This is a genomic window from Vibrio furnissii CIP 102972, from assembly GCF_000176175.1.
GTDB classification, from domain to species: Bacteria; Pseudomonadota; Gammaproteobacteria; order Enterobacterales; family Vibrionaceae; genus Vibrio; species Vibrio furnissii.
Genome location: NZ_ACZP01000022.1, coordinates 1 through 57,671 on the forward strand (window position 1 = coordinate 1; position 57,671 = coordinate 57,671).

General features: G+C 50.1%; 50 protein-coding genes and 1 pseudogene (1 of these 51 running past the window's edge). 13 read left to right on the plus strand and 38 right to left on the minus strand.

Features of this window, described 5'->3' with window-relative positions:
- Nucleotides 1–998: 998 nt before the first annotated feature.
- The 3 genes from VFA_RS21990 (at nucleotide 999) to VFA_RS22000 (ending at nucleotide 3,645) form a co-directional block, all read left to right on the plus strand.
- Complete coding sequence (locus tag VFA_RS21990) at nucleotides 999–1,211, plus strand: hypothetical protein (RefSeq protein WP_038152787.1); 213 nt, start codon at nucleotides 999–1,001, stop codon at nucleotides 1,209–1,211.
- 22 nt (nucleotides 1,212–1,233) lie between these two features.
- Nucleotides 1,234–2,979, plus strand: a complete 1,746-nt coding sequence (locus VFA_RS21995) for an EAL domain-containing protein (RefSeq protein WP_004729371.1) — start codon at nucleotides 1,234–1,236, stop codon at nucleotides 2,977–2,979.
- 393 nt (nucleotides 2,980–3,372) lie between these two features.
- Nucleotides 3,373–3,645: a hypothetical protein gene (locus VFA_RS22000; protein WP_038152791.1), complete on the plus strand. Its 273-nt coding sequence runs from the start codon at nucleotides 3,373–3,375 to the stop codon at nucleotides 3,643–3,645.
- A 773-nt stretch (nucleotides 3,646–4,418) separates the two neighbouring features.
- Here the strand turns inward: VFA_RS22000 and VFA_RS22010 are convergent.
- Nucleotides 4,419–5,837: a hypothetical protein gene (locus tag VFA_RS22010; protein WP_004729373.1), complete on the minus strand. Its 1,419-nt coding sequence runs from the start codon at nucleotides 5,835–5,837 to the stop codon at nucleotides 4,419–4,421.
- Nucleotides 5,838–6,253: 416 nt separating this feature from the next.
- Here VFA_RS22010 and VFA_RS24310 point away from each other — a divergent pair.
- Both VFA_RS24310 and VFA_RS22020 read left to right on the plus strand, forming a co-directional pair.
- Nucleotides 6,254–6,457, plus strand: a pseudogene (locus VFA_RS24310) (DUF6338 family protein); the annotation flags it as partial.
- 557 nt (nucleotides 6,458–7,014) lie between these two features.
- Nucleotides 7,015–7,545, plus strand: coding sequence for a hypothetical protein (locus VFA_RS22020; RefSeq protein WP_038152793.1), 531 nt, complete (start codon nucleotides 7,015–7,017; stop codon nucleotides 7,543–7,545).
- A gap of 9 nt (nucleotides 7,546–7,554) precedes the next feature.
- Here VFA_RS22020 and VFA_RS22025 read toward each other — a convergent pair whose 3' ends face one another.
- The 4 genes from VFA_RS22025 to guaB all read right to left on the minus strand — a co-directional run bounded on the left by VFA_RS22025 (nucleotide 7,555) and on the right by guaB (nucleotide 12,804).
- The gene (locus VFA_RS22025; RefSeq protein ID WP_140209439.1) at nucleotides 7,555–7,758 is read right to left on the minus strand and encodes a hypothetical protein; all 204 of its coding nucleotides are present in this window, start codon (nucleotides 7,756–7,758) and stop codon (nucleotides 7,555–7,557) included.
- Between the two features lie 406 nt (nucleotides 7,759–8,164).
- The gene (locus VFA_RS22030; RefSeq protein ID WP_004729379.1) at nucleotides 8,165–9,352 is read right to left on the minus strand and encodes a tyrosine-type recombinase/integrase; all 1,188 of its coding nucleotides are present in this window, start codon (nucleotides 9,350–9,352) and stop codon (nucleotides 8,165–8,167) included.
- Between the two features lie 307 nt (nucleotides 9,353–9,659).
- A complete protein-coding gene (gene guaA / locus VFA_RS22035; RefSeq protein ID WP_004729380.1) occupies nucleotides 9,660–11,213 on the minus strand; it encodes a glutamine-hydrolyzing GMP synthase in 1,554 nt (517 codons plus the stop codon).
- 127 nt (nucleotides 11,214–11,340) lie between these two features.
- Nucleotides 11,341–12,804, minus strand: coding sequence for an IMP dehydrogenase (gene guaB, locus VFA_RS22040; protein WP_004729383.1), 1,464 nt, complete (start codon nucleotides 12,802–12,804; stop codon nucleotides 11,341–11,343).
- 214 nt (nucleotides 12,805–13,018) lie between these two features.
- On the opposite strand from guaB, the gene xseA reads away from it, so the two are divergent.
- The gene (gene xseA / locus VFA_RS22045; RefSeq protein ID WP_370447168.1) at nucleotides 13,019–14,356 is read left to right on the plus strand and encodes an exodeoxyribonuclease VII large subunit; all 1,338 of its coding nucleotides are present in this window, start codon (nucleotides 13,019–13,021) and stop codon (nucleotides 14,354–14,356) included.
- Here xseA and VFA_RS22050 read toward each other — a convergent pair.
- The 20 genes from VFA_RS22050 to trmJ form a co-directional block, all read right to left on the minus strand.
- Nucleotides 14,350–14,574, minus strand: a complete 225-nt coding sequence (locus VFA_RS22050) for a zinc ribbon domain-containing protein (protein WP_014205644.1) — start codon at nucleotides 14,572–14,574, stop codon at nucleotides 14,350–14,352. The genes xseA and VFA_RS22050 overlap by 7 nt on opposite strands.
- 306 nt (nucleotides 14,575–14,880) lie before the next feature.
- The gene (locus VFA_RS22055; protein ID WP_004729387.1) at nucleotides 14,881–15,765 is read right to left on the minus strand and encodes a hypothetical protein; all 885 of its coding nucleotides are present in this window, start codon (nucleotides 15,763–15,765) and stop codon (nucleotides 14,881–14,883) included.
- A gap of 73 nt (nucleotides 15,766–15,838) precedes the next feature.
- Entirely contained in the window at nucleotides 15,839–17,326 is a 1,488-nt protein-coding gene (der, locus tag VFA_RS22060; protein WP_004729389.1) for a ribosome biogenesis GTPase Der, read from the minus strand.
- 205 nt (nucleotides 17,327–17,531) lie between these two features.
- Nucleotides 17,532–18,689, minus strand: a complete 1,158-nt coding sequence (gene bamB, locus VFA_RS22065; protein ID WP_004729391.1) for an outer membrane protein assembly factor BamB — start codon at nucleotides 18,687–18,689, stop codon at nucleotides 17,532–17,534.
- 12 nt (nucleotides 18,690–18,701) lie between these two features.
- A complete protein-coding gene (locus VFA_RS22070) occupies nucleotides 18,702–19,316 on the minus strand; it encodes a YfgM family protein (protein ID WP_004729392.1) in 615 nt (204 codons plus the stop codon).
- Between the two features lie 37 nt (nucleotides 19,317–19,353).
- Nucleotides 19,354–20,622: a histidine--tRNA ligase gene (hisS, locus tag VFA_RS22075; RefSeq protein ID WP_038152824.1), complete on the minus strand. Its 1,269-nt coding sequence runs from the start codon at nucleotides 20,620–20,622 to the stop codon at nucleotides 19,354–19,356.
- 25 nt (nucleotides 20,623–20,647) lie between these two features.
- Nucleotides 20,648–21,766 carry a flavodoxin-dependent (E)-4-hydroxy-3-methylbut-2-enyl-diphosphate synthase gene (gene ispG, locus VFA_RS22080; protein ID WP_004729396.1) on the minus strand — a complete coding sequence of 373 codons (1,119 nt, stop codon included), beginning with the start codon at nucleotides 21,764–21,766 and terminating at the stop codon, nucleotides 20,648–20,650.
- 8 nt (nucleotides 21,767–21,774) lie between these two features.
- Nucleotides 21,775–22,680: a RodZ domain-containing protein gene (locus tag VFA_RS22085; protein ID WP_004729399.1), complete on the minus strand. Its 906-nt coding sequence runs from the start codon at nucleotides 22,678–22,680 to the stop codon at nucleotides 21,775–21,777.
- 316 nt (nucleotides 22,681–22,996) lie between these two features.
- A complete protein-coding gene (gene rlmN, locus VFA_RS22090; RefSeq protein WP_004729401.1) occupies nucleotides 22,997–24,118 on the minus strand; it encodes a dual-specificity RNA methyltransferase RlmN in 1,122 nt (373 codons plus the stop codon).
- Nucleotides 24,119–24,323: 205 nt separating this feature from the next.
- Complete coding sequence (gene ndk, locus VFA_RS22095; RefSeq protein WP_004729403.1) at nucleotides 24,324–24,755, minus strand: nucleoside-diphosphate kinase; 432 nt, start codon at nucleotides 24,753–24,755, stop codon at nucleotides 24,324–24,326.
- 66 nt (nucleotides 24,756–24,821) lie between these two features.
- Nucleotides 24,822–26,114 (minus strand): aminopeptidase PepB, encoded by a 1,293-nt coding sequence (gene pepB, locus VFA_RS22100; protein ID WP_004729404.1) that lies wholly within the window; start codon nucleotides 26,112–26,114, stop codon nucleotides 24,822–24,824.
- Nucleotides 26,115–26,290: 176 nt separating this feature from the next.
- Nucleotides 26,291–26,485: a Fe-S cluster assembly protein IscX gene (iscX, locus tag VFA_RS22105; protein WP_004729407.1), complete on the minus strand. Its 195-nt coding sequence runs from the start codon at nucleotides 26,483–26,485 to the stop codon at nucleotides 26,291–26,293.
- Between the two features lie 55 nt (nucleotides 26,486–26,540).
- Complete coding sequence (fdx, locus tag VFA_RS22110) at nucleotides 26,541–26,879, minus strand: ISC system 2Fe-2S type ferredoxin (RefSeq protein WP_004729409.1); 339 nt, start codon at nucleotides 26,877–26,879, stop codon at nucleotides 26,541–26,543.
- Between the two features lie 13 nt (nucleotides 26,880–26,892).
- Complete coding sequence (gene hscA, locus VFA_RS22115) at nucleotides 26,893–28,746, minus strand: Fe-S protein assembly chaperone HscA (RefSeq protein WP_004729411.1); 1,854 nt, start codon at nucleotides 28,744–28,746, stop codon at nucleotides 26,893–26,895.
- A 21-nt stretch (nucleotides 28,747–28,767) separates the two neighbouring features.
- A complete protein-coding gene (hscB, locus tag VFA_RS22120) occupies nucleotides 28,768–29,283 on the minus strand; it encodes a co-chaperone HscB (protein ID WP_004729413.1) in 516 nt (171 codons plus the stop codon).
- Nucleotides 29,284–29,349: 66 nt separating this feature from the next.
- On the minus strand, nucleotides 29,350–29,673 hold the full coding sequence (gene iscA, locus VFA_RS22125) for an iron-sulfur cluster assembly protein IscA (RefSeq protein WP_004729414.1): 324 nt from the start codon (nucleotides 29,671–29,673) through the stop codon (nucleotides 29,350–29,352).
- Nucleotides 29,674–29,732: 59 nt separating this feature from the next.
- Nucleotides 29,733–30,116 carry a Fe-S cluster assembly scaffold IscU gene (gene iscU / locus VFA_RS22130; RefSeq protein WP_004729416.1) on the minus strand — a complete coding sequence of 128 codons (384 nt, stop codon included), beginning with the start codon at nucleotides 30,114–30,116 and terminating at the stop codon, nucleotides 29,733–29,735.
- Nucleotides 30,117–30,152: 36 nt separating this feature from the next.
- Complete coding sequence (locus tag VFA_RS22135) at nucleotides 30,153–31,367, minus strand: IscS subfamily cysteine desulfurase (RefSeq protein WP_004729418.1); 1,215 nt, start codon at nucleotides 31,365–31,367, stop codon at nucleotides 30,153–30,155.
- Nucleotides 31,368–31,393: 26 nt separating this feature from the next.
- The gene (gene iscR, locus VFA_RS22140) at nucleotides 31,394–31,915 is read right to left on the minus strand and encodes a Fe-S cluster assembly transcriptional regulator IscR (protein WP_081454205.1); all 522 of its coding nucleotides are present in this window, start codon (nucleotides 31,913–31,915) and stop codon (nucleotides 31,394–31,396) included.
- A gap of 113 nt (nucleotides 31,916–32,028) precedes the next feature.
- The gene (trmJ, locus tag VFA_RS22145; RefSeq protein ID WP_004729420.1) at nucleotides 32,029–32,760 is read right to left on the minus strand and encodes a tRNA (cytosine(32)/uridine(32)-2'-O)-methyltransferase TrmJ; all 732 of its coding nucleotides are present in this window, start codon (nucleotides 32,758–32,760) and stop codon (nucleotides 32,029–32,031) included.
- Nucleotides 32,761–32,938: 178 nt separating this feature from the next.
- Here trmJ and suhB point away from each other — a divergent pair, with 178 nt between their 5' ends.
- Nucleotides 32,939–33,742, plus strand: a complete 804-nt coding sequence (suhB, locus tag VFA_RS22150) for an inositol-1-monophosphatase (protein ID WP_004729422.1) — start codon at nucleotides 32,939–32,941, stop codon at nucleotides 33,740–33,742.
- Nucleotides 33,743–33,825: 83 nt separating this feature from the next.
- Here the strand turns inward: suhB and VFA_RS22155 are convergent, their stop codons facing one another.
- The 6 genes from VFA_RS22155 to queA all read right to left on the minus strand — a co-directional run bounded on the left by VFA_RS22155 (nucleotide 33,826) and on the right by queA (nucleotide 40,079).
- A complete protein-coding gene (locus VFA_RS22155) occupies nucleotides 33,826–34,383 on the minus strand; it encodes an isochorismatase family protein (RefSeq protein ID WP_004729424.1) in 558 nt (185 codons plus the stop codon).
- An 82-nt stretch (nucleotides 34,384–34,465) separates the two neighbouring features.
- Complete coding sequence (gene secF, locus VFA_RS22160) at nucleotides 34,466–35,413, minus strand: protein translocase subunit SecF (protein WP_004729425.1); 948 nt, start codon at nucleotides 35,411–35,413, stop codon at nucleotides 34,466–34,468.
- A 14-nt stretch (nucleotides 35,414–35,427) separates the two neighbouring features.
- Nucleotides 35,428–37,281 carry a protein translocase subunit SecD gene (gene secD, locus VFA_RS22165; protein ID WP_004729427.1) on the minus strand — a complete coding sequence of 618 codons (1,854 nt, stop codon included), beginning with the start codon at nucleotides 37,279–37,281 and terminating at the stop codon, nucleotides 35,428–35,430.
- Between the two features lie 22 nt (nucleotides 37,282–37,303).
- Complete coding sequence (gene yajC, locus VFA_RS22170) at nucleotides 37,304–37,636, minus strand: preprotein translocase subunit YajC (RefSeq protein ID WP_004729429.1); 333 nt, start codon at nucleotides 37,634–37,636, stop codon at nucleotides 37,304–37,306.
- A 105-nt stretch (nucleotides 37,637–37,741) separates the two neighbouring features.
- Nucleotides 37,742–38,881 carry a tRNA guanosine(34) transglycosylase Tgt gene (gene tgt, locus VFA_RS22175; protein ID WP_004729431.1) on the minus strand — a complete coding sequence of 380 codons (1,140 nt, stop codon included), beginning with the start codon at nucleotides 38,879–38,881 and terminating at the stop codon, nucleotides 37,742–37,744.
- Nucleotides 38,882–39,020: 139 nt separating this feature from the next.
- Nucleotides 39,021–40,079, minus strand: a complete 1,059-nt coding sequence (gene queA, locus VFA_RS22180) for a tRNA preQ1(34) S-adenosylmethionine ribosyltransferase-isomerase QueA (protein ID WP_004729433.1) — start codon at nucleotides 40,077–40,079, stop codon at nucleotides 39,021–39,023.
- Between the two features lie 336 nt (nucleotides 40,080–40,415).
- Here queA and VFA_RS22185 point away from each other — a divergent pair, with 336 nt between their 5' ends.
- The gene (locus VFA_RS22185; protein ID WP_004729435.1) at nucleotides 40,416–40,886 is read left to right on the plus strand and encodes a CBS domain-containing protein; all 471 of its coding nucleotides are present in this window, start codon (nucleotides 40,416–40,418) and stop codon (nucleotides 40,884–40,886) included.
- 253 nt (nucleotides 40,887–41,139) lie between these two features.
- A complete protein-coding gene (locus VFA_RS22190; RefSeq protein WP_004729437.1) occupies nucleotides 41,140–43,002 on the plus strand; it encodes a methyl-accepting chemotaxis protein in 1,863 nt (620 codons plus the stop codon).
- 175 nt (nucleotides 43,003–43,177) lie between these two features.
- Here the strand turns inward: VFA_RS22190 and aceA are convergent, their stop codons facing one another.
- From aceA to VFA_RS22205, 3 genes are all read right to left on the minus strand, one after another.
- Nucleotides 43,178–44,488, minus strand: coding sequence for an isocitrate lyase (aceA, locus tag VFA_RS22195; RefSeq protein ID WP_004729438.1), 1,311 nt, complete (start codon nucleotides 44,486–44,488; stop codon nucleotides 43,178–43,180).
- 120 nt (nucleotides 44,489–44,608) lie between these two features.
- On the minus strand, nucleotides 44,609–46,246 hold the full coding sequence (aceB, locus tag VFA_RS22200; protein WP_004729441.1) for a malate synthase A: 1,638 nt from the start codon (nucleotides 46,244–46,246) through the stop codon (nucleotides 44,609–44,611).
- 595 nt (nucleotides 46,247–46,841) lie between these two features.
- On the minus strand, nucleotides 46,842–47,747 hold the full coding sequence (locus VFA_RS22205) for a hydrogen peroxide-inducible genes activator (RefSeq protein WP_004729444.1): 906 nt from the start codon (nucleotides 47,745–47,747) through the stop codon (nucleotides 46,842–46,844).
- A gap of 195 nt (nucleotides 47,748–47,942) precedes the next feature.
- Here VFA_RS22205 and VFA_RS22210 point away from each other — a divergent pair, with 195 nt between their 5' ends.
- The 3 genes from VFA_RS22210 to ppk2 all read left to right on the plus strand — a co-directional run bounded on the left by VFA_RS22210 (nucleotide 47,943) and on the right by ppk2 (nucleotide 50,391).
- Nucleotides 47,943–48,554 carry a peroxiredoxin C gene (locus VFA_RS22210; protein ID WP_004729446.1) on the plus strand — a complete coding sequence of 204 codons (612 nt, stop codon included), beginning with the start codon at nucleotides 47,943–47,945 and terminating at the stop codon, nucleotides 48,552–48,554.
- 254 nt (nucleotides 48,555–48,808) lie between these two features.
- Nucleotides 48,809–49,561 carry a copper homeostasis protein CutC gene (locus tag VFA_RS22215; RefSeq protein ID WP_004729448.1) on the plus strand — a complete coding sequence of 251 codons (753 nt, stop codon included), beginning with the start codon at nucleotides 48,809–48,811 and terminating at the stop codon, nucleotides 49,559–49,561.
- A gap of 53 nt (nucleotides 49,562–49,614) precedes the next feature.
- A complete protein-coding gene (gene ppk2 / locus VFA_RS22220; RefSeq protein WP_004729450.1) occupies nucleotides 49,615–50,391 on the plus strand; it encodes a polyphosphate kinase 2 in 777 nt (258 codons plus the stop codon).
- A gap of 11 nt (nucleotides 50,392–50,402) precedes the next feature.
- Here ppk2 and phoU read toward each other — a convergent pair whose 3' ends face one another.
- From phoU to VFA_RS22240, 4 genes are read right to left on the minus strand one after another with little or no spacing between them, the layout of a single operon-like run.
- On the minus strand, nucleotides 50,403–51,101 hold the full coding sequence (phoU, locus tag VFA_RS22225) for a phosphate signaling complex protein PhoU (protein WP_004729452.1): 699 nt from the start codon (nucleotides 51,099–51,101) through the stop codon (nucleotides 50,403–50,405).
- Between the two features lie 23 nt (nucleotides 51,102–51,124).
- Nucleotides 51,125–51,943: a phosphate ABC transporter ATP-binding protein PstB gene (pstB, locus tag VFA_RS22230; protein WP_004729454.1), complete on the minus strand. Its 819-nt coding sequence runs from the start codon at nucleotides 51,941–51,943 to the stop codon at nucleotides 51,125–51,127.
- 2 nt (nucleotides 51,944–51,945) lie between these two features.
- Nucleotides 51,946–53,598 carry a phosphate ABC transporter permease PstA gene (gene pstA, locus VFA_RS22235; protein ID WP_038152799.1) on the minus strand — a complete coding sequence of 551 codons (1,653 nt, stop codon included), beginning with the start codon at nucleotides 53,596–53,598 and terminating at the stop codon, nucleotides 51,946–51,948.
- Between the two features lie 13 nt (nucleotides 53,599–53,611).
- The gene (locus tag VFA_RS22240; RefSeq protein WP_004729457.1) at nucleotides 53,612–55,813 is read right to left on the minus strand and encodes an ABC transporter permease subunit; all 2,202 of its coding nucleotides are present in this window, start codon (nucleotides 55,811–55,813) and stop codon (nucleotides 53,612–53,614) included.
- A 192-nt stretch (nucleotides 55,814–56,005) separates the two neighbouring features.
- Here VFA_RS22240 and ppk1 point away from each other — a divergent pair, with 192 nt between their 5' ends.
- Nucleotides 56,006–57,671 carry the 5' portion of a polyphosphate kinase 1 gene (gene ppk1 / locus VFA_RS22245; RefSeq protein ID WP_004729458.1) on the plus strand. Its footprint extends 449 nt past the window's final position, so the window shows 1,666 of its 2,115 coding nt (coding positions 1–1,666); it begins with the start codon at nucleotides 56,006–56,008; its stop codon lies beyond the right edge, outside the window.

Here is a 57,671-nt window from a genome sequence, read left to right on the forward strand (position 1 = left end):
TTTCATCAAATGAACATCGACTTCGGAGAGCCGAGCAAAGGTGGGCTCATCTGANNNNTGTTCGNNNATATGGACGATATTGGCCACCCGATAACACCCAGCGCTGGGTGCCTTGAAGAACACCGTTTCATCCAGTTTCGGCAATAGCGGAGTGGTATTGTCGACAGACGTAATTCGATTTCGGATAGATAGCGTGCCATCGGGCGCGACTTCATAAAAGTTAACAATCATGCGCTTCTCTGGGGTTGTTCAGTGAATGTCCTGTACTAAAACAACGTGGCAGAATAATCAATGCCATGATTGCAAAACTGACAAGTAGGACCTCTCGAACTACCCTTAAGTGGGTATCCTGCCTCTATTGCCCACCTCAGTATTACGGCCAACGTTGCGGCGGATTTTTAAAAGTGCCCATGCAATGTGTGAGAGATTTGAGATGAAAGAAAGAGTCTACCATGAGGCGCTGCTGGTTATTCAGGCGCTGGTTGTGCCTGGCACTCGCTATCCCGAGGCTTTTTGCACGAGAGACTTTATCCAACAATGCCAGCTTTGTGGGATGTCCGGGAGCGTTAGCCTGTCCGATGCGAATCGGTTGTTGCGCGAACTGACTCAAAGATATGATGCGGTATGGCAAGGCTGCCAATTTGACCCTGACTGCAACTTAAGTTGGTACTATCGCCGCTGAACCAATTGACGAACCCATGTTCCGCGCGGTTTGTTTCACCAGAGTCATTAGGACATGAGTCACATTTCCGCATCTCCGTTCATCGTGTCATGCACGTTTGCCTATACTGAGGGAATAGAGGCCCTACCCAACCTCTATAATGTAAGTATCACGATTGATAAACCCTCAAAGCAGCCGCCGTTTGGCGGCTCTTTTTTCAATGACTAAGCGCACAGTTCTCTCGCCATTCTTCCAAAATTGATTTACGAACAGAACGTCGTTCGTTTACAGTTAAGCATAACCACATCACGACCGACATGGATGTAAGAGGTGAACCATGATGCACAGCCATGCTGACAGTTGGGACCGATACCATGCTGCCTGCGAACGCCTGGCACTGCTCGAAGCCAGCTATAACCATACGCAGCACCGTTATCTTCAAGGTCAGGTTTCTCAGGAAGTGTACGAACTGGCGTGGAGTCTGAAACTCTCGGCAGAGCGACAAGTCCAAATTTTACGTCACCAGCTCGCGATGGAAGTTTGCGGCTGAGAGCAGAACGAAGGAGTCACTGATGGCCCCCGTATCAACGTCAACTCAATCCGAATCGTCACGCACCATGGACCAGGCTGCTTTTATCTCGGCGGCGGAGTCCAAAATGCACACCGCACGGTATCAGAACATCTCGCTGGTGCTTGCCATTAAGCCCGCCAGTCTGGATCCCAGAGCGTTTGACGTTTTCCACAAAGTCATGCAAACCGTGAAAAGTGCTCAGGTGGTCGGGAATCTGAATCAGAATTTCCTGTTGGTCTACGTGTGCGAACCGATATGCATTAGCCAAAACCAGGCCCGCGCGATTCATTTCAGCATTCGTCATTTCTTTTCTGAAGTGAAGCAGGCCGATGAGCGCATGTATCGGTTTTTAATTTCCGGGAAAGTTGGTGTGTCGGTGTTGGGGAAGGACACCCATTCCATGAAGACGGCAGTCGTGCATGCTTCTCAGGCGACATTGGCTCAGCAAGCCGGACATAAAAGCCGTATACAGTTCTACGATACCGATTTGCAACTGACGATTAAGCGCTACGTGCTGTTAGAGGACCTTGTACGAGATGCCATCGAGAAAGGCGCGATAGGCGTTCAGTACCAACCTATTATACGGTGTCAGGACTGGGTGGTGGCTGGCTATGAGGCGCTGTGCCGTTTTAACCTGGACGCGGCGCTTAACGCGACAACCACGGAGTTGATTGGGCTCGCTGAAGATTTAAATCTCATCTCAGAGTTGGATTTACTGACTTACCAGAACGCGTTTTCCCAGTGTGCGCCGTGGCTGAAAAAGTCCGGTCGTTTCCTGAATCTCAACCTTTCGCCGAATACCCAACAGAGTTTGTCCGAAGTCCTGGAATGCATGGTGCTGCTTGCGAAGCAGGAGCAGGTCGAGCCACGGCACATTGTCATCGACATGAATGAAGTCAAAAGTCCTGCGGCAACGCTCGATGTCTCAACGCTACTTCCGGAGTTTCGTCAGCGGGGCGTACAGTTTGCGCTGGACGACTTGTCCGAGGGATTCCGACTGGCTGACCTACTGAGCCAAGGACAATTTCAGTACCTCAGAGTCAGCCGCGAGCTGATTGAACGCAGCCATGAGCGGGGGGAATACTACCAGGTCATTAAGCTGTTGGTCAGACTATGCCACCGCCTGGACGTTGAGGTGATTGCTGAAGGTATCGAAACGCCGGACGAAGCCCGTTTGCTGTCTTACCTGGGGGTGGACTATATGCAAGGGTACCTGTTTGCTAAGCCGGTTGATTATGGCGACCTACAGGAGGCGGAGAAACAGCTCGAGACGATACTTCGACAGCTGCATGCCGATGGCCTGACGGATAGCTCGGATGCGGATGAAGAAGCCATCACCTTACTCAATATTGCCAGCAAAAGCCTGCCTCGTTTAGACCCCGGTGAGCCGCTCATCCTGGCTAACGAATACTTAAAACCCGACGCCATTAATGTGATCCCCGTTATCAACAAAGGGGAATGTGTCGGATTGGTGGACAAAGCTCAGCTCAATCTTCATCTGACTCCGGCCATGGGAACTGAACATGAAACTATGAAAGAAGCGGGCATCTGGAATAAGCCTGTTGCCAGTATGATGAATACGCAACTGACCATCATGGACGCACAGGCGCTGCTCACGGATGTGCTCCCGTTACTCAAAGAGAGCGCGCTTTCTCTGCCCATCGTTTTGGTCTCCGATAATCGCTATAAAGGCTTGGTGACGGAAACGGACATTACACACTATCTCTTAAAGCGGCTAAAATTGTAGCGTTGTCTTTCGTTTGCGTTGGGCTGGAAGTCAGGGATGAATCGATATTACGTAAATAAATGTGTGAATTCGCAAGGGCACCATGAGGTTCACCGATTGGGCTGTGCTCTGCAGGCTGAAATAGAAAGCCGAATCTATTTGGGCGTATTCCCATCAGGGACGATGGCCTTGGTGTTTGCGCGTCGATTGTATGGTGATTCGCAGTACTGCGTGCTTTGCAGAAACACCGATAGCAGTGAACCCGTTACATAGCCGCTCTCCTAAATGAGAACTCCACCTGAGGAGTGTTGAAAATAACGTTGAGCAAATGACCCTGACAGGTCATAGGCAAGTCTTCGGTTCGTTGACTACTCTTTTTCTACCACTCACTATTTAGAATGGAGAAAGAGTGTGATGCTCATTTGTGACGATACCAGACAGTTCATCATCGCGACAATTGACGATATGCAGACTCGTCTCAGTGACGATAAGCCGGTCTGCGCTCGCTTACAGTTGACGAATGACTGGCTCAAGCTTTGGATTGACTATCAATACTGGGATATGGTTTTTCATCTCGAGCGACCGGTTGAAGGGATGCTGGCAACGTCAGAGCTGAATATCTTCGCGTTTACGGCTGAGCATATTGCTGATGCATTAATCAGAGACTTGGAGAGAAAGTCGATGTGACTGAAGATGAATGATGTCACCATCACCGTGGTACTGCTATGGTTAGCGTGTTTCCGTTGACGTACTTCTCTGCGCCCGAGTTAACATAAATGCCGAGTGTCACAGAGGCCACATTGCTGGTCTCTAGGGGGCGTCGTTCGTAATGATTCGTCCCCGTTACTGCGAACGCGTATCGTCAAACGGGAAAGCCCGTATTCTTTGCTATGTGCAACCAGCGCAGAAACTCAAATGGGTTTCAGTTCATGTAGCACAGCACGTGAGTGCCATCATCTTGAACGCAGACTCTGGGCTTTACTGCGATGGACAATGACACTCACGCTGTTGTCATTGTAGCGCATCATTCTATGAAATTTTCAGGGAGGAGTTAGGTATGGACAGGAAACAGCGACAAGAGTGGTTATTACAAAGACGCAACGGTTTTCTTCACTATGTATACACTAAGGGGCTGGCTTGGGCATTTGCATTCGTGTTTGGTTTGGAGTTTCTAAACAATGACTTTTATCTGGATGTCATCTCACCAGGCTCAGTACATTTATACATGACCACGCTCTTGGTTGCCTTTATTTGCTCTGCGATAAATTGGACGTGCAATGAATGCAGTTTAAAGCGCTCAAAAGTAAATCCTCCAACCTAAAATCGATAAAATGGAGGACAATGGATCTTCTCAACGATACACATGTCTAGATGCGTTCCCGGTCGCAACTCATGAAGCATTGTAAACTACCTCAGAAATCGAAATTAGTAACAAGGCGCCCAATCGAGCGCCCTTGAGTTCAGTGAGTTGTTCTGCATCTGCCTTGGTAAGGCAGATTGCATCGATACTGATGCAAATTCTTAGTGATGACCGAAGGCACTTGGTAGAGATTAGCGACGTCTTCATCGTAGTTTTCCAAACCAAGGTCACAGGCTTGAACCACACCATCTTTAAAATCCCACTTTCTCAGTGCATTTGGGTAATCACAACCGACCAACTCCATAGCTTTCGGGAGAGTGGTCGCAACTAATGTTTTTTGGATGGGGCCGTGGCAGAACCAAATGTCCTTCTGACCACTCTTCGGCTCTTTGAGCGTCCAGCAGTAGGCAATCGCCTCTTTGAAGTCTTTAGTTCGTGCTGTACTTATAGGTTTAGCATTCGCACCGGTTTGTTGAGTTGGGTTAGCCTGAACGGTTGTCCCGTTGGTTGACGGTTGACTTGAAGCAGCAGACGCGACAGATGGTGCCGTCGTTGTTTTATTTCCGGCTTGGGTAGCACTTTTCATCGTAGCCAGAGCCTGCTCTCTCTTTTCCATGCGATCCATGTAAGTCGGTTGGATTTGCGCGTACTGCTTACTCAGGTTCGGTCGGGGAATGTAGTTGTTAGTATTCGATTGGCTGTATGTAGGCAGTGTTTTAACGCTAGTATCGAAGTTTGCCAACCCTTGGCGGATACCTGCGCTGACCGCTTCACTATCTCGTTTCTTCTGTTCTGCAACCATCTGGTTGTAGGCTTTAGATGCTTCGGAACTCTTATCTCCTTTGGCTGCCAGGTAAGCAAGTGAGGTATTAACACGCTTAATGGACGCGGCTGTTCGGGATAAATCCGCTTCCTGAAACTGTTCTGGTGTCTTGTGCAGTGAGTCCATAAAGCCCTCACACTTTCTCATCGAAAGGTAGGATGATGACTTGAGGCATGGGTGACTCGATTCAAACCCAATGACAAAGGTAATCTGCTCTTCAACGATTGCGGTTTCAACTTCGTTGGGAAGGTTTTTCCACGTTCTGTCGATCGTCAATATTGTTGAGCCATCACCAAGGACATATCGCCAAGAGCGAGTCTGAGTGCTGTCCCAACCTCTTCTAAAGTAGTAACTCACCACGTGTCCACCCGCGACGATAGGGTAGTGCTCCTTCAGAACTTGATCGAACGTACCGATACCGCGTGTCATTGCTTCAAACCAATCTCCTGAACGTCCCCAGAAATCCCATTGTGTGTTGAACGTAAAGCGGCATGAATTACCTTTCCACGCTTTGGTGGAATCTAGGCAGTACTGTTCCATACGGTTGATAACGTATTGAGAGGATTTGGTCATCTCTTCAGGCGTCTCCGTGGGTTCATCACTGTGCCCCCAAATTGCCTGGTGCATCCCATAAGTGCAGCCCGTTAACATTGCGGTGAGCAATAGTAACGCTGGAAATAGAACCTTATTGGTCATCTTGTGAGCCCATCATGTCATTGTTGTTATTGATAGAAAGTATAAATCAGGCAAATCAATAAACAATTATGCATTGGTTTGAATCGGATATGATTTCTGTAGGCCACAGCCAAACCAGAGACTCCTGAAGGTGGTGAATTTGAAAAGTTAGCTGCATTAGTTGAAGAGTATGAGGAAAAACACTTCCCATTTAATAACTGTAATCCACTTTTGCCCCCTCCTAAGCTAGAATTGTGTTGTGTCTCATTTCTATACACAGGGATTTGACCTATTTTTTCTTATTCTGAATCGCCACTGATTCCCAACGCATGGTATTTTTCATTCCATCGTTGGGTTTTGTGATTATGGTGCAATGGTTTAGGTTCGGTGGTAGCTTTGCTAATTGCTTAACTTGGCGCTAGCCATCAGGGAGGAAAATGGAAAATTTAACCAATGATATCATCACATTACTTCAGTATTTATTACCCGGTTTCGTTGCTGCGTGGATGTTCTATAGCTTGACCTCTTATCCAAAACCTTCACAGTTCGAGAGGGTAGTTCAGGCTTTGATATTCACGATTTTTATTCAAGCTATCGTCGTTGTAATCGAATATGGAATAGTGAGGATGTGTGCTGAATACTAGTTAGATGGCATACCTCAAAAGCACCAACCTTAAGCTATACAGGTGAAGATAAAGAACACTTTGGCATTTCTTTAGTTACCTTAGATAATATAATGAAATTGAAGGCTAGTAAGAGCTGGAAAGGTGAGAAAGAAACTCTAAAAAGGATATCACCCGATTTAGTTCCACTTTACAAACTAAGACTCCCGCTTCATGATGGAAATCTTCTTAAATGTGTGGGTTGAGAGATAACCCGCCAAAGTATTGGCAGATTAACGCTGTTAATTCTTCTTGTGAAAATTCATTGCACTTATTGTTAATAGTTATGGTTAACGGATGTGACTTGTTGATGTAATGTGATATAAGTTGATTATGAGAGGTCACGGAGGACAAGTTTATGCAGTGTAATCACTTAGGCAGTCTACAACGTGTTAAACGTAATATTTGGCATAAATTTTTCGGTATAAGAGAAGTGTATATGTGTCAGAAATGTGGAAAAAAAGTGACATTTCGCTGATGCATCCATAAAGCCGGATAGCTAAGGATAATTGAGGTTGTTTTAGGGAAGTGAACACATGAAGTGGGATACAATTTGCTCGGCTTTCATTATTGGATTGACTGCAGCCATTCTTTCTTTCAATTATTTTTCAGTCTTAAAGCCATTAAAAACCATCACCCAATCGAACACTCGTGCATCATGGATCGATTTGAATGCGCACTATGAAAATTATCTGCGTCCTTCGGTGCTGGTGCTGGATTTGCGTAGTATCAGCGCGGATAAAGGAGGAGAGGATGTATTCGCGGTGCTGGTTCAATACGCTGAAGCCATGCGGGAACAGTCATTTGATAAGGTCATTCTTGCCGCAAAAGGTCGGGAAAAATTTACTCTGAAAGGTGAATATTTTCAACAATTGGGGCATAAACAAAGTCAGCAGACCGAGGGTGACCGGCGGAAAATTTTTACCGAGAATCTCTACCGACCTGACGGCACGAGAGCGTTTGACAGTTGGCGTGGACGTTGGATCAGTGTCCTTGCCAAACAAACTGAAGATTTTAACGAGTTCAACAAACAGTGGTATGTCGACGACCCGAACTTTCACAACTAACCCACCAGATTAGACTATGTATTCAATTTCTCCCGGCGAAATAGCCAGTTGCATCCCTTTAACAATTGCGATGTAGATGATTTCTGCTATTTCGTGCGTGATCACTGTATCTGATATTGACAGAATGGTCTCATCCTTAACCCTGAAATGATAGTGCTTTCCGTCGTACTCAAATGTTGGTGCCAATGGTGTCGTCACAGTGTCTAAATCCATTGTGTGTATCAATACTTTTATTAGATTAATCTCATTGGTGAGATTATGCAACATATTTTACTTACGTTAGTGTGTGCTAAAGCACCTGTTTTCTGTCGTTTCGTACTGAGTTTAAAGCAACCTGTACCCGGACTTATGAATGGATAACCGTGCGTTATTCTCCTATTGCTTTCATTGACCTAAGCGGAGAAGAACCCTTTTCCTAATCCGACAGAAACGTTCTAGAGCGTCAGATCTAACAAATTTCTGTCCAAAAATCAGTTACGTTGAATGTCAGTTACCTTAACAAGCTTAAAATGAGACGAGTCAAAAATGGTATTTATATGGCGGTCAGATGTGATTAATTTCTATTAACCACATCTGACAGATCAAGTTAAGACTTACTCGTATAATTGATAGCAAGATACTAAGTGGTCCACTCATCAATCATGTCAGCCCAATCCTGCAACATGGCCGCGCGCTGTTCTCGGTACTCGGCTTTGTTGTAAACTGCTCTCACCCCTTTCTGTTCGTGCGCAAGGCATTTTTCTATCCAATCCGTGTTGTATCCGGCTTCATGTAGCAGTGTACTCGCTGTTCGACGCAGGTCATGCGGCCCAAACTTACTTAGTGACTGACCTTCCTTTTGTGCGGCCTTGTATGTCAAATCCATGACTCGGTTCATCGTCGCACTACTCATGGGAGCATCAGAGTCATAACGGGAAGGAAGAATGTAATCAGACCCACCGGCAAATGTCTTCAAGGCGATCAGAATGTCCATCGCCTGGCGTGACAAAAATACCAGGTGAGGGTTACGCCGTTTCATCCTCTCTTTAGGAATCGTCCACAACGCTTCGCTAAAGTTAATTTCGCTCCAGGTTGCATTGGTTAATTCGCTTTTGCGTACCATAGTCAGCAATAGCAACTTTACCGCAGCACGAATCGAAGGCGTGGTTCCTACCTTTTCCATATAGCGGTACATCAAACCAATCTCAACCGGTGTTAACGTTCGGTCTCTTGGTTCAAATCGAGCGATACTTGCGGGCCTCACAAAGTCTGCCGGGTTCTCAACTTTCTGCCCTCTCTCAATCGCCCATCGATACACCTGAAGTACAATGTCACGCGTATGCACAGCAGTAGCCGGAGCTCCCCGCTCTACTATCGCGTCAGTCAATGCTCGTAGATCTTCATGAGTGATTTCGGTGAGCTTCTGATTTCCAAACTTTCCCTCTAACTCTCGGGCATAGACTGAACGACGCATATCCCGGGTAGAGTCGGCCATCTGATAGCCACGAAGCCATTTCTGAGCCCAGGCACCAAATGTTTCAGCATCTTTCGTTCTCGCCTTCGCACGTGCTTTCTCTTTGGCCGGCGACTTTCCATCAGTAACCATTCTCTTCGCTTCATTGAGACGCTCACGCGCTTCTGCTAACGTGATGCCTCCTACTCCATAGCGACCAAAGGTAATGGTTTCTTGCCTTCCATTGATCGAGTAGTTGTAGCGAAAAGAAATAGAGCCCGCAGTGGTCACAGCAACATAGAGGCCATCACGGTCATTGACTTTGTAAAGCTTATCTTTGGGTTTGAGATTGCGTAGCTTGGTATCAGTGAGCATGTTTCGACCTATTATTATTGTTTGATACCATGCTGAAAAACCTCTAAAAAACTAGAGATTAATCTTTACAAAACAGATAGATATATAAATTTAATACCATGCCCCATCAAAAACACTCAGCATGGTATCGGGCGTAATCCATGGCATTACCGATGAATCATACCCATCAAAATACCACGGTCAAACCGTGCTTGGTGTTGCCAGACATTGCCAAAAATGACTAAGCCAAAAACAAAAAAAGTCCGCAATTACGCGGACTTAAGTATGATTTAGTGCCTGTTAATGCCAGACCTATCTTAAAGGAGGATTATTCCCACTCGATAGTTGCTGGCGGCTTACCTGAAATATCGTAAACCACGCGAGAGATACCGTTCACTTCGTTGATGATGCGGTTTGACACTTTGCCAAGGAAGTCGTATGGCAGGTGTGCCCAATGCGCAGTCATGAAATCGATGGTTTCAACGGCACGCAATGAAACAACCCAGTCATACTTACGGCCATCGCCCATCACGCCCACAGAGCGTACAGGGAGGAACACGGTGAATGCTTGAGACACTTTGTCGTATAGGTCAGCCGCATGAAGTTCTTCAATGAAGATCGCGTCTGCGCGACGTAGCAAGTCACAGTATTCTTTCTTGATTTCGCCCAGCACACGAACGCCAAGGCCTGGCCCTGGGAATGGGTGGCGGTAAAGCATGTTGTACGGCAGACCAAGCTCTAGGCCAATCTTACGCACTTCATCTTTAAACAGCTCACGCAATGGTTCAACCAAGCCCATTTCCATGTCGTCAGGCAGACCGCCCACGTTGTGGTGTGATTTAATCACGTGCGCTTTACCAGTTTTTGACGCGGCAGATTCGATCACGTCTGGGTAGATGGTGCCTTGCGCCAACCATTTCGCGTTTTTCAGTTTCTTCGACTCTTCATCGAATACGTCGACAAACACGTGACCGATCGTTTTACGTTTGTCTTCTGGATCAGACTTGCCTTTCAGTGCATCAAGGAAGCGCTCTTCTGCGTCCACTTTGATGATGTTCAGACCGAATTTATCGCCGAACATATCCATCACTTGCTGACCTTCGTTCAGGCGTAGCAGACCGTTGTCAACAAACACACAGGTCAGTTTGTCGCCAATAGCACGGTGAACCAACATCGCCACAACTGACGAATCCACACCGCCAGACAGGCCAAGGATCACTTCATCATCGCCCACTTGCTCTTTGATGCGAGCAACCGCGTCTTCAATGATCGATTCAGACGTCCATAGACGCTCACAACCACAAACACCCAGCACAAAGTTTTCCAGCATTTGCAGGCCGCCTTTGGTGTGTGTCACTTCAGGGTGGAACTGTACGCCGTAGTATTTTTTCTCTTCGTTTGCCATCGCAGCGTAAGGACAGGTGTCTGTCTCACCGACTTTGACGAAATCAGCAGGAATCTCGACAACTTTGTCGCCGTGGCTCATCCAAACGTCTTGTGTGGTTTCAAGATTTTTGAACAGCGCAGACTCACCAGACACTTTCACTTGTGCGTAGCCAAACTCACGCTCGTCAGAGCCCGCAACTTTACCACCCAGCTGTTCAGCCATGGTTTGCATGCCGTAACATACGCCCAGCACAGGCACGCCTGAGTCAAAAACGTATTGCGGTGCACGGGGCGAGTTCGCTTCCGTTACGCTTTCCGGACCACCAGATAGAATGATGCCGTCTGGATTGAATTCGCGAATATCCGCTTCTTCAACATCCCAGCTCCACAGTTCGCAATAAACGCCGATTTCACGGACGCGACGCGCCACAAGTTGAGTGTACTGAGAACCGAAGTCCAGGATCAGAATACGTTGGTCATGGATATTTTTAGTCATTTTGAGCAGTCTTTTAGGGCTAAGTGATTAAAACCGAGGCGAGTGTACTCGCCTCTTATTAATGCTTCAAGGAAAAAGCAAACGTTTACGTTGTTTTCTCATTCGAGAAAAATCAATGCGACGTTGATTAACCCAAACGATAGTTTGGTGCTTCTTTCGTGATTTGAACGTCGTGTACGTGAGACTCTGCCATACCCGCGCCAGAGATTCGTACAAATTCAGCTTTCGTACGCATATCTTCAATGGTCGCAGAACCGGTCAGACCCATGCTTGAACGTAAACCACCCATTTGTTGGTGAACGATCTCTTTCAGGCGACCTTTGTACGCGATACGGCCTTCGATACCTTCAGGAACCAGTTTGTCCGCTGCATTATCGGATTGGAAGTAACGGTCAGAAGAACCTTGAGACATCGCGCCCAGAGAACCCATACCGCGGTAAGCTTTGTAAGAACGACCGTTGTACAGAATCACTTCGCCCGGTGCTTCTTCAGTCCCTGCGAACATTGAGCCAACCATCACACAAGATGCGCCAGCTGCAATCGCTTTACAGATGTCGCCAGAGAAACGGATACCGCCGTCCGCAATAACAGGAATACCGTATTGACCCGCCACTTCAGCCGCATCAGAAATCGCAGTGATTTGAGGTACACCAACGCCTGTCACGATACGAGTTGTACAGATAGAACCAGGGCCGATACCCACTTTCACAGCACTCACACCCGCTTCGATCAGCGCTTTAGCGCCTGCGCCAGTTGCAACGTTACCGCCAATGATATCTAGATCTGGGTAAGCCGCGCGCGTTTCACGAATGCGGTTAAGAACACCTTCAGAGTGACCGTGTGAAGAGTCAATCAGCAGAACGTCTACGCCCGCTTCAACAAGAGCAGCGACACGCGCTTCGTTGCCAGCACCAGCGCCAACCGCAGCACCAACACGTAGGCGACCACGTGCATCTTTACATGCGTTAGGTTTACGTTCAGCTTTATGGAAGTCTTTGGCGGTGATCATACCGGTCAGTTGGAACTCATCGTTCACGACCAATACTTTTTCAACGCGTGCTTCGTGCATTTTTTCTTGAACTTCAGTGCGAGTCGCACCTTCTTTGACCGATGCAAGACGCTCTTTCGGCGTCATAACCACAGAGACTTTCTTCGACAAATCCGTCACAAAACGAACGTCACGACCCGTGATGATCCCCACCAGCTCGTGGCTTTCAGTCACCACAGGGAAACCCGCAAAACCGTGCTTTTCAGTCAGGGCGATCACATCAGCGATGGTTGCATCAGGGCTTACGGTGACCGGATCGGTAACCACGCCAGCTTCAAATTTCTTCACCTGACGAACTTCAGCAGCCTGTTGCTCAATAGACATGTTTTTGTGGATAAAGCCAATGCCACCTTCCTGCGCAAGAGCGATAGCCAGACGAGCTTCCGTCACGGTATCCATCGACGCAGAGATCATTGGGATGTTCAGTTGGATGTTTTTCGTCAGCTGAGTGCGAAGATCAGCGGTATTTGGGAGAACGGTGGAGTGTGCTGGCACAAGTAGGACGTCATCGAATGTCAGCGCTTCTTTGGCAATTCTTAGCATTTGCAATATCTCACAATATAAGGAGTAAAAAGAACAATCCAAGCCTCATCGTTTCGCATAATGAGTGCAGCGATGCTGCATTTGGATTAGATATTGCGGACGGATTATACGCCCAGAGCAATCGCTTGACCACTCATTTTTTCATTTTTTATTTGCAATTACCCCCTTGATATGTATTATATTGCCGCTAATTTCCATACCCACGTCTGAGCAAATTAGCGAGTCCTCTTTGACCAATCCAAACATCTATACGGTTTCCCGTCTCAATGCTGAAGTCCGGTTGTTACTGGAAAATGAAATGGGCATTGTGTGGTTGATTGGCGAAATCTCGAACTTCTCCGCGCCCGTCTCCGGACACTGGTACCTCACCCTCAAAGACTCCCGTGCACAAGTCAAATGTGCGATGTTCAAGGGCAGTAATCGCTTCGTTCGCTTTAAGCCGCAAAATGGTCAGCAAGTACTGGTCAAAGCCCGCTTGTCGCTTTACGAGCCGCGTGGGGATTATCAGATCATCATTGAGAGCATGCAGCCGGAAGGCGACGGTCGTCTTCAACAAGAATTCGATCAGCTCAAAATGCAACTGGCCGCAGAAGGCCTGTTTGCACAGACACTCAAACACCCCCTGCCGGAACACCCGCGCTGCGTGGGTGTGATTACCTCCAAAACCGGCGCTGCCCTACACGATATTCTGCAGGTGCTTAAACGCCGAGATCCCAGCTTGCCCATCATCATTTATCCGACCCTCGTCCAAGGGGAAGATGCCGCAATTCAGATTGCGCAAGCCATTGGCCGCGCCAATGCCCGCGAAGAATGTGATGTGTTGATTGTTGGACGGGGCGGTGGCTCGTTGGAAGATTTATGGTGTTTTAACCATGAGATCGTGGCGCGCACCATTGCGGCCAGTCAAATCCCTATCATCAGCGCAGTTGGCCATGAAATCGATGTGACCATCGCTGATTTTGTCGCTGACGTCCGCGCGCCAACGCCATCGGCGGCGGCAGAACTGGTTAGCCGAGACAACAGTCATAAAAAACAAGCATTTCAGGGATACGAGCACAAGCTGTCCAGCGCGATGCGCCATTACGTTTCTGAACAAAAAGGGGCGCTGAAGCAATTACAGTATCGCTTGGACAAGCAGCACCCGATGTACCGGTTGCAACGTCAGCAGCAGCAACTTGATGAGTTGAGTATGCGTCTCGAACGCGCGATTCAGAAACAGCTCAACCAAACACGTCAACACGTGGCCAAACAACAGCATCGCCTGCAATTGCAATCGCCAGAGAAAACCCTACGCGAGCAGCATTACACCCTCGCCTTGCGCGAACGAAGTTTGATTGATGCCATGCAGCGCCAACTGGTTTCGTCTCGTCACCGCTTTACGCGGCTTATCGACAAACTCGACACCGTCAGCCCACTCGCTACCCTGTCGCGCGGTTATTCGATTACTCAAACGTCACAAGGTGAGATTGTGCGCCAAGCTTCAGATGTCAAAACGGGCGACCAACTCGTCACCCGTTTAGCCGATGGTGAGATTCACTCCACCGTTCAATGATCCTGCTTGTGAAATTCAAATCGGACTCGCGATTTGGATTTCAGTTCATTGCAGTGATGACAAAAGTAATTCGCCGCACCACACGCTTGTAACTTTTCTAGTTCCGCACCGCAATCCGGGCAAAAGCCCACTTTCTTAAAGTGTTCGTCACACTGCGTGCAGTGATACTGACCATCCCACACCAATGGCTGCTGGCAGGTCGGGCAAGGGTTATTCATCGCGTTTCTCTCATGCATGCTATTTGTCATTTGATGATCCAAAACAAAAGGATACATCACCTTGATCTTTATCACAGCATCTTCAACCTCATCGGCTTTCCTCAAGCGATGCTGCTATCCTTGCTTTAAAAGATCGTCGTCCGATCATCTGCTTTATTCACGTTGATCAGCGATCTCCCCTCAAAAGAACATTTATATAACCACACACCGAAAGCATAAGTTACATATCCTGTTTTTGGATTTTAAACAGACTTAAAATCTAATGATAATTTAAATAAGCCAAACTATCAGAATTTAATAAAAAGATCATTCTTCCGAGGCTGGTGTTACATGCGTGTGCATTTCGATGTGTTGGTCATCCCGTATTTGCAAGTTCACAACGATGCTTTGGTAATCACACAAACTCGTTGCATGCGTTCCGCCACAAGGGATACGTGCGATTTCGCCTTCATGTAAATCACACTCCCAGTAACGAGAATCGGTGAGCGCATCCCCATCGCGCGATACCATCATTGGCGATCGCAACGCTAACCAATCCACCAACTGCTGATTCACTTGCTTTTCGATGCTCGCAAGGTCATTTAGCATATCATCACTGTTTAACCCTCTTTTACGGAGTGTTTTACCAAGTCGATAGGTATCGACACAGCGATCTTCTGTTACAAAGCTGGTGACCTGCGCGTAGCTATTAAAATCACAATGGCCGTGCGGGTCTTTGCGATCGGCGTCTTTCCGCCAATATCCCTTCGCCAGCACCTTGTTAAGCGCTAAATAAGCCAGATGTCCGGCGCTGTGACCACGACTAAGGCGTTGCTGATAGGCTGCGTTCACGGTGAGTGTCACGGTCTCTCCTAAAGCTACAGCGTTGACTTCAGCCTCAAGCACATGAACCACCACAAACACCCACCCCGGTGCGTCACGCTTCACCGGAATCGCCTGCCCAACCGAGAGATGGCCTGTTGCCAATTCAATCGAACCGACTTGGCAATCAACAACGGCAAACGTTCCGTGCGCAGAATGGAGCGTTCCTTGGTCAGCCGGGTGATCCGGCCAAATATGACTCACGGGATGAAACGGCGTGCTGTGCGTGACCACATACAGCTTGTCTGAGGATGATTGAACCAATTGTACTTGGCTGGTGAGCGTGTGACACGATTGCGTAAACGTTACGATCGTTGGCGTGTAAGACATACAAACTTCTCAGTGAGATTGATTTCGTGGGCACAGAATAGCAAAAAGCCCGGGCTAAACCCGGGCTTTGTTTTTATTTTTTGCGATCTTTCATCATGGTCATCAGACGCTTGCGTTTGCGTTCTTGAGACAGGGTCATCTTATTGGTTTTACCCTCAAATGGGTTTTCACTGTTCTGGAACTGAATGCGAATTGGTGTTCCCATGATATCCAATGACTTACGGTAGTAGTTCATCAGATAACGTTTGTAAGAATCCGGCAGTTCATTCACCTGGTTACCGTGAATCACGATGATCGGCGGGTTGTAACCCCCAGCGTGCGCATATTTCAGTTTTACGCGGCGACCACGCACCAAAGGTGGCTGGTGATCTTCGGTTGCCATTTTCATAATACGCGTCAGTACTGAAGTCCCCACACGAGTGGTTGCAGAGCGGTAAGCTTCCTGAACCGATTCGAACAGGTGACCGACACCCGTACCGTGCAGCGCGGAAATAAAGTGAATACGTGCGAAGTCAACAAAGCCCAGACGACGGTCTAGCTCTTTCTTCACGCGCTCTTTCACGTCAGTATCCAGACCATCCCACTTGTTCACAGCAATCACGATCGAGCGACCCGCGTTCAGTGCAAAGCCCAGCAAGCTCAAATCTTGGTCGGAGATGTTCTCACGCGCGTCCACCACCAGCAGCACGACGTTTGCATCTTCAATCGCTTTGAGGGTTTTCACCACCGAGAATTTTTCAACGGTTTCGTTGATGCGTTTACGACGACGAACACCTGCGGTATCGATCAAGACGTATTCACGCTCATCACGTTGCATCGGAATGTAAATGGAGTCGCGCGTCGTGCCCGGCATGTCGTACACCACCACGCGTTCTTCACCCAGAATGCGGTTTGTCAGCGTTGATTTACCCACGTTCGGACGACCGATAATCGCCAGCTTGATCGGTTGATCTTGCAGACGTTTGTACGCTTCTTCCGCTTCTTCTTCGGTGTAATCCAGCTTCTCTTCTTGCTCAGCATCCACGAAACCGGTTAAGTCTTCCAGTGCCGCTTCTTCTTGCTGCATTTGTTCCGCCAGTGGGTTCAGCGCACGATCAATCAACGCGCCCACACCACGGCCATGTGCCGCCGCGATTTGGAACATCTGATCAACGCCAAGCTGCCAGAATTCAGCACTGGCGGTTTCCGCATCAATGCCGTCAACTTTGTTCACCACCAAAATCGCATTTTTCTCAACACGGCGTAAGTGGTTCGCAATCGCTTCATCCGCTACGGTCAGGCCAGCACGGCCATCCACCATAAACAGCACCACATCCGCTTCATCAATCGCGGCAAGCGATTGTGCCGCCATTTTGGTTTCAACGCCTTCTTCGCTGCCATCAATACCGCCGGTATCGATCACGATGAATTCATGTTCGCCCAGTTTTGCCTGACCGTATTTACGGTCACGAGTCAAACCTGGGAAGTCCGCTACCAGTGCATCTCGTGTGCGGGTGAGTCGGTTAAATAGCGTCGATTTACCTACGTTCGGACGCCCAACAAGAGCAACTACAGGTATCATAACAACCTCTACAATGATTCTTTTCTTATGTAGTTATAGGTAAACACTCTTTCACAAGCGCTAAATTTTTACCTATAACCACAAGGTGAATGCCAATGACTTCACGCCGTTGAAGTGCGAGTAGGCAACTTCTATGGGCGAAAAGTATAAAACGGCTCCTAACTGTTACCAGCTAGGAGCCGTTTGTGAATTATATCACGAAATATTACTGGATCGTCAGTTTCTTTATTTTGCCATCACGCGTGATCACCAGATAACCGTCGGATAATGCCAAGGGACTCACGGCGAAACCGCTGTCATTGACCAGTTGCTGAGCGACAAACTCGCCCGTGCTGCGGTCAATCCAATGCAAGTATCCTTCGCTGTCACCGACCACCACAAAACCATTGATCAGCACAGGTGCTGTCAACAAACGGTTTTGTAACTGATCGTTGCTCCACAGCTCCGTGCCACTGCGAGCATCCACAGCAATCACGTGATCTTTATCGGTAATCACAAACAGACGACCACCATCGCTGGCAATGTCCGTTGACGACGAGTAATTTCGTTTCCACATCGGGTTACCCGAACGCAGATCGATAGCAATTAGCTGACCATTGAAACCCACGGTATACAGGGTTGCGCCAATAATCAGCGGAGACGAATCCACATCGACCAGACGGTCGATTTCCGTGGCGCCTTTCGGCTGCCCAACGGGTTGTTGCCAAATCAGCTGACCACGCTCAGAAATCGCCGCGGCCAAACGGCCACCGGATGTTCCCCAGAATACGCCACCCGATGCCGCCACTGGGCGACTGTCGCCACGCAAGGTCAGGTTCGGAACTTCAGTACTGATGGTCCACTTTTGCTCGCCGGTTTTCTCATCCAGCGCGATCAAAGCGCCACGGCTGGTGTTCACAATCACCAAACTGCTATCTGCAACTGGGGCTGCCAACACTTCACCTTCAACGTTCGCACGCCAAGCTTCTTCACCGGTTTCTGCGTTCAGTGCAATCACTTCACCGTTTTCACTGCCGATGTAAATCTGACCATATGCCGACGCAATGCCGCCAGACAAACGCGCGGGCGTGTCTTGCTCCAGATCCACATTCCACAACGTTTTACCGTTACTTGGATCAAGCGCTTTCACTTCGCCATCACGACTGGCCACGTAAATCTTGCCGTAGGCCGATTCCGGAGACAGTTTAGAGAAGTAATGACCAACACCGCCACCGACGGAAGCACTCCAATCAGATTTTGGCGTAAACTCACTTTTCACCACAGGCACTGGTGCCATGATGACGTTCTCTTCTTCGCCCGCACATCCAGCTAGCAGCCCGAGAACTGCGGCAGACAAGAGCACTTTGTTGAACATCTTTTTCATCAAGGTGTGCCCTTATTTGGCCAGATCATCCAGTTTCATTTGCAGCGTTTGACTCGCATCATCCGCTTGCTGTGCTTCAGCGTAGGCAGCATAAGCGGCCTCTTTGTCGCCTTTACGCAGAGAAATATCACCACGCAATTCAGCCACACGGCCCGTCCAGCTTTGCTCTTTGATGGTTGCCAATTCGCTCAACGCCGCATCAAAGTTGCCTTGTTCTGCTTGCAGACGTGCCACGCGGTACGTGATCACCGGTTTCAGCGCCGCATCACCGGTCGCATTTTTCGCCCACTCAAGCTGAGCCAGCGCTTCATCGAGTTGACCGGCTTGCACTTGTGCTTTCGCCAGTTGCATTGCCGCCAAAACAGCGTATTCAGATTTCGAATTGCTGTCGATAAAGCTTTGTACGTCGGCTTCACCATCAACGCCTTTGGTTGTCAGCGTTTGAATTGCCTTGGTGTAACTTGCTGAAGCGGCTTCTTGTCCTGACGTCACAGAATCTTGATAAAAACGCCAGCCAAACAAACCACCCAAGCCGATCACAGCGCCAAAGATCACGGCTTTGCCGTTCTCTTTCCACCAATCTTTGATCGCTTCAACTTGTTGTTCTTCAGTATCGTAGAGTTCCACTTCCTGTCCTCTTAGTATGACATCTCAAAATTTGCGTTTAGACGAGGTGAGCCAGTTTGCTCGCAACTTCAGTTTGAGAAATCGTTTCTTGTTCACCACCAGCCAGGTCTTTGAGAACTACGGTGTGCTCTGCCACTTCGTTTTCACCCAGTACCAGAGCAACGGCTGCGCCGACTTTGTCCGCGCGTTTAAATTGTTTCTTAAAGTTACCACCACCAAAGTGCGTCATCACGCGCAGGCCAGGGATCTGCTCGCGTAGCTGTTCCGCTAGCTTCATACCCGCCGTCAGCGTGCCTTCACCGGCAGTCACCATGTACACATCAACGTTACGACGTACGTCGGTGTTGCCCAAGGTTTCCATCATCAGCACAAGACGCTCAAGGCCCATTGCGAAACCCACCGCTGGTGTGGCTTTACCGCCCAACTGCTCAACCAGACCATCGTAACGACCGCCGCCACACACAGTGCCCTGTGCGCCTAGGCTGTCAGTCATCCACTCAAATACGGTGCGGTTGTAGTAATCCAAACCTCGGACTAAACGCTCATTAATGGTGTATTCGATACCTGCGGCGTCAAGAAGTTCACACAAACCTGCGAAATGTTGTTTAGATTCAGTATCTAAATAATCAGAAAGCTTCGGTGCGTCACCCAGTACAGCCTGCACATCTGGGTTTTTGGTGTCCAGCACGCGCAGTGGGTTGGTGTACATACGGCGTTTGCAGTCTTCATCCAGAACGTCTTGGTATTGCTCAAGGTATTCAATCAGCGCGGTGCGGTAGTTTGCGCGCGCTTCCAAAGAACCGATCGAGTTGAGTTCAAGACGCACGTAATCCGCGATGCCCAATTCACGCCACAGGCGTGCGGTCATCATGATCAATTCAGCATCAACGTCTGGACCATCAATGCCGAACACTTCGACACCACATTGGTGGAATTGGCGGTAGCGACCTTTTTGTGGGCGCTCGTGACGGAACATCGGGCCCATGTACCATAGGCGCTGCTCTTGGTTGTACAACAAACCGTTTTCGATGCCTGAACGGACACAGCCCGCCGTGCCTTCTGGACGCAGCGTCAGGCTATCGCCATTGCGGTCTTCAAAGGTGTACATCTCTTTTTCAACCACGTCAGTGACTTCACCGATCGCGCGGCTGAACAGATGAGTCATCTCAACGATTGGCATGCGCACTTCGTTGTAGCCGTATGCGCTAATCACGTTTTTCACAATGCCTTCCACTTTTTGCCAAAGCGGAGACTGAGTAGGGAGGCAATCGTTCATGCCTCGAATTGCTTGAATAGTCTTTGCCACAGTACTTACCGTAATATCGTTGAGATTAATCTTGTTGCTGAACATCGATGCGATTTTTCACATCCAGCTGAGCGGCTTTGGCGCGAATCTTCGCTTCCAGCTGATCGACCAAATCATCGTTGTCGAAACGCTCTTTCTGACGCACACCATCTTCATAGAATGCGCTCTTCTTATTGCTGCCTGCCAAACCCAGATGAGACACTTCCGCTTCACCCGGACCGTTGACGACACAGCCGATGATGGAGACGTCCATTGGCGTCAGCACATCTTCCAGGCGCTGTTCCAGTGCATTCACCGTCGCGATCACATCAAATTCCTGACGCGAGCAGCTTGGGCAAGCAATGAAGTTGATGCCGCGGGAACGAATGCGCAGTGACTTCAGAATGTCAAAGCCCACTTTGATCTCTTCCACCGGGTTCGCCGCCAAGGAAATACGCAGTGTATCGCCAATGCCTTCTGCCAGCAGCATGCCTAGACCGACCGCAGATTTCACCGACCCCGCACGCGCACCACCGGCTTCGGTGATCCCAAGGTGCAAGGGTTGATCAATTTTTTGCGCCAGTAGGCGATAAGAGTCGACCGCAAGGAATACGTCAGACGCTTTCACACTGACTTTGAATTGGTCGAAGTTCAGGCGATCCAAGATGTCGACATGGCGCATCGCCGATTCCACCAGCGCGGCTGGGGTCGGTTCGCCATATTTCATTTGGATGTCTTTTTCCAGCGAGCCACCATTGACACCAATACGAATTGGAATGCCCTTGTCACGTGCGCAATCCACCACCGAACGGATTCGGTCTTCATTACCGATGTTTCCGGGGTTAATTCGCAGACAGTCGACGCCATATTCCGCCACTTTCAGCGCAATACGGTAGTCAAAATGGATATCGGCCACCAGCGGGACAGAAACCTGTTGCTTGATGAGTTTAAACGCTTCTGCGGCATCCATGGTTGGAACCGAGACACGTACGATATCTGCACCCACATTTTCCAACGCGCGAATTTGCGCCACGGTTGCTTCCACATCGGTGGTGCGCGTGTTGGTCATGGATTGGACGGCGATCGGTGCACCATCGCCAATTGGCACGTCACCCACGTAAATGCGTGTCGATGGGCGACGTTTGATAGGAGACTCGTGTTGCATAGTATTGTCTAAGGTAAGGTGAATCGTGCTACTTTACCGGAAGTATACCCAGAAAGGTCGACAGGTTCACTCGCAAATGTGACTGAAACCCCTTCCGGAGCACCAAGAATCACTTGTAGCGGCTTCTGACCACGTAGATTTAGTGTCTGGCCGGCTTTCTTAATGCCGGTTGAGAGCGTTTTACCCGCTGCATCTTTCACCTGAATCCAGCAATCAGAACTGAAATTCATCGTCAGCAGATCCCCTGCCGTAGCATCGTCTGCCGCTTGGGGTGCCACTGGCACCACTTCAGGCTCAGTCACGGTGTTTGCGGGTGCTGGCTCGTCCATCACCATCTCTTCGTCGCTTGGCTCTTCGGTCGCTTGCGCGCCAGACGCCTCGTTTTGCAGCGCATCAATGGTGTTGAATTCAGGTTGCGGTTCATCCGCACTTGGCGCGGCCGCTTGATCCGCCACAGCAGACACGGCTTGCGCATTGTGATCCGGTTTTAACGTATCTTGTTCATTGTTCTGCCACCACCACAGCGACGACATCCCAATGATCACCAACAAAATGATCCATGTAATGGTCATGATGCGGCTGTCATGCTTCTCGCGTTTGGTTTTCTTTGAGAAGCTCTGCATGGTCTGCTCTTGAGGTTCAGTGCTGACGCTTGCTTCAAATGCATCCAAAATTTGGTGGTCGGGTACCCCAACCGCTTTGGCGTAAGAACGCAGGTAGCCACGCGTAAACGTGGCCACTAAATCAGAATCAAAATTGTTTTCTTCAATATTTTGAATAATGGTAACGCGCAGTCTCAGTCGGTCAGCGACTTGCTTTTGAGTCAGGCCTAACGCTTCACGTTTTTCTTTAAGAAGCGTGCCGGGTTGTACTGTTGATGTGCTTTCTGTGATGTTGTCTTGTTCTGTATTCATCCGCGATATCAATCTCGTGTTTTGTGCTCAAGCCTGTTTCCACTCGCCTTTATTCTTCATTGTTAGTAGCGAATTCGTCACCGGCTTCAACATAAGGAATGTGGTAGCGTCAATTGTATCAGTAATTTCAATCGACTTTGATAACAGAGAATCATTCTAATAGATATTAGGCGGTAAACAACATGGATTTGGGAAAGAAATTACAGACACGTCAAGGTTTTTCGTTAAATTGACATTGAAAATGGTCCAAAGGGATGAAAAAACGCCCAAAAGCAAAAAGCCAGAGCAAGCTCTGGCTTTTTGAAACATCAATGAATTACAGCGTCTTGACTGGAATTGCGTTTTCGTCCGCCTGTTTCATCTTGGTGCGTTTGGTGCGGTCAATCACATCACCGACCAATTGACCACACGCAGCATCGATATCATCACCACGCGTTTTACGCACAGTCACGGTGTGATCGTATTGCATCAGTGTTTTTTGGAAACGGTCGATGCGCGAGTTGCTTGGTTTTTTATACGGCGAACCCGGGTATGGGTTAAACGGAATCAAGTTGATTTTACACGGTGTGTCTTTCATCAACTGCGCCAGTTCATGCGCATGTTCGGTGCCATCGTTCACATGGTCTAGCAGCACGTATTCCACGGTCACTTTGCCACGGTTGGCGTTTGATGAGGCGATGTAACGACGTACCGAGGCAAGGAAGTCTTGAATGTCCCAGCGATCGTTGATAGGCATGATTTCGCTACGCAGCGTGTCGTTCGGCGCATGCAATGAGATCGCCAATGCCACGTCAATTTGGCCAGTCATCTGATCCAAACCGGACACCACCCCTGAAGTCGATACCGTCACGCGGCGTTTCGACAAACCAAAGCCGAGATCATCCAACATGATTTCCAAGGCTGGGATCAGGTTTTTCATGTTCAGCAACGGTTCGCCCATTCCCATCATCACCACGTTGGTGATCGGACGACGGCCAGTCTCTTTTTCCAGACCAATTTCGCGAGCCGCACGCCATACCTGACCAATGATTTCAGACACACGCAGGTTACGGTTAAAGCCTTGCTGAGCAGTGGAGCAGAATTTACATTCCAGCGCACAACCAACTTGAGATGACACACACAGCGTGGCACGGTCATCTTCAGGAATGTACACGGTTTCGACGTCTTGATCGCCGACACGCATCGCCCATTTGATGGTGCCATCACTGGAATGTTGCGCTTCAGAAACGTACGGCGCACGAATTTCACAACGTTCTTTCAGTTGTTCACGCAGTTTCTTGTTGATGTTCGTCATCTTGTCGAAATCATCACAACCAAAGTGATAGATCCACTTCATGATTTGATCCGCGCGGAACGCTTTCTCACCCAATTCATCAGCGAAATATGCGCGTAAGCCTTTGCGATCAAAATCGAGCAGATTGACTTTTTCTGTGGTCATGTAGCCTCTCAGAGATGGAACAAGAATTAAGGGCGCGAATTGTACAGCCTTTACGCAATGACAACAAGAGCTGCAAATCCATGACTTTACTAAGGCATTAATATTATTGTGATTAAAAAACAGCCACCCAGAACGAGTATGACTGAGCGTCGTTTCAGGCACAAAAAAGCCCTCATGCTGAGGGCTTTTTTACACCAAATCGAGCTTATTTACTACGTGGACAAAGCTCAGACTCTGGGAAGAAAAATTCAATTTCACGGGCTGCTGACGCCGGGCTATCACTGCCATGCACCGAGTTCAAACGCATGCTGATGGCATAATCTGCACGCAGCGTGCCACACGCCGCCTCTTCTGGGTTGGTTTTCCCCATCAGTTCGCGGTAACGGGCAATTGCGTTTTCCCCTTCCAACACCTGAACCATGATCGGGCCAGAGGTCATGAATTCTTTCAGTCCTGGGAAGAATTCTTTGCCTTCGTGTTCAGCATAGAAACCGCTCGCCTGCGCTTCCGTCAGGTGCAGCATTTTGGCAGCAACAATGCGCATCCCAGCTTTTTCGATACGATGGTAAATTTCACCAATCAAGTTACGTTCCACTGCATCGGGCTTAATAATCGAAAATGTTCTTTCAAGAGCCATAAGATGTCCTTTTACTTCTATTGTAGTTATAAAGGGCAGCAGCACGCTGCCCGCGATTTTTCGCTATTATTTCGCGTGATCCAACAGGATACGGGCAACAGTTTTCACGCCCATGCCGGTTGCGCCAGCCGCCCATTTGTCACTGGGCGATTTGCGGTAAGTGCCGGCACAGTCAAGGTGCAGCCAACCGGTTTTGTAGTCGGTGACAAAGTAAGACAAGAATGCCGCCGCGGTGCTCGCACCCGGCGAGTAATCCCCAGAGCTGATGTTCGACAAATCGGCAAAGCTCGATGGCAGCATTTCACGGTGGAAATCCACCAACGGCAGCGGCCACAAGCCTTCATGCTCTTCTTTCGCGGCGTTCAGCGCATCTTGCGACAATGCGTTATCAAAACTCAGTAGCGCGTGGAAATCGTTACCCAGCGCATTCTTCGCCGCGCCTGTCAGGGTCGCACAATCAATAATCAGTTCCGGGTTTTGCTCTGAAGCGTAAATCAGACCATCCGCCAAGACCAAACGGCCTTCCGCATCCGTGTTCATGATCTCCACGGTTTTCCCGTTTTTGTAAGTGATCACATCACCCAATTTCAACGCACGGCCAGACACCATGTTTTCTGCGCAGCACAGGATCAGCTTCACGCGTTTGTTCAGGCCACGCAGGATAGCCAGCCCCAATGCACCGGTGACCATGGCCGAACCGCCCATGTCCGATTTCATTGCAGACATAAAATTAGATGGCTTCAAGCTGTAACCGCCTGAGTCAAACGTGATGCCTTTACCCACCAAGCACGCGTACACAGGAGCGTTTTCATCGCCAGTTGGGTTGAAATCCAGTTGTAGCATGGCTGACGTGCGCTCAGAACCACGACCCACCGCAAAGATGCCTTCCCACCCTTCGGTGAGTAGATCTTTGTCTTTCACGATGCGGTAAGAGACGTGCTCAGGTGCCACCGATTTGATGAATTCCGCGGCCATGGTTGCCAGTTGACGTGGCGCCACTTCTTCAGCACTTTTGTTAATGATATCGCGTGCCCAATCTGTCGCTTTGATGCGAGCTTCCAGCTCCGCTTGTTCCGCCTGAGGTAACGCTTTCCATTCCAGCGTATTCAGTTTCTTCGGATCGCGGTAGCCTTGGTAAAACGCCCAAATCGCTTCTAGCGTCCAACCGTCGCCATCCAGCATGAGCGAACGCAACCCTTGGTTATCCAATTTGCGCGCTGCGCGCTGAATCGCGCCTAAATCATGAGATTGCTCAAGGTGAATCACCGCACCTTGTTCAGAAAACGAAAGTAACGCCTTTTCTCCCCACTGAGGCTGAGCAGAATCTTGGCTAATCAATACAGACATCTGTGTAGACATGGTTTCTCCTTGTCCTTGTCGTGGCGTGATCTTGGCCACGTCGAATAATTAACGTTCGGATGTTAGCATTTTGTCAGGTAAAAATGTCAACTTGATAAAAAAACGGACCATCAGGCCCGCTTTTTTTAGTAAAAACTGTTAACTTGGCTCCGTTTTGGAGCAGCACGTCCAGCGGACTAGTCGCGTTCGTCCATCCAACACAGGATGATCGCTTCTAAAATCTTTTCGTTCGAGCGATTTGGCTCATCGTCAAACTCTTCCAGATCCAGAATCCACTGGTGCAGATCGGTAAAACGTACGTTTTGCGGATCGACATCCGGGTATTGGTCACACAGCTCAATCGCGATATCGCGCGAATCTGTCCATTTCATGTCAACGTTCCTAATGCAAAGTGGCCTCGGCTACAGTGTAGGCGAGGCACACGAATTAATGATCTTCCGATGCGTGGTTCAGAGAGTACTTAGGAATTTCAACCACTAAGTCTTCATCTGTCACACGAGCCTGACAGCTCAGTCGGGATTCCGGCTCTAGGCCCCACGCTTTGTCGAGCATATCGTCTTCCAGTTCATCACTCTCTTCCAGAGAATCAAAACCTTCGCGAACGATGCAGTGACAGGTGGTGCATGCGCACGATTTCTCACACGCATGATCAATACCGATACCGTTTTTCAATGCCACATCAAGAATCGTTTCCCCGGGTTGCGCTTCTAGGACCGCGCCCTCCGGACAAAGGGTTTCATGAGGCAGAACAATAATCTTTGGCATGTTGGTTATCTCTTCAAATCTCGTCAACAGAATGACCGGCCAGTGCAGCACGAATGGACTTATCCATACGACGCGATGCAAATTCCTGACTGGCTTTGTCGGTATCTTTAATGCCCTGTTCAATGGCATCAGCGTTGTCGCCATTGCGCAGTTCAATTAGTTTTTCAATCGCTTGCAGCAGCGCTTGGCGCTCTTCTTCCGTCAGCAAATCATCGCCATCGGCTTGCATCGCAGAAATCAGACCTTCAATCACGCGGTCCGCTTCAACACGCTGTTCCACCAACGCACGTGCCTGCATGTCATCTTTGGCGTATGCCATCGAATCTTTCAGCATGTTGGCCACTTCGTCGTCGCTCAGACCATAAGATGGTTTGACCTGAATTTCAGACTGAACACCGGTGCTCTTTTCCATCGCCGTCACCGACAACAATCCGTCTGCGTCCACTTGGTAAGTCACACGAATGTGCGCCGCACCGGCAGCCATTGGCGGAATGCCTTTGAGTGAGAAACGAGCCAGCGAACGACAATCGTCCACCAATTCACGCTCTCCTTGCACCACGTGCACGCTCATCGCCGTTTGACCATCTTTGAAGGTGGTAAACTCTTGCGCGCGCGCGACTGGAATCGTGGTATTGCGTGGAATGATTTTCTCCACCAGACCACCCATGGTTTCAATGCCCAGCGACAGCGGAATGACATCCAACAGCAGCATTTCGGAATCCGGCTTGTTGCCCGCCAGAATGTCGGCTTGAATCGCCGCACCAATCGCAACCACTTCGTCTGGGTTGATGCTGGTCAGAGGCGTGCGTCCAAAGAACTCGCCAACCATCTCACGAACAAATGGTGTGCGCGTTGAACCGCCGACCATCACCACATCAAGCACATCTTCTGCCGTAACGTCCGCGTCTTTCAAAGCACGACGACACGCCATTAAGGTCTTTTTCACTAGGGGTTGAATCAGTTCGTTCAACGTCTCGCGGCGCAATGAACCTTGCCAACCCAGCACGCTGACGTCGGCAATATCCGCATCAGTTAGCGCAATTTTAGCTTGGGTCGCAGCGTTGATCAGCGCGCGATAGTTCTCGGCACTGAGTTTACCTTCCACGCCGATTTGAGCTTGCAGATAGTCAGCAATCAAGTGGTCAAAATCGTCGCCACCCAACGCAGAATCGCCGCCAGTTGCCAGCACTTCAAACACGCCTTTTGACAGACGCAGAATCGAAATATCAAACGTACCGCCGCCGAGATCGTAGACTGCAATCACACCTTCTTGGCCAGAATCGAGGCCATAGGCAATCGCAGCCGCCGTTGGTTCGTTCAGCAAACGCAGCACATGTAGCCCAGCCAGATTCGCGGCATCTTTGGTGCCTGCGCGCTGCGCATCATCAAAATAAGCCGGTACCGTGATCACCACGCCAGCCAGTTCACCGCCCAGCGTGTTTTCAGCACGTTTGGCCAGTGATTTGAGAATATCGGCGGAAACTTGAATCGGGTTTTTGTCACCCTGTTCGGTTTGTAGAATTGGCAGGCCGTTGTCGCTCGCTTTGAAACGGTAAGGCAAGTTGGCGTAGCGAGTTTGGATGTCGTGCAGGGAACGACCGATCAGGCGTTTGACCGAAATGATGGTATTTTCAGGATCAGCCTGCGCTTTATCGCGTGCGTCGTAGCCAACCACACTCTCTTCGCCAGAGTAGTTCACGACCGAAGGCAGAATGCTTCGACCTTGCTCATCGAGCAAAGTGTCTGCGCTCCCGCTACGCACGGAAGCAACCAGTGAGTTGGTGGTGCCTAGATCGATGCCCGCGGCTAGCTTTTGCTCATGGGGCGCCGAGCTTTGACCAGGCTCTGCAATCTGAAGTAATGCCATGGATGGGTCCTTTTATTTGAACTAGCCGAGCAGCTTGTCTTCCACTCGTTCTATTTCAGTTTTTAATTTGGCAATAAATTTAAGTTTACGTACGGTGTCAGCAGCGGTTTCCCATTGCCCGTCATTGAGCTCATGTTCAACCTGAACCAAATGTTGTTTGTACATTTTGCTGACTTTGCCATCAAAATCAAACAAGGTACTTTCTGGATCAGCACTACACTCGACCGCTTCAAGTTCTTCACGCAATTCCATCTGTTCCATCAGGAACATGGGATCCTGCAGCGTTTGTTGCTCACCACGAAGCTCAACGCCATTGAGTGACAGCAGGTATTCTGCGCGATTGATTGGGCTTTTCAAAATTTGGTGGGCGTCATTAATTTGCGCCGCTTTCTGGACCGCTAACAGGCGATCCCGCTCAGACGCGGTGGCAAAATTATCCGGATGGAAACGCTTTTGCAACTCACGGAACTGAGAAGAAAGAAGGCTACCATCCAGATCAAACTGAGTTGGTAGCCCAAATAATTCAAAGTAATTCATGTAAAACCGGTCCTTCATATTCGGCGACAGGCAGCCACAACCGCCTGCAACACCGAGATTTAACCGTTAAACGTTGAAGCTTTCACCACAACCACATTCACTTTTCGCATTTGGGTTGTTGAACTCAAAACCTTCGTTTAACCCTTCTTTCTTGTAATCGAGCTGAGTGCCGTCGAGGTAGACTAGGCTTTTGCTGTCGATGATCACTTTCACGCCGTGATCTTCAAACACCTCATCTTCTTCGTTGAGTTCATCCACGAATTCCAACACGTAAGCCATACCCGAGCAGCCTGTGGTTTTTACACCCAGACGTAAACCAACTCCTTTTCCCCGGTTATCCAGGTAAGATTTGACTCGGCTTGCTGCGGTTTCGGTTAAGGTAATGGCCATACTACAACCTTTGATTCTCAATTAATTAAAGGGGGGAGCAGCGTGTGCTCCCTTATGAATTACAGTTCGTGTTTTTTCTTGTAATCAGCAACAGCCGCTTTGATTGCATCTTCTGCCAGAATTGAACAGTGAACTTTCACTGGTGGCAACTCAAGCTCTTCTGCAATTTCAGAGTTCTTGATGGATGCGGCTTCATCGATAGATTTGCCTTTCACCCACTCAGTTACCAATGAACTGGATGCGATTGCGCTACCGCAGCCGTAAGTTTTGAACTTCGCATCTTCAATAATGCCTTCTGGAGACACCTTGATTTGCAGACGCATCACGTCACCACATGCTGGCGCACCAACCATGCCGCTACCGATGGATGGATCTTCTTTATCGAAAGAACCAACGTTTCGTGGGTTCTCGTAGTGATCAATTACTTTTTCGCTGTATGCCATGATAGTTACCTCAAATCCTCTATATCCCTGGAACGATTAGTGGTGAGCCCATTCAACAGAACTCAGATCCACACCCTCTTTATACATATCCCATAGAGGAGACATGTCGCGTAGTTTGTTTACCGCTACACGAATCAGTTCGATTGCGTAGTCGACTTCTTCTTCTGTCGTGAAACGACCGAAAGAGAAACGAATAGAGCTGTGCGCCAGTTCGTCATTCAGACCCAGTGCACGCAAAACGTAAGATGGCTCCAAGCTTGCCGATGTACACGCACTGCCTGACGATACCGCGATGTCTTTCAGAGACATCAGCAGCGATTCACCTTCAACAAATGCAAAGCTGATGTTGAGGTTGTTTGGCAGACGTTGTTTCAAATCACCGTTGATGGTGACTGCTTCCATATCGCTGATGCCATTCAGCATGCGATCGCGCAGCGCAACAGCGTGCTCGTAGTCTTTTTGCATCTCTTCTTTCGCGATACGGAACGCTTCGCCCATACCCACGATTTGGTGAGTCGCCAGAGTACCAGAACGGAAACCGCGCTCATGGCCGCCACCGTGCATCTGAGCTTCCAGACGAATACGGGGTTTACGACGCACGTACAGTGCACCGATGCCTTTAGGACCGTAAATTTTGTGAGCCGATAGAGAGATGAGGTCCACTTTCATGGCCTGAACGTCGATTGGTAGCTTACCCGCAGATTGCGCTGCATCAACGTGGAATACGATTTTACGTGCGCGGCATAGTTCGCCAATCGCCGTGATGTCTTGAATCACACCAATTTCGTTGTTCACGTGCATGATAGAAACCAGAACTGTGTCATCACGCATCGCGGCTTCCAGCTTGTTCAGGTCAATCAGGCCGTTAGTTTCTGGCTCAAGGTAAGTCACTTCAAACCCTTCACGCTCCAGCTGGCGCATGGTATCCAGCACCGCTTTGTGTTCGGTTTTGCAAGTAATAACGTGCTTGCCTTGTTTTTGGTAGAAGTGCGCAGCACCTTTGATCGCCAGGTTGTCTGACTCTGTGGCACCCGAAGTGAAGACAATTTCACGTGGGTCTGCATTGAGAAGATCCGCAATTTGCTCACGCGCGGTGTCTACCGCTTCTTCTGCCTGCCAGCCATAACGGTGGGAGCGCGAGGCCGGGTTACCGAAGTTACCGTCCATCGTCATACACTGAACCATCTTTTCAGCAACACGCGGATCGACTGGACAAGTTGCTGAATAGTCTAAATAAATTGGCAGTTTCATTTTTTACTCCAATGTAAACATTGCCGCTACGAGCGAACGTTAATACCAACGGGTGCCGCACCAACGGTGACTGTGTTTGAATTTTTGTGTGCAAGCCCTTGGCTAACCGCGAGATCAATATCTTGGCGGTCTGAAATTTCTAAGACTTCGTTGTCAATCATCAACTCACCTAAGGTGATGTTGTTCAGGAAGTCGCTGATGCGTGAACTGAGATCACGCCACAGAGTGTGCGTTAAACAACGCGTGCCACCCTGACAATCGCCCTTGCCATTGCATTTGGTTGCATCAACAGATTCGTCAACTGCAGCAATGACCGTACCGATTGAAATCGTATTCGCGTCAGAACCCAGACGGTAACCGCCCCCAGGTCCGCGTACGCTCGCCACTAGGCCAGCTTTACGCAGCTTAGAAAATAGCTGCTCTAAATATGAAAGCGAAATACCTTGGCGCTCTGAAATGTCCGCCAGGGGTACCGGGGTTTGTTGCGAATGCAGAGCCACATCTAACATGGCTGTCACTGCATATCTTCCTTTAGATGTAAGTCTCATATCACACCGTATCCACATTGTTTCTGTGGATAGAAGTTTTTCATACCTGACAAAATTGGTCAAGTATTTATTTGACTAATTTAGTCGGGTATTTAACCCCGACCAAAATGTGGTCATTTTTTATGCAGCGCTTGTTTTTCTACGGCGGTGAGCACACCGCGCAGAATATTTAATTCCTGCTCTTCCGGACGCGCACGGCTAAACAGGCGACGCAATTTATTCATCACCTGGCCTGGCTTCTCTTCAGAGATAAACTGGGTCTGCACCAACACTTTTTCAAGGTGGGTGTAGAATAATTCCAATTCGTTGTGACGGGGATACGCCGCTTCGGGCATTGTTGAAAACTGAGATTGCTGTCGGTTCAAATGCGCCACGCGAATTTCATAGCACAGCGTCTGCACAGCCATCGCCAGATTCAAGGAACTGTATTCCGGGTTGGCTGGAATACTCACGTGGTAATGGCACTTTTGCAGCTCATCGTTGGTGAGGCCGGTTCGTTCGCGACCAAACACAATTGCCACAGGATGCTGCTCGCCTTCGGCGGCGAACTTTTCACCGCATTCACGAGGATCGAGCATTGGCCATTCCAGCGTACGAGAGCGCGCACTGGTCCCCACCACTAAGCCACAATCGGCAATGGCACTGTCCAACGTGTCAACAATCTGCGCGTTGAGCGCAATATCGCTCGCGCCCGCTGCCAGTGCAATCGCTTGGGCGTCCACTTCACATTGTGGGTCCACCAATACCATCTGCTTGAGCCCCATGACTTTCATCGCACGGGCGGCAGAACCGATATTTCCTGAATGTGAAGTTCCGACTAAAACGACTTTAACATTGTCTAACATTGACTTATTGCACCACTCAATTTATAGCCGCAGAATCTTAACATAAACCTGAGTAAAATGGTCGACCCTTTGTTCGCATCATTCTTAAGTGAACAAAAAATAACCACTTCCCTTTTGCAAAAGTTTTGATATACTGCCCGCCGCTTTTTCGTTCTTTAACATCCTTTGGGAAATTCGTATGCATCCAATGCTAAACATTGCTATTCGCGCAGCGCGAAAAGCAGGCAACCATATTGCCAAATCTCTAGAAAACGCTGAGAAAATTGAATCAACTCAGAAAGGCACGAACGACTTTGTCACCAACGTCGACAAAGAAGCAGAAGCTATCATTATTTCAACGATCAAAAGCTCATACCCAGAGCACTGCATCGTTGCTGAAGAAGGCGGTCTTATCGAAGGAAAAGATAAGGACGTACAATGGATCATCGACCCTCTGGATGGCACCACTAACTTTGTGAAAGGTCTTCCTCACTTCGCGGTTTCTATCGCGGTTCGCTTCAAAGGCAAAACTGAAGTTGCCTGTGTTTACGATCCAATGCTCAATGAACTGTTTACCGCACAACGTGGTTCTGGCGCACAGCTGAACAACGCGCGTATTCGTGTTCAACCGATTAAAGATCTGCAAGGCGCCGTTCTCGCAACAGGTTTCCCATTCAAACAGAAGCAGCATTCTGAATCTTTCATGAAGATCATCTCTGCGCTGTTCATCGAGTGTGCAGACTTCCGTCGCACTGGCTCTGCCGCGCTGGACCTATGCTACCTCGCGTCTAACCGTGTTGACGGTTACTTTGAGTTGGGTCTGAAACCTTGGGACATGGCAGCAGGTGAACTGATTGCTCGTGAAGCAGGCGCTATCCTGACTGACTTCGCTGGCGGCACTGATTACATGAAATCTGGCAACATCGTTGGCTCAAGCCCACGCGGTGTGAAAGCCATTCTGAAACACATCCGTGAAAACGGCAACAGCGCGATTCTGAAATAAGAACGCCCTGACAATGCCAGCCCGTCACAGCTGATAAAAAGCCCCGTATTCGCGGGGCTTTTTTTATACTTGAGGGTTGGCACTCACTTTGATGTCAACAGTGCCAACACATCTTGCGTACTGCCCGTTTCCGCCAAGCGGGGAAAAATCGCCTGAATCGCATGCTGGTGATTCTCGAGGTTCAAATCCGTCATCGCATCGGTGCAGAGCGTAACATGGTAGCCGAGTTCAAACGCCTGACGCGCGGTCGATTCCACGCCAATACTGGTTGCGATACCCACAATGACCACTTGCGTCACGCCCAACGCTTGCAACTGCTGATGCAAATCGGTGTGCATGAACGCACCCCACGTACGTTTGGTGATTCGAATGTCATCGTCTTGGTCATGCAGTTCCTTCACCAACGTCGCCCAGTTGTCGGGCAATGCATGCGCTCCTAATTGCTGGTCAGTCCGCCCCGGCGCGCTGCCAGCCACATTCACCAGCACCACCGGCCGCACCTGTTGATGAAAGGCATCAATCAAACGATTGGCCTGCTCAATCACCCCCGGCACGGTCTGTTGAGGCGGCAGCGCCACGATACCGCATTGCAAATCAATCACAATCAAAGCGGTGTGAGAATCGAGTTGAGTAATCGCCATAAAAGCATCCTGTGAGTTGCGGGAGTCCAACAGACACCGAGATAAGAAAAAAGCCACTGAATCATCAGTGGCTTTCGCGTCGTTAAGGCAGTTGGTCGAGGTCTGCACCTTCTTTTTCCACTTGTTGTGGAAGTAGGTGTTCTCGAGTAATGCCGAGTTTCAGCGCCAACGCCGATGCAACGTAGATGGAGGAGTAAGTACCGACGGTAATCCCCAACAACAAAGCCGTCGCAAAACCATGAATGTTCGCGCCGCCCTGAACAAACAGAGCAATCACCACGAACAAGGTGGTTCCGGAGGTGATCAACGTACGGCTCAGCGTTTGCGTGATAGAGCTGTTAATGATCTCTGTCGATTCACCCTTACGCAGTTTGCGGAAGTTTTCACGAATCCGGTCAAACACCACGATGGTATCGTTGAGCGAGTAACCGACCACCGTCAGCAGCGCTGCCACAATGGTCAGGTCTACTTCGATTTGCATCAGTGAGAACACGCCAAGCGTAATGATGACGTCGTGCGCCAAAGACATCACGGCACCAGCAGCCAAACGCCATTCAAAACGCACGGAGACGTAAATCAGAATACAGATCAGGGACGCAATGATCGCCAGGCCGCCTGCTTCTGTCAGTTCGTCACCCACGTTTGGACCCACGAATTCAATTCGGCGCATTTCAACCGCTTTGCCCGTGCCGTCTTTGATGGCTTCCAGAATCTGGTTACCCAGCACCTGACCGGCCATGTCGTCACGTGGACGCAGGCGCACCATCACTTCACGCGCAGAACCAAAGTTTTGCACCGTTGCATCACCAAAACCTTTGGCTTCAAGGGATGAACGAATCTCTTCCAAGTTCGCTGGCTGTTCAAAGCCAACTTCAATCAGCGTACCGCCGGTGAAGTCTAAGCCCCAGTTCAACCATTTGGTCGACAGCGTAAAGATCGATGCACCGATCATCAGCAGCGACAGCATGAAGGTGACCTTCGACCAACGCATGAAGTCGATCGTTTTCTCTGCTTTCAGAATTTGAAACATAATAATTCCTGGCCTTAGATCGACAATTTGTTGATACGTTTACCGCCGTACAGCAGGTTGACGATGCAACGCGTGCCGATAATCGCAGTAAACATGGAGGTCAAAATACCGATCGACAGCGTGACCGCGAAGCCTTTAATCGCCCCCGTCCCCACAGCAAACAGAATGATTGCGGTGATGAGCGTGGTGATGTTGGCGTCGGCGATGGTGCTGAACGCGTTGGCATATCCTTGGTGAATCGCTTGTTGTGGGTTGCGTCCTTCACGGAGTTCTTCACGAATACGCTCGAAGATCAGGACGTTGGCGTCGACCGCCATCCCCACCGTCAGCACAATACCCGCAATACCCGGTAGCGTCATGGTCGCGCCTGGAATCATCGACATCACACCGATAATCAACACCAAGTTAGCGGCAAGCGCCACGTTGGCGATCAGACCAAACTTACGGTAATACAACGCCGTGAAGATCATCACCGCCAGCAAGCCCCAGATACACGCTTGAATCCCCATGTCGATGTTTTGCTGACCCATTGATGGACCAATGGTGCGCTCTTCGACAATCGAGATCGGTGCAATCAACGCACCAGCACGCAGTAGCAGTGCCAAGTTGTGCGCTTCGGCAACCGAGTTAATCCCCGTGATGCGGAAGTTACGACCCAACGCCGATTGAATCGTCGCTTGGTTGATCACTTCTTCATGCTTGGCCAGAATCACTTTGCCTTCTGCGGTTTTCTCGCCACTGTCTTTGTACTCAGCAAACACGGTCGCCATCAACTTGCCAATGTTCTTTTTCGAGAACGCTGACATTTTGCTGCCACCTTCGCTGTCCAGTGAGATATTCACCTGCGGACGACCATATTCATCCGTGCTTGAACTTGCATCTGTGATGCTTGAACCGCCCAGAATCACACGTTTTTTCAGCACAACCGGACGGCCAGAGCGATCCAGTTTGATTTCGCTGCCCGCAGGTACACGACCGGCTGCTGCTGCGGCTAAATCGGCTTGATCATCCACTTCACGGAATTCAAGCGTAGCCGTAGCGCCTAAGATTTCTTTAGCACGTGCCGTATCTTGAACACCCGGCAGTTCAACCACAATACGGGTTGCGCCTTGACGTTGAACCAGCGGCTCCGCCACACCCAATTCGTTCACACGGTTACGCAGAATGGTAATGTTCTGCTCAACAGCGTAATTGCGAATCTCTTGCAGGCGAGCCTCAGTAAAGGTGGCAGTCAGAGTGAAACGACCTTCGGTGCCTGAAGGAACAAACGTCATGTCACGGTGCTTCGATTCCAGGGCTTTACGCGCTTGCTCAACCTGTTCAGCATCGCGCAGCGTAATTTCCACAGAGTTCGCCAGCGGGCGAATCGCACGGTAACGGATTTTTTCTTCACGCAGTTCACTGCGGAAAGCTTCTTCTTGTTGGCCAATCAGCTTTTCCATCGCGGCGTCCATGTCCACTTCCATCAGGAAGTGCACACCACCTCGCAAGTCGAGACCGAGTTTCATTGGCGCAGCGCCAATCGATTCCAACCAACTTGGTGTTGAAGCAGCAAGGTTTAACGCCACAATCTTGTCACTGCCTAACGCTTCGCTGATCACGTCGCGGGCACTGATTTGCGTATCGGTGTCGTTAAATCGAACAAGAATGGATCCATCTTCGAGAGCAATGGATTTATGAGAAAGGTGCGCCGTATCGAGCGCTTTGGTGACAGCATCCAGCGTTGACATATCTACAGAGGCGCCACGCGCCCCTGTAACTTGAATAGCCGGATCTTCACCGTAGATATTTGGAAGTGCATACAAGGCAGAGATGGCAATGGCGAACACCACCATCAGGTACTTCCACAATGGATAACGGTTTAACACAGCGAGGATCCTCTAGCTGTTTTTATAGAGATTTCAGTGTACCTTTTGGCAGCACTGCAGTGACGAAGTCTTTTTTGATCACAACTTCATTGTTTGTGTTCAATTCGATGGAGATGTAGTCGTTGTCTTCAGCAATCTTCGTGATTTTGCCAACCAGACCACCGCTCGTCAGAACTTCGTCGCCTTTGCCCATGGAAGCCATCAGGCTCTTGTGCTCTTTCACACGCTTTGACTGTGGGCGGTAGATCATGAAGTAGAAGATCACCGCGAACATGCCCAGCATGATCAGCATTTCAAAACCACCACCTTGTGGGGCACCTTCACCTGCTGCATGTGCTACAGAAATTAGACTCATTGAGAAACGTCCTCTAAGTTATTGTTGTGTAATTTTCGATTCTATTGGGCTACGCCAGGTTAAATTCAAGCACCTCGGTGCACAAATCCAACCTGGCGCACGAAATCACGCCTTTTCTTTTTGCAGCGGTGGCACGTCACGGTCGCGGCGCGCGTAGAATTCCGTTACAAATTCGTCAAAGCGGTCTTCATCAATCGCGCGACGAATGCTCTCCATCAAACGCTGGTAGTAGCGCAGGTTATGGATCGTATTCAAGCGTGCACCCAGGATTTCGTTACAGCGATCCAAGTGGTGCAGGTACGATTTAGAATAATTTTTGCAAGTGTAACAGTCACACTGCGGATCCAGAGGTGATGTATCCGTTTTATGTGTTGCATTACGGATCTTGATCACACCGCCAGTCACAAACAGGTGGCCGTTACGTGCGTTACGCGTTGGCATCACGCAGTCAAACATGTCGATACCGCGGCGAACACCTTCCACCAAGTCTTCCGGTTTGCCCACGCCCATCAGGTAACGGGGTTTATCTTCCGGCAGTTGTGGACAGGTGTGTTCCAGAACGCGGTGCATATCTTCTTTCGGTTCACCCACGGCCAAGCCACCGACCGCGTAACCGTCAAAACCAATTTCAGTCAGGCCTTTGACCGACACATCACGCAAATCTTCATACACGCCGCCCTGAACGATACCAAATAGGTTGTTCGGGTTTTCTAGCTTGTCGAAGTGATCGCGTGAACGACGTGCCCAGCGCAGTGACATCTCCATCGATTTCTTCGCTTCGTCGTGTGTCGCCGGGTAAGGCGTACATTCGTCGAAGATCATCACGATGTCCGAGCCAAGGTCTTTTTGAATTTCCATCGACTTTTCTGCGTCCATGAAAATTTTGTCACCGTTCACCGGGTTGCGGAAATGCACCCCTTCTTCGGTGATTTTGCGAATATCGCCTAAACTGAAGACCTGAAAACCGCCTGAGTCGGTCAGAATTGGGCCTTGCCAGTTCATAAAGTCATGCAAGTCGCCGTGCATTTTCATCACTTCTTGACCCGGGCGAAGCCACAGGTGGAACGTGTTGCCCAGCAGGATTTGCGCGCCCGTCGCGGCCACTTCTTCCGGCGTCATGCCTTTTACCGTACCGTAAGTGCCCACTGGCATAAATGCCGGCGTTTGTACTGTGCCACGCTCAAAGGTCAATTGACCACGACGAGCGGTGCCGTTTTTCTTTTTCAGTTCGAACTTAAGTTTCACTAAAGCCTCCAAATGTCAGAGAAACAGTCTGACGGATTATGTATTTTCGCCGCGTCACGCTGGCGTCCATACCACATCGCCCGGAGAAGTGTCCTGACGAGTCATTGTTCATGGTGTTTATGACGAAACGCCTGTCGACTTATGCGTCAACGGTTCGTTTACGAATAAACATCGCATCACCATAGCTAAAGAAGCGATATTGCTGCTTCACCGCATGATCGTATGCGGCCATGGTGTGTGCATAACCGGCAAAGGCGCTCACCAACATGATGAGGGTCGATTCCGGTAAATGGAAATTGGTGATCAAACAATCCACCAGTTGGTATTCATACCCCGGGTAGATGAAGATTTCGGTATCGCCAAAGAACGGGACCAGTTCAGTGCCCTTTTTCAGCGCATCTTGTGCTGCGCTTTCCAGCGAACGCACAGACGTGGTACCCACCGCAATAATGCGGCCACCACGGGCTTTGGTCGCGGCAATCGCGTCCACCACCTCTTGCGGCACTTCAACGTATTCCGCATGCATGTGGTGATCGTTGATGTTGTCCACGCGCACAGGCTGGAATGTGCCGGCGCCCACGTGAAGCGTCACGTAAGCAAATTCGACACCTTTCGCCTTGATTTGTTCAAGCAACGCTTGATCAAAATGCAGGCCGGCCGTTGGCGCCGCCACGGCACCTGGCTTCTGGTTGTAGACGGTCTGATACCGCTCTTTGTCCGCATCCTCGTCAGGACGATCGATGTACGGGGGCAGCGGCATGTGACCAATCTGGTTCAGAATGTCCAGCACAACGGTTTCAGCCGTAAAACGAATCTCAAACAACGCATCGTGGCGCGCATCCATGACGGCATGAAATTCATCGTTTTCGCCTAAAAACAGTTCGGTGCCTGGCTTGGGTGGCTTCGAGCAACGCACGTGCGCCAAAATCGAATGCTCATCCAGCATACGTTCCACCAGCACTTCCAGCTTACCGCCAGAGGCTTTACGGCCAAACATACGTGCCGGAATCACGCGTGTGTTGTTAAACACCAGTAAATCATCCGGTTCAACACAGTTGAGAACATCCTTAAAGGTGCCATCAACCAGCTCACCGGTGTTGCCGTCTAGCTGCAGCAGACGGCTGGCGGTTCGTTCCGCCATCGGATAGCGAGCAATCAGCTCGTCCGGGAGTTCAAAATGAAAATCTGAAACTTGCATGACTCTTTCTTGATTCTCTTGGCTTTCGCCTTTCTCAGGATAGGTGCGACGGTTTATTTCGCGGCGCGATAGTATATACCCAAGTCATCACAAGATACAGGATTGTGCACGTTGAAAGGCGGGATTGAAAAGCAAAGGATTGTAATGAAAAGTGACACTTCCTTGACTTGTTACACGCGCACTTACAACAAAAACTGACTGAACTCTCAGATATTTACCCACAAAAAAACTATAGTGATAGACACAAGGTCTGAAGGGCTGACCCCACGGCGTGACTCGCTTCAACGCCTCAGCGTTTCTGATACAAAACTCGATATCAACAAACAGGAGTTGGTTATGATCAAGGTCGAAGACATGATGACTCGCAGTCCGCACACTTTATTGCGTTCGCATACCTTGGCTGATGCCCGTCATATGATGGAGGCGCTGGACATTCGCCATATTCCGATTGTCGATGCCAATCGCAAATTGCTTGGCATCGTGACCCAGCGCGACATTCTCGCCGCACAGGAATCAAGCTTGCAAAAACTCTCTGCCGAGCACTCCTACACCGCAGACACACCGCTGTACGAAATGATGCACTCCGAAGTGATGAGCGTGGCGCCGCAAGCTGGGCTCAAAGAGAGTGCGCTGTACATGCAAAAACACAAAGTGGGGTGCTTACCCGTGGTGGCCAAAGGGGAACTTGTCGGCATCATCACGGACAGTGATTTTGTCTCCATTGCCATCAATTTGCTGGAATTGGCCGAAGAGAGTGAACCCGATGAAGTGGAGCAAGACGCCGATTTAGATACCACGGAACTGTGATTCATCCGTGCGATGAATCGAAAGAAGCCAAAAATACACTCGCCAAGCCATCCGAGTCAGTAATACTAAACTTGGCGTAAGAAATAACTGACACTGAAAATTTTACTTAAATAACAATAAATTAGAAAACATAAGCTACTGAGGCATTTTTGTTCAAACGCCGCATTGCGTCTAATATCGCGCGCAAATCAACTCATGCAAAAGCGAACAAACAATGTTTCACCGACTTCGAAAAATATCGCACAAGATATTCATGATCATCACGGTCAGTAGCTTATCAGCGCTCATCCTTGCAGCCTCCAGCTACCTGTCTATTTCCGGCATCAGCCACAACTTCGAGTACTTTACTGCCAACAACTTGGCCAACAACAACGCTTCCCTCATGCAAGAAGAGATGTTGATGACGCGCATCGGCGTACTCACATATCGCACCACACAAAACAGTCAAGATCTGCGCGAGGCCATGCTGCATTTGGATAAGTCTGAGCAACTGATTCAAAACCAGCTGCGCGACTATCCCGACAGCCGGACCCAAACGGCAATGAATCGAACGCTCAGAGAAGTTCAGGAGTATCGCAATGCGCTCACCGAAGTGAGCAACGTGATGCAACAGCGTGACGATGTCATTCAAAACTTTAACCGCCGACATGAACAGATTCGAACTTACTTCTCTCAACACAATTCTCGGTTCGCGCAAGTCCGCCTGTTGAACGAACGTTACACGCTGGCGCACAACATCACGCTGCGTTTTCTGCTGACGAATGCACTCAAAGATTATGAAGAAGCCGATGAGACTTACAGCCAAGTGGAAACCTTGATCGATCAATCCGACGCCAATTTCTCTGCGCCACTGATCGAATTGATTCAAGGACAACGGGGAATTTTGCAAGAAATCGAACGCATCATCGTTCATCGCAACCACTTGTGGGATACCCAAATGGCCAACCAAGGCAACGACATCGTCAACACCATCAATCAGGTGCGTAGCGATGCCTTGCAAGCCCAAATCGAGTCACGGGAAAGTATTCGCGAGCAAATTGATGAGTCAGTCATCGTGGTTCTGACCACGTTTCTCATCTCAACACCGCTGGTGATTTTGCTGTCGATCGTGGTGGCACGCAGCATTACAACGCCGGTTCAGCAAGCAAAAGAACAAGCTGAGCGTTTGGCTAACGGCGACATCAAAGCGTGGTATGAGATCAGCGGCAACGATGAAATTTCGCAAATGCAGTCATCGCTGCGCGACATGGAACACAAGTTCCATAACACGCTGACCGAAATTGCAACGTGCAGCAGTTTGCTCTCGGCATCGTCGGAAGAGCTGTCAGTCATCAACCAAGACATTTTGCGTGGCTCAAAGCAGCAGAAAGTAGAAACCGATCAAGTGGCCACTGCGATTCATCAAATGGCAGCCGCGATCACCGAGGTGTCGACCAACGCCAGCGAAGCGTCGAGTAAATCGATCGCCACCAGCGCAGAAGCCAAAGAAGGCCAACAATTGATTGGCACGACCATGGATAAAGTCAGCGAACTGGCCAACACCATGGGGCAACTAAGCCACGACATTTCTGAGCTCAAAACGGGCACAGAAGAAGTCAGCGACGTGATGAACGTGATTCAGAAAATTGCCGAGCAAACCAACTTGTTGGCATTGAACGCCGCCATTGAAGCCGCGCGCGCTGGTGAACAAGGTCGCGGCTTTGCAGTGGTCGCCGACGAAGTGCGTCAACTTGCTCAGCAGACACAAAATGCCATCGAGACCATTGAACATCAAATTGTCTCCCTGCAACGCAACACCACCACCGTGGTGAAATCGATTGATCACAGCCAAGTGATGCTGGAAGAGACCGTGTCGCAAGCAAAACATGCACAGCTCGCCTTTACCAACATCAGCGAACGCGTGCGTGAGAGCAATGATTTGAACGCTCACATCGCCACCGCCACGGAAGAGCAAAACTACACCGCAGAGTTGATCAACCAAAGTTTGAGTACCATGCGCTCACATGTTGATGAAACGTCAGACATGATTGAACATTGTCACCAAGCGACCAATGAATTGGCGCAAATGTCTGTGACCTTGAACGAACAACTGAGCTTCTTCAAATTGAATGCATAAAATCAATGCATAAACGCTATGCAGGCGGCCAATGTGCCGCCTCTTTTTTTTTGGAAAAAAAGGGGAGCTTGATGCGCTCTGTAGTCACTCAAGCCCCATAAAAAAGAGCGACCGAAGCCGCTCAAAAGGTGTTGCACAGATTATCGTTGTAACGTACTGAGGTAAGGGAACTCAGTTAAAACTGGTCTTCTTCGGTCGAACCAGTCAGGGCAGTGACTGATGACTGACCACCTTGAATGGTGTTGGTCATCTTGTCAAAGTAGCCGGTGCCCACTTCTTGTTGGTGAGCCACGAAGGTGTAGCCTTTTTCTGCCGCTTGGAATTCACGGCGCTGAACCATTTCCACGTAGTGACGCATGCCTTCGCCCTGAGCGTACGCGTGTGCCAGTTCGAACATGTTGAACCACATGTTGTGAATGCCCGCCAGCGTAATGAACTGGTATTTGTAGCCCATGTCGGCCAGCTCTTGCTGGAATTTCGCAATGGTTTCCGCGTCTAGGTTTTTCTCCCAGTTGAACGATGGCGAGCAGTTGTACGCCAGCAGTTGATCGGGGTACTGAGCGTGAATCGCTTCTGCGAACTTACGCGCCTCTTCCAGATCCGGTTTTGCCGTTTCACACCACACCAAGTCCGCGTAAGGTGAATATGCCAGACCACGCGCTATCGCTTGGTCAATGCCAGCACGCACACGGTAGAAGCCTTCCGACGTACGCTCACCGACGATGAAATCCGCATCGTATGGGTCACAATCCGACGTCAGTAGATCAGCCGCGTTGGCATCGGTACGCGCAATCACCAACGTGGTGGTGCCAGAAACGTCAGCCGCCAATCGCGCCGCCACCAATTTTTGCACCGCTTCTTGCGTCGGAACCAGTACTTTCCCGCCCATGTGGCCACATTTTTTCACGGAGGCCAATTGGTCTTCAAAGTGCACGCCCGCAGCGCCTGCATCGATCATCGATTTCATCAGCTCATAGGCATTCAACACCCCGCCAAAGCCCGCTTCCGCATCCGCCACGATCGGCAGGTAGTAATCAATTCCACCTTCATCTTCTGGCGATTTGCCGCCAGACCACTGAATTTGGTCGGCACGGCGGAATGCATTGTTGATGCGCTTCACCACGCTTGGCACGGAGTCCACTGGGTAAAGCGATTGGTCTGGGTACATGGTGCCTGCGGTATTGTTGTCCGCCGCCACCTGCCAGCCCGACAGGTAAATCGCTTCGATACCGGCTTTCGCCTGCTGCACCGCCTGACCACCCGTCAGCGCGCCCAGACAGTTCACGTAACCTTTTTTCGCGTCGCCATTCACCAGCGACCACAGTTTGTCAGCACCGCGCTGGGCGATTGTATTGGCCGGTGTGACCGAACCACGCAGATTCACCACTTCTTCGGCAGTATAGGTACGTTTTACGTTTTTCCAGCGTGGGTTGGTTGCCCAATCTTTTTCCAGCGCTTCAATTTGTTGGCGGCGAGTCAGTGTCATAATCTATCCCTTCTTGTAATGCGCAGCGCTCGGCATGCGCATGGTCGTCCTTTTCGCTATCAGTACAACAGGCGCTGATATTGAATCGTTAGTTTCACGTTACTGTTGTTATCAGTGGTATTACGCTAAGTAGTCGTAACCCGGTATGGTTAAGAAATTGGTCAGTTCATCGCTGGTGGTCAGCGTTTCCATCAGTTGCGCGGCTTCTTCAAAGCGGCCTGCGTTGAAACGTGGCTCACCGACTTCCGCTTTCACCACCTCGATTTCCTCCGCCAGATAATCGCGGAACAGTTGTTTCGTGACTTGCTGGCCGTTGTCGAGCGATTTGCCATGTTGAATCCATTGCCAAATCGAAGCGCGAGAAATTTCTGCCGTGGCGGCATCTTCCATCAGGCCATAAATCGGCACACACCCATTGCCGGAGATCCAAGCTTCGATGTATTGCAGCGCAACGCGAATGTTGTGGCGCATGCCCGCTTCCGTGCGCGGGCCGTCACACGGCGCCAGCAGCTCATCAGCGTAAATCGGCGCATCCGACATGCGGCTCACGTCCAGTTGGTTACTGCGCTCGCCCAATACGTGGTTAAACACGTCCATCGCGGTGCTGGCTAAGCCCGGGTGCGCCACCCAAGTGCCATCGTGACCATTGGTCGCTTCCAACATTTTGTCGTTGCGAATTTTTTCTAGCACCTTGGCGTTCTCCGCCGGATCTTTGGCCGGAATGAACGCCGCCATGCCGCCCATCGCAAACGCGCCGCGTTTGTGGCAGGTGTAGATCAGCAGACGTGAGTATGCGTTGAGGAACGGCTTGTCCATCGTCACGACTTGGCGATCCGGCAGCACGCGATCGCTGTGTTTTTTCAAGGTTTTGATGTAGCTAAAGATGTAATCCCAGCGGCCGCAGTTCAAGCCAACGATATGCTCTTTGAGTGAGAACAGAATCTCATCCATCTGGAACACGGCGGGCAAAGTTTCAATCAGCACCGTGGCCTTGATGGTGCCCGTTTCCAAACCAAAGTAATCTTCGGTGAAATGGAACACATCGCTCCACCACTGCGCTTCTTGGTATGCTTGTAGTTTAGGCAGGTAGAAATACGGACCGCTGCCCTTTTTCAGCAACGCTTTGTAGTTGTTGAAGAAATAAAGTGCGAAATCGAACAACGCGCCGGGAATGATGCGCTCACCAAAAGTGACGTGTTTTTCTTTAAGGTGCAAACCTCGTACGCGGCAGATCAGCACGGCAGGGTCATCAGCCAACTCGTAACGTTTGCCGTTGTCCGGATTGGTGTAACTGATGGTGCCATTCACCGCATCGCGCAAGTTGATTTGGCCATCTAACACTTTGTCCCACGCAGGCGCCATCGAGTCTTCGAAGTCCGCCATAAACACTTTCACGTTCGCATTCAGGGCGTTAATCACCATTTTGCGATCGGTTGGGCCGGTAATTTCCACGCGGCGGTCTTGCAGATCTTGCGGAATCCCCAAGATTTTCCAACTGCCCTCACGAATATCTTGCGTCTCGGGAAGGAAGTCTGGCAGTTGACCGTGGTCGATTTGACTCTGTTTTTCTTCTCGCGCTGCCAGCAGCGTGTCGACTCGCGGAGCAAACTGAGCACACAACTCAGATAAAAAGGTTTGGGCTTCAACAGGGAAAATCGCCTGATGTGCCGAAGCAAGTGCTCCGGTCACCTCAAGCAGGCCTTCGCGACGGGTCGATTGGGGGTGTGCTAAATCTTTGTCTGGCGTTTGAGCAAGCATAACGTCCTTCCTTAGAATCGTGTCCATATCTCATTTGTAATTTTCAGACTACAAAATTCATCGTGTGTTGATCGGGCTAATTTCGTCATCCGGTGTCCATACATTCCCCAATTCCGGGGATAAGTTCAAGACTTTCGAAGCTAGACATAAGTCTTACAAAACTTAATTAAACCTTACCCGATAAGGCATTAAGCGAAAAGACCAAAAGTTAACCCATGGTGAAATTCGAAGTTTTATCCCGTTTCAAACTCACGCTTGAAATGACAGGTCAAAGTGTAAGTAATTACGTAATTTAATTACACAAACAAAACCGTGTAAAAACGATTTAAAACGGTGTGTGAAGCCACAACCAAGGGAAGGAACGGTTGATGAAACAAGGCAGCGCGTCAAAGCCGCACCGATTTTTGAAACAGGGCTTGCGGTAGAATCTGTAAAATTTACTTTGTGAATTTTTACGATTTTATGAAAGGTTCAAAAATTAGTTTCTGTAAAATTTTACAATTAAAAAGTAACCAACAGAGGAATAAACCAGAAAACACGCCAAAATCAGCGTGTTTTCACTAGTTTTTTTTCAGCTCTCCGGTACGACTATTCGCTAAAGCAGTTCAGAAACCACATCCGCCAAGCGTTCAAAAGTGTGACTGCGCGACGAACTGGGTCGCCATACCAAGCCAATTTCACGATAAGCCTTCTGCCCGGGTGGGTCGATCACCACCAGATTCTGGTTATCGATCAGGCCATGTTCAATCGCCATTTGCGGGATAAAGGTGGTGCCGAGACCATTGGCCACCATTTGCACCAAGGTATGTAAACTGGTTGCCGTGAACGGGTTAATCTTCTCTTTATCCGTGAGTTTGCATGCAGACACCGCGTGCTCCGTCAGACAGTGTTCCTTCTCCAACAGAAACACGGACTCGTCCGGCAAGTCGTCATATTTGATCGGTACACGAATGCCATCGGCCTGATGACGGCTCATCACCATGCGAAACGGATCCTGCCCGACAATGCGACGTTCCAGATTGCCAATCTCCATCGGCAACGCCAGAATCAACACGTCCAACTCCCCCGTGCGCAGCGCCGCAAGCAGATTGGCGGTGGTATCTTCCCGTAATAGAAGATGCAAATTGGGGTAACGGACGTTCACTTCCTGCACCAAATCGCACAATAAAAAAGGCGCGATGGTGGGAATGCAACCCAGTTTCAACTGGCCCTCCATTTCGCCGCCCTGGCACTGTTTCCCCAATTCAATCAGATCCTGGCCACGCGCCAGCAGCTCACGTCCACGCTTGACCACTTGCTCGCCAGCATAGGTAAAGACCAGCGGGCTCTTTTTGTCTTTCTTCTCATACAGCGGGCAGCCAATCAGCTCTTCTAAATTTTGAATGCCTTTACTTAAGGTTGACTGACTCACATAGCAACGTTCCGCGGCTTCACTAAAGTGACGCGTTTCATTGAGCGTCACCAAATAATGCAGTTGCTTTAAACTTGGCCATTTATTCATAATTCGGTTATTCTTTGTGCAGTTTTTCGAGTCTGGCCGACGGTTTTTATCATCGCTTTTTTCGATTAACTTAATCTATTTATTTCGCTTTTTTTCAAAACCAAAACTGTACTATAGTTCGTCTCGTTATTACACGGACCAAGTTGCAAATTCTATGTCAACTCGGAACAAACCATTAATCTTAGGAGCAAAAAAATGGTACTAGTAGGTCGTCAAGCCCCTGATTTTACAGCTGCAGCTGTTCTAGGTAACGGTGAAATCGTTGATAACTTCAACTTCGCAGAATTCACTAAAGGTAAGAAAGCGGTTGTTTTCTTCTACCCACTAGATTTCACTTTCGTTTGCCCATCTGAACTGATCGCATTCGACAAACGTTTCGAAGACTTCAAAGCGAAAGGCGTTGAAGTGATCGGCGTATCGATCGATTCACAGTTCTCTCACAACGCATGGCGTAACACTGCCATTGAAAATGGCGGTATCGGTGAAGTGCAATACCCATTGGTTGCTGACGTGAAACACGAAATCGTTAAAGCATACGATGTAGAGCACCCAGAAGCGGGCGTTGCTTTCCGTGGTTCATTCCTGATCGACGAAGAAGGCGTTGTCCGTCACCAAGTTGTGAACGACCTGCCACTTGGCCGTAACATTGACGAAATGCTACGCATGGTTGACGCGCTGAACTTCCACCAAACTCACGGTGAAGTATGTCCAGCACAGTGGGAAGAAGGTAAAGCCGGTATGAAAGATTCGCCAGCAGGCGTTGCGGCTTACCTGTCTGAGCACACTGCAGACCTTGGTAAAAAGTAATTGAAAAACTTAAACACCCGCGCTCAATTCGGGTTTGTGGTTGGAATCTTATAAGCGAAAAACGCAACGCCAATCAGTTTAAGTAAAGTCATCATCAAGCCCCGGACACTGTCCGGGGCTTTTTTTGTGCGCAAAGCCGCCCATTTGAGGAAATCCGTCCCGCAAAGTTTACCCCTATTTCTCACGCCCAGCAGACAGACGAAGCCGCTCTGGCTTGCTACACTTCGCGCACTGTTTCTCATCGGTGATCTGACATGACTTATCAACTTGAAGTGTGTATCGACAACATTGAATCATTGCACAACGCGATCGCGGGCGGCGCCACGCGCATCGAGCTGTGTTCGGCTTTGGCGCTCGGCGGGTTAACCCCCAGCGTTGGCTTGATGCAGCAAGCCGCGAAGGCCGCCACCATTCCGGTGTACGCCATGATTCGTCCTCGTCAGGGCGATTTCTTTTACAGCGATGAAGAGGTGGCGATCATGACCTCAGACATTCACGCGGCGCACCAAGCGGGGCTGCAAGGTGTGGTATTGGGACTCCTCAATCAAGATGGCAGCATTGATGCGGGTCGCAGCCAAACGTTGGTCTCATTGGCGCAATCGTTGGGGTTGGGCGCCACCTTTCACCGCGCGTTTGATCAGTGCAGCGATGCCTTTGCCGCGCTGGAAACGGTCATTTCACTGGGGTGCGAACGCATTCTCACCTCCGGCTTGGCACGCACTGCCCCCCTTGGCACCGAGATGCTGGCTGCGCTGGTTCAACGCAGCGCCGGACGCATTGCCATCATGGCGGGAGCTGGTGTCAACGCCGAAAATGTCAGCCAACTGGCGCAAGCAACGGGCGTGACCGAACTGCACTTGTCGGGCAAAACCACTCGAGCCAGCCACATGCAGTTTGTGGCGCACGAAAGCAAAATGGGCGCCAGCGACCAAGACGACTTCATCGTACCGATCACCGATACCGAGGCGATTCGCCGCACGGCATTCGCACTCAAATCCATCCGCTAGCGCAGTTTGTCCCCTCCCTTGGTGCTATGATTTTGCTATCAACGGAGGGAACCATGGCTAAATTAAAACGCAAATTTTATGAACACGAGCTCGAACGCCTGCAAGTTGAGCTGGTGAAACTGCAAGAGTGGGTGAAGCACGAAAAGCTCAAAGTCGTCGTCATTTTCGAAGGCCGTGATGCGGCCGGCAAAGGCGGCGTCATCAAGCGCATCACCGAAAAACTCAACCCGCGGGTGTGTCGCGTGGCAGCCTTGCCAGCCCCCACCGAGAAAGAGAAAACCCAATGGTATTTTCAGCGCTACGTCGCGCATTTGCCGGCGGGCGGTGAAATGGTGCTATTTGACCGCAGCTGGTACAACCGCGCTGGGGTTGAGAAGGTGATGGGCTTTTGCACCGATGAGGAATACGAAGAGTTTCTGCGAGCGTGTCCGGAATTTGAACGTATGCTGCAACGTTCCGGCATTATTCTGCTCAAATACTGGTTTTCCGTCTCCGATGAAGAGCAAGAAAAACGCTTTCTGGAACGCATCAAAACCCCAATCAAACGCTGGAAGTTCAGCCCAATGGATTTGGAATCCCGCCATCGCTGGGTCGATTACTCCAAAGCCAAAGACAAGATGTTCGCCTACACCGACACCAAACATTGTCCGTGGTGGGTGGTGCCATCGGACGATAAACGCCGCGCACGCCTCAACTGCATCAGCCACCTGCTAAGCCAGATTGACTACCGCAATGTTGAATATCCGCCAGTCACGCTGCCAGCGTTGAATCAAGAGGGCTACGTTCGCGCCCCCGTCGATGAACAGACGTTTGTGCCGTTCACGTACTGATGAGAGCAGTATTAGCGCAGGGCGTCGTTGATGCCCTGATCGCCTAAATGCCGCACGTCTTTGCCTTTGACAAAATAGATGATGTATTCGCAGATGTTCTGACAGCGATCCCCTACCCGTTCAATCGAGCGTGCTGACCACATGACTTGCAGAATGTGCGGAATATTTTTCGGGTCTTCCATCATGTAGGTCATCAACTGACGGATCACCGCTTCGTACTCTTTATCCAGCTTGTCATCAAGCTTGTACACTTCCGCCGCCGATTCCACATCCATGCGCGCAAACGCGTCCAGCACTTGATGCAGCATCGCAATCGCCTGACGGCACAACGGCTCCAATGACACCTGAAACTTGCTCTCTTTGGTCGACGGGCTTTCAATGGCCACATACGCCATTTTGGTCGCCACATCACCGATGCGTTCAAGATCCGTAATGGTTTTGATGATCGCCATGATCAGGCGCAGATCTTTGGCCGTGGGCTGACGCTTGGCAATGATGCGTGTGCAGGCTTCATCGATCGACACTTCCATCGCATTGACTTTGTGATCATCGCGCACCACTTTGCGGGCCAGTTCAATGTCATCTTTATTGAGTGCCTGCATGGCAAACGACAACTGCTGCTCCACCAACCCCCCCATGGTTAAGACATGAGTTCGAATAGACTCCAGCTCAACGTTAAACTGCCCTGAGATATGTCGTCCTAATTGCATGATGAATCCTTTGCTGTTGCCGGTTAACCGTATCGCCCAGTAATGTAGTCTTCGGTCTGTTTTTTCAATGGGGAGGTGAAAATAGAATCGGTATCTGAGTACTCGATCAATTTTCCCATGTGGATGAAAGCGGTGTGGTCGCTGACCCTTGCAGCCTGTTGCATATTATGAGTTACAATCACTACAGTGTACTTGGTTTTCAGATCGTGAATCAGCTCTTCAATCGTAAGCGTCGAAATCGGATCCAATGCCGACGTCGGTTCATCGAGCAACAGTACTTCCGGCTCAATCGCGATCGCGCGCGCAATCACCAGTCGCTGCTGCTGACCGCCCGACAAGCCAAACGCATTTTCATGCAAGCGGTTTTTGACCTCATCCCACAAGGCCGCCGCGCGCAGTGAATGCTCCACGGCATCGTCTAGCGTGCGACTGTTTTTGATCCCTTGCAAGCGCAGTCCATACACCACGTTTTCATAAATGGATTTCGGAAACGGGTTCGGGCGCTGAAACACCATACCGACACGGCGACGCAGCGTCGGTACATCCACCTCCGGCAGGTAAACATTCTTGCCATGTAGCTTCACTTCGCCTTCCACACGGCAGCCTTCCACCAGATCGTTCATTCGATTGATGCAGCGCAGCAGGGTCGATTTACCACAGCCCGACGGACCGATAAAAGCGGTCACCTGACCTTTGGGAATTCGCATCGAAATATCGTTTAGCGCACGGGTCTGGTTGTAGTACAGATTTAACCCTTCGATCGCGATGGCGGTCTGTTTGTCGGTTAAATTGTTGACGTCCAGAGGCGATTGGTACCCCAGTGTTTGGTTGACAGAAAACATGTTTAATCTTGTCCTAAGGTTCGATATTTCTCTCGTAAGTTATTACGAATGCTGATGGCGGTGAGGTTCAATGCCACAATCACCGTCACCAATAAGAAAGAGGTGGCATACACCAACGGCCGCGCGGCCTCAATGTTGGTGGTTTGAAACCCGACGTCATAGATGTGAAATCCCAAGTGCATGAACTTGCGCTCTAGGTGCACAAACGGAAACTCACCATCCACTGGCAAGCTCGACGCCAGTTTCACCGCGCCCACCAGCATCAGCGGCGCCACTTCGCCAGCGGCGCGTGCAATCGCCAGAATTAATCCTGTAATCATAGCAGGACTCGCCATCGGCAGAACAATGCGCCAGATGGTTTCAAATTGGGTCGCTCCGAGCGCCAATGACCCATGACGAACGGATAGCGGAATGCGGGTTAACCCCTCTTCGGTCGCCACAATCACCACCGGCAACGTCAACACCGCCAGCGTTAATGCCGACCACAACAGGCCCGGCGTCCCAAACGTTGGAGCAGGCAAACGCTCGGCATAAAACAGGCTATCGATGGAGGCGCCGATGGTATAGACAAAAAAGCCCAAACCAAACACACCGTACACAATCGACGGCACCCCAGCGAGGTTGATCACCGCCACCCGAATGATGCGAGTCAACGCGTTATCTTTGGCGTATTCATGCAAATACACAGCCGCCACAACGCCCAGCGGCATGACAATAATCGACATGATCAGCACCAAAAACACGGTGCCAAAAATGGCGGGGAACACGCCCCCTTCGGAATTCGACTCGCGCGGGTCCTCCGACAAAAACGCCCATGCTTGTTTGCCCCACTGGCCAATTTTCTGCAGCACACTCATGTCGTTCGGAAACCAGTAATCCAAGATCTGGCTGAGCGGAATGCGCACCCTATCGCCTTTCATGTCTTGTGCAATCAGCGCCTGACGTTCCATCTGAGTACGCAGCAAATCGAGATGTTCTTCCGCTTTGGCCAATTGCTGTTCCAACTGACCTTTGCGCGCTTGGTACAAGGCCAGATACGCCTCATCCAAACGATGATTCAATTCACGGCGGCGCTTCTCCAGCCGCAGTTTTTCAATACTGCTGCCGATCACTCGAATCTGTTCATTGACCACCCGATCGATCTGCTCACGCAGCGCATTGGCTTGTTCAATCCCTTGCGCGAGCAAAATGTCCACGTGTTCACTGACATGACCGTTCACTTGTTCATAGCCAATCGGTTTGCCATAGAACTGACCATCGCGCGCGCGTTCAATGACCATCCAACCCTGGGGTTTGGTCGGCTCCGACAACTCGAGGCTAAGCATCGAGACAAAATCCGCGCCATACAATTCCCGGTTGGCAACTTTGATGCTCAAGCGCTTTGCACTGCCTTTCGCTTCCACCGCATCAGGTAAATCTACGCCCATTTCGATGAGGTGACTCACGGGCACCGACTCGGTCGCATACAATCGCCCCACCAAGCGTTGGCCATGGTTGTCTTGCCATTGATACAGTGGCCCCGGCCAAAAATAGGTCAGTCCTTTCCAACCAATCAGCAGCAGCAGACCAAGCACGGAGATCAAACTGATACTGACCGCGCCGCCGGTTAACCATATCCAAGGGGCTCCGGACCGAACCCAATTCATTGTTTTCATCACAGACGCCCCACTACAACGCCCGGTACTTGGCTCGCAGGCGCTGACGCACCCATTCAGCCAAGGAGTTCACGGCAAACGTGAAGATAAACAGCAGCAAAGCTGCCAAGAAAAGCAGACGGAAATGCGAGCTGCCCACTTCGGATTCCGGCAATTCCACCGCAATGGTCGCCGAAAGCGTGCGCATGCCTTCCAAAATGTTCCAATCGAGAATGGGGGTGTTCCCGGTCGCCATTAACACGATCATGGTTTCCCCAACCGCGCGGCCCAGCCCCATCATCACCGCCGAAAATATGCCCGGACTTGCGGTGAGGAGCACCACATGCGTCAAGGTCTGCCACGGCGTGGCGCCCAGCGCCAACGACCCATCCGACAGGTGTTTAGGTACAGAGAAAATCGCATCTTCGGCAATGGTAAAAATGGTGGGGATCACCGCAAAGCCCATCGCAAAGCCGACCACCAACGCATTGCGCTGATCAAAATCGATACCGTGCTGCGCCAGATACACGCGCACATCGCCATGAAAGAGCCACTGCTCAATCTCAGCGCTGTAGGACAAAATGGTCACCGACAGCATCAGCAGCACCGGGATTAAAATCAACGCATGCCAGCCGCCAGCCATTTTACGTAACCACGCCTTGGGCAGCTGCGACCACAGCAGGCCAACGACCATGGTCGACAACGGCAAACAGACCATTAGCGCGACAATTGAGGTCAGATGATTTTCCACCAACGGCGCAAACCACAAGCCCGCCAAAAAGCCGATGATCACCGTCGGCAATGCTTCCATCAATTCAATGCTGGGTTTCACCACGCGGCGCATTTTCGGCGCCATAAAATAGGCCGTATAAATCGCGCCAAACACCGCCACCGGCACCGCAAAGAGCATGGCGTAAAAGGCCGCTTTCAGCGTGCCAAAGGCAATTGGCACCAAACTGAACTTGGCTTCAAACTCGTCACTGGCCGATGTGGATTGCCACACGTACTGCGGCTCGGGGTAACTCTCGTACCACACCTTTTGCCACAACGATGAAAACGACACTTCCGGGTAGCCACTATCCACTTTCGCCACGCTGATGGTGCCGCGATCGTAGCTTGCCAAATAGCGCTCATTTTTGGACATCGCCGCCAGCACAGGCGCTTGTTGATACGCACGTTCAAAGATCACCAACTTTTCACTGGTGGTGTAATGACTTTGTACCGTGCCGTTGCGATAAAAACTGAAAAAGCCTTTGCGATAGGTATCGGGCAACAAAAACTGCACTTCGGAAGCGAGTTTAAAGTCACGAATCAGCGTCAAATGGCGCTCGCCCTGTTTGAGTACATCAAACCATTGCGTCACCAAACCATCACGATGTGTCACCAACAGTGAATAGGCGCCCGACAGCAAATAGATGTTCTGCACCGCGTGCTTTTGCTGACCTTGGCTGAGATCGACAATCTCGCGCACCTGATAGCGATCATGCACCCGTTGCGAAATCACCAGTTCAGAGCCACTGCGCAGATACAAGGTTTGACCGTCCGGCGTCAGCAGGATCTGGTCGAGCTGTTCAAACGGTGAGGGAAAAGTAAATTGCTGCGTCACGTGCGGCGCATCCAAGCTGACCCAATGCACCGACACCTGTTTGTCTGATTGATACACGGCGAAAAATGCGTGCGTATCGCCAACCGCGACACTCAAGCGCGAAATGGTCAACGGACGTGAAATCAATGCCCATTGGGCGGGCAGCGGTAAGATCTCTAATTCCGGCGTAAAGGCGCGCCCTTTTGCGGTCACCGAGTAGGTAAATTGTGGGCGAGCGACATAGACATGATTGTCGGCATCGGTCGCCGCAAACCAACCACTGTCAGGCGGGGTTGTGGCGATGTGCACCGGCTCAAACGGCAACTGCTGGCTCCAACGCGGCAGGCTGCGCTCATGATTCAGCGCCCAAAACTCGGCTTTGCCGTGTTCGCCCACCACAAAAGCATTTTCGCCATATTCATCAATCGCCAACATTTGCGGCGCGATCGTGGTGATCGGCTGGCTGGCAAAACCGGTCTCTAACTTGGCATCGGAAAACAGCGGGAAAACCACCATCGCCAAGTAGACAAAAATGAGGATCAAAGCGCCAAGCACACTCACACCACCGGCAGTCACTGCAAAACGAACAAGGCGATCTTTGATTAGTCGCTTGCGATCTCGTTCTTTCAATGAAAACTCGGCCTGTGCCATGAATCACTCTACCTTTTTAGTCCAAATAACATAATATTTCGAATAGGTGACAATTATATTACAAGTCACATTAAACAACTGAAAATAAAACAACTCTGCATACTAATCTGTTTTGCAATAAAAGTGTCACATTAAAACCCTAGTTTGCAGTGGTTCATAATTAAAATGTCACTAAACGTCGGAAGGTATGCCATGAGCGCGGAAAAGTTGTACATCGATAAGGAATTGAGTTGGCTTTCGTTCAATGAGCGGGTTTTGCAAGAAGCCGCCGATAAGACCGTGCCACTGGTCGAACGGATTCGATTTCTGGGGATTTTTTCCAACAACCTCGATGAGTTTTACAAAGTCCGCTTTTCGGATGTCAAACGACGCATTTTGATTAACCGCGAGCGTGGCGGCAACGACAGCTCCAAACATTTGCTCACCCGTATGCAGAGCAAAGCGTTCAAGCTCAATCAGGACTTTGACAACCTCTACGGGGAGATCATCCTCGAGATGGCGCGCCGCCGCATTTTTCTGGTCAACGAAACCCAATTGGATGAAGCGCAGCAACGCTGGATCGTCAAATACTTTCATAAGGAAGTGCTACCGCACATCACCCCACTGTTAATGAAAGATGACATCGACGTACTGCAATTTCTCAAAGACGAATACGCTTACATCGCGGTTGATTTGAAAAAAGGCGACGATTCCCATTACGCGCTGATTGAGATCCCCACCGATCACCTGCCGCGCTTTGTGATGGTGCCTGAGCAAAAAGGCAAACGACGCAAAACCATCATTCTGCTCGACAACATCATTCGCCACTGCCTAGACGACATTTTCCGCGGCTTTTTCGACTATGACACGCTGGCCGGATATGCGATGAAGATGACCCGTGACGCGGAATATGACCTCAGCCATGAAGTCGAATACAGCCTGCTAGAACAGATGTCGGAAGGCTTGAGCCAGCGCCTGACGGCGATGCCGGTGCGCTTTGTCTATGAACACGACATGCCACAAGAGATGCTGCAATTCTTGTGCGAAAAACTCAAAATCTCCCACTACGACAGCTTGCTGCCGGGCGGTCGTTACCACAATTTCAAAGACTTCATCGGTTTTCCCAACGTCGGGCGCGAATATCTCGAAAACCGCCCCTTGCCGCCGATGAAATGTGCCGATTTTGAAGGCTTTCCCAACGCCTTTGATGCCATTCGCGCCCAAGACATTTTGCTGCACTACCCGTACCACAGCTTTGAGCACATCACCGAACTGGTGCGCCAAGCCGCCTTCGATCCCAAAGTAGTCAGCATCAAAATCAACATCTACCGCGTGGCGAAAGATTCACGTCTGATGAATTCGTTGGTCGATGCAGTGCACAACGGCAAACGCGTGGTGGTGGTGGTGGAGCTGCAAGCACGCTTTGACGAGGAAGCCAACATCGAATGGTCGCGCGTGCTCACCGAAGCAGGCGTGCACGTGGTCTTTGGGACACCCGGCATGAAGATTCACGCCAAACTATTGCTAATCACTCGCCGTGAAGCGGGCGAATTTATCCGCTACGCGCATATCGGCACCGGCAACTTCCACGAAAAAACGGCGCGCATTTATACCGACTTTTCTCTGCTGACCGCAGACCGCGAACTGACCACCGAAGTGCGCAATGTGTTTGGCTACATTGAGAACCCGTTCCGCCCGGTCAAATTCAATCACTTGATTGTGTCGCCACGCAACTCGCGCACCCAACTCTATCGCTTAATCGACACCGAAATCGCCAATGCCAAAGCCGGCAAAAAAGGCGCCATCACCCTCAAAGTGAATAACCTCGTCGACCGCGGCTTGGTGAATAAACTCTACGGCGCGAGCACCGCTGGCGTGC

What these genes read in the sequence shown, in the direction of transcription:
- pstA (WP_038152799.1), bottom strand. Translation starts at nt 53,598, where the DNA reads ATGAAAACAATGAATTGGGTTCGGTCCGGAGCCCCTTGGATATGGTTA.
- iscA (WP_004729414.1), bottom strand. Translation starts at nt 29,673, where the DNA reads ATGGCCATTACCTTAACCGAAACCGCAGCAAGCCGAGTCAAATCTTAC.
- pstB (WP_004729454.1), bottom strand. Translation starts at nt 51,943, where the DNA reads ATGTTTTCTGTCAACCAAACACTGGGGTACCAATCGCCTCTGGACGTC.
- VFA_RS22155 (WP_004729424.1), bottom strand. Translation starts at nt 34,383, where the DNA reads ATGGCGATTACTCAACTCGATTCTCACACCGCTTTGATTGTGATTGAT.
- rlmN (WP_004729401.1), bottom strand. Translation starts at nt 24,118, where the DNA reads ATGACCACAGAAAAAGTCAATCTGCTCGATTTTGATCGCAAAGGCTTA.
- bamB (WP_004729391.1), bottom strand. Translation starts at nt 18,689, where the DNA reads ATGAAAAAGATGTTCAACAAAGTGCTCTTGTCTGCCGCAGTTCTCGGG.
- ppk2 (WP_004729450.1), top strand. Translation starts at nt 49,615, where the DNA reads ATGGCTAAATTAAAACGCAAATTTTATGAACACGAGCTCGAACGCCTG.
- VFA_RS22025 (WP_140209439.1), bottom strand. Translation starts at nt 7,758, where the DNA reads ATGGATTTAGACACTGTGACGACACCATTGGCACCAACATTTGAGTAC.
- der (WP_004729389.1), bottom strand. Translation starts at nt 17,326, where the DNA reads ATGATACCTGTAGTTGCTCTTGTTGGGCGTCCGAACGTAGGTAAATCG.
- VFA_RS22020 (WP_038152793.1), top strand. Translation starts at nt 7,015, where the DNA reads ATGAAGTGGGATACAATTTGCTCGGCTTTCATTATTGGATTGACTGCA.
- hscB (WP_004729413.1), bottom strand. Translation starts at nt 29,283, where the DNA reads ATGAATTACTTTGAATTATTTGGGCTACCAACTCAGTTTGATCTGGAT.
- VFA_RS22240 (WP_004729457.1), bottom strand. Translation starts at nt 55,813, where the DNA reads ATGGCACAGGCCGAGTTTTCATTGAAAGAACGAGATCGCAAGCGACTA.
- aceA (WP_004729438.1), bottom strand. Translation starts at nt 44,488, where the DNA reads ATGACACTGACTCGCCGCCAACAAATTGAAGCGCTGGAAAAAGATTGG.
- aceB (WP_004729441.1), bottom strand. Translation starts at nt 46,246, where the DNA reads ATGCTTGCTCAAACGCCAGACAAAGATTTAGCACACCCCCAATCGACC.
- iscU (WP_004729416.1), bottom strand. Translation starts at nt 30,116, where the DNA reads ATGGCATACAGCGAAAAAGTAATTGATCACTACGAGAACCCACGAAAC.
- VFA_RS22135 (WP_004729418.1), bottom strand. Translation starts at nt 31,367, where the DNA reads ATGAAACTGCCAATTTATTTAGACTATTCAGCAACTTGTCCAGTCGAT.
- guaA (WP_004729380.1), bottom strand. Translation starts at nt 11,213, where the DNA reads ATGACTAAAAATATCCATGACCAACGTATTCTGATCCTGGACTTCGGT.
- VFA_RS22185 (WP_004729435.1), top strand. Translation starts at nt 40,416, where the DNA reads ATGATCAAGGTCGAAGACATGATGACTCGCAGTCCGCACACTTTATTG.
- queA (WP_004729433.1), bottom strand. Translation starts at nt 40,079, where the DNA reads ATGCAAGTTTCAGATTTTCATTTTGAACTCCCGGACGAGCTGATTGCT.
- trmJ (WP_004729420.1), bottom strand. Translation starts at nt 32,760, where the DNA reads ATGTTAGACAATGTTAAAGTCGTTTTAGTCGGAACTTCACATTCAGGA.
- phoU (WP_004729452.1), bottom strand. Translation starts at nt 51,101, where the DNA reads ATGCAATTAGGACGACATATCTCAGGGCAGTTTAACGTTGAGCTGGAG.
- suhB (WP_004729422.1), top strand. Translation starts at nt 32,939, where the DNA reads ATGCATCCAATGCTAAACATTGCTATTCGCGCAGCGCGAAAAGCAGGC.
- VFA_RS22010 (WP_004729373.1), bottom strand. Translation starts at nt 5,837, where the DNA reads ATGACCAATAAGGTTCTATTTCCAGCGTTACTATTGCTCACCGCAATG.
- yajC (WP_004729429.1), bottom strand. Translation starts at nt 37,636, where the DNA reads ATGAGTCTAATTTCTGTAGCACATGCAGCAGGTGAAGGTGCCCCACAA.
- VFA_RS22085 (WP_004729399.1), bottom strand. Translation starts at nt 22,680, where the DNA reads ATGAATACAGAACAAGACAACATCACAGAAAGCACATCAACAGTACAA.
- VFA_RS21995 (WP_004729371.1), top strand. Translation starts at nt 1,234, where the DNA reads ATGGCCCCCGTATCAACGTCAACTCAATCCGAATCGTCACGCACCATG.
- VFA_RS22050 (WP_014205644.1), bottom strand. Translation starts at nt 14,574, where the DNA reads ATGAATAACCCTTGCCCGACCTGCCAGCAGCCATTGGTGTGGGATGGT.
- guaB (WP_004729383.1), bottom strand. Translation starts at nt 12,804, where the DNA reads ATGCTAAGAATTGCCAAAGAAGCGCTGACATTCGATGACGTCCTACTT.
- iscX (WP_004729407.1), bottom strand. Translation starts at nt 26,485, where the DNA reads ATGAAATGGACAGATTCGCGCGATATCGCGATTGAGCTGTGTGACCAA.
- VFA_RS22215 (WP_004729448.1), top strand. Translation starts at nt 48,809, where the DNA reads ATGACTTATCAACTTGAAGTGTGTATCGACAACATTGAATCATTGCAC.
- iscR (WP_081454205.1), bottom strand. Translation starts at nt 31,915, where the DNA reads ATGAGACTTACATCTAAAGGAAGATATGCAGTGACAGCCATGTTAGAT.
- ndk (WP_004729403.1), bottom strand. Translation starts at nt 24,755, where the DNA reads ATGGCTCTTGAAAGAACATTTTCGATTATTAAGCCCGATGCAGTGGAA.
- VFA_RS22205 (WP_004729444.1), bottom strand. Translation starts at nt 47,747, where the DNA reads ATGAATAAATGGCCAAGTTTAAAGCAACTGCATTATTTGGTGACGCTC.
- hscA (WP_004729411.1), bottom strand. Translation starts at nt 28,746, where the DNA reads ATGGCATTACTTCAGATTGCAGAGCCTGGTCAAAGCTCGGCGCCCCAT.
- pepB (WP_004729404.1), bottom strand. Translation starts at nt 26,114, where the DNA reads ATGTCTACACAGATGTCTGTATTGATTAGCCAAGATTCTGCTCAGCCT.
- VFA_RS21990 (WP_038152787.1), top strand. Translation starts at nt 999, where the DNA reads ATGATGCACAGCCATGCTGACAGTTGGGACCGATACCATGCTGCCTGC.
- ispG (WP_004729396.1), bottom strand. Translation starts at nt 21,766, where the DNA reads ATGCAACACGAGTCTCCTATCAAACGTCGCCCATCGACACGCATTTAC.
- fdx (WP_004729409.1), bottom strand. Translation starts at nt 26,879, where the DNA reads ATGCCAAAGATTATTGTTCTGCCTCATGAAACCCTTTGTCCGGAGGGC.
- VFA_RS22000 (WP_038152791.1), top strand. Translation starts at nt 3,373, where the DNA reads ATGCTCATTTGTGACGATACCAGACAGTTCATCATCGCGACAATTGAC.
- secF (WP_004729425.1), bottom strand. Translation starts at nt 35,413, where the DNA reads ATGTTTCAAATTCTGAAAGCAGAGAAAACGATCGACTTCATGCGTTGG.
- VFA_RS22210 (WP_004729446.1), top strand. Translation starts at nt 47,943, where the DNA reads ATGGTACTAGTAGGTCGTCAAGCCCCTGATTTTACAGCTGCAGCTGTT.
- VFA_RS22030 (WP_004729379.1), bottom strand. Translation starts at nt 9,352, where the DNA reads ATGCTCACTGATACCAAGCTACGCAATCTCAAACCCAAAGATAAGCTT.
- VFA_RS22190 (WP_004729437.1), top strand. Translation starts at nt 41,140, where the DNA reads ATGATCATCACGGTCAGTAGCTTATCAGCGCTCATCCTTGCAGCCTCC.
- VFA_RS22055 (WP_004729387.1), bottom strand. Translation starts at nt 15,765, where the DNA reads ATGTCTTACACGCCAACGATCGTAACGTTTACGCAATCGTGTCACACG.